Source organism: Ruegeria sp. AG6 (assembly GCF_056541565.1).
Genome location: NZ_JBQFYQ010000010.1, coordinates 1 through 57513, shown reverse-complemented (window position 1 = coordinate 57513; position 57513 = coordinate 1). Strand labels below are relative to the sequence as shown.

The 57513-nt window shown below is 56.1% G+C and carries 52 protein-coding genes, 1 tRNA gene and 1 pseudogene (1 of these 54 only partly in view); 29 read left to right on the top strand and 25 right to left on the bottom strand.

Annotated elements, in window-relative coordinates:
* A protein-coding gene (locus ACR0I0_RS17130; protein ID WP_171637644.1) for a hypothetical protein crosses the window boundary here: on the top strand, positions 1-78 show its 3' end. 150 nt of this gene lie to the left of the window's left edge; the window shows 78 of its 228 coding nt (coding positions 151-228); its start codon lies off the left edge, out of view; it ends in the stop codon at positions 76-78.
* Here the strand turns inward: ACR0I0_RS17130 and ACR0I0_RS17125 are convergent.
* A complete protein-coding gene (locus ACR0I0_RS17125) occupies positions 75-1682 on the bottom strand; it encodes an MFS transporter (protein WP_171637646.1) in 1608 nt (535 codons plus the stop codon). The genes ACR0I0_RS17130 and ACR0I0_RS17125 overlap by 4 nt on opposite strands.
* Positions 1683-1759: 77 nt before the next feature.
* Entirely contained in the window at positions 1760-2647 is an 888-nt protein-coding gene (locus tag ACR0I0_RS17120; protein ID WP_480492331.1) for an AEC family transporter, read from the bottom strand.
* Positions 2648-2864: 217 nt separating this feature from the next.
* On the opposite strand from ACR0I0_RS17120, the gene ACR0I0_RS17115 reads away from it, so the two are divergent.
* Positions 2865-3674 (top strand): division plane positioning ATPase MipZ, encoded by an 810-nt coding sequence (locus tag ACR0I0_RS17115; protein WP_152457022.1) that lies wholly within the window; start codon positions 2865-2867, stop codon positions 3672-3674.
* Between the two features lie 334 nt (positions 3675-4008).
* On the opposite strand, the gene ACR0I0_RS17110 is transcribed toward ACR0I0_RS17115, so the two are convergent.
* Complete coding sequence (locus ACR0I0_RS17110; RefSeq protein ID WP_480492330.1) at positions 4009-5718, bottom strand: tetratricopeptide repeat protein; 1710 nt, start codon at positions 5716-5718, stop codon at positions 4009-4011.
* Between the two features lie 305 nt (positions 5719-6023).
* On the opposite strand from ACR0I0_RS17110, the gene ACR0I0_RS17105 reads away from it, so the two are divergent.
* A complete protein-coding gene (locus tag ACR0I0_RS17105) occupies positions 6024-8078 on the top strand; it encodes an alkyl/aryl-sulfatase (protein WP_245218194.1) in 2055 nt (684 codons plus the stop codon).
* Positions 8079-8124: 46 nt separating this feature from the next.
* A complete protein-coding gene (locus ACR0I0_RS17100; RefSeq protein WP_171637652.1) occupies positions 8125-8355 on the top strand; it encodes a hypothetical protein in 231 nt (76 codons plus the stop codon).
* An 8-nt stretch (positions 8356-8363) separates the two neighbouring features.
* On the opposite strand, the gene ACR0I0_RS17095 is transcribed toward ACR0I0_RS17100, so the two are convergent.
* Positions 8364-9614 carry an adenylate/guanylate cyclase domain-containing protein gene (locus ACR0I0_RS17095; RefSeq protein WP_171637654.1) on the bottom strand — a complete coding sequence of 417 codons (1251 nt, stop codon included), beginning with the start codon at positions 9612-9614 and terminating at the stop codon, positions 8364-8366.
* A gap of 60 nt (positions 9615-9674) precedes the next feature.
* Positions 9675-10127 (bottom strand): MarR family winged helix-turn-helix transcriptional regulator, encoded by a 453-nt coding sequence (locus tag ACR0I0_RS17090; protein ID WP_480492328.1) that lies wholly within the window; start codon positions 10125-10127, stop codon positions 9675-9677.
* A 57-nt stretch (positions 10128-10184) separates the two neighbouring features.
* On the opposite strand from ACR0I0_RS17090, the gene hmgA reads away from it, so the two are divergent.
* The 7 genes from hmgA (at position 10185) to ACR0I0_RS17055 (ending at position 17014) form a co-directional block, all read left to right on the top strand.
* Positions 10185-11540 carry a homogentisate 1,2-dioxygenase gene (gene hmgA, locus ACR0I0_RS17085; protein ID WP_171232726.1) on the top strand — a complete coding sequence of 452 codons (1356 nt, stop codon included), beginning with the start codon at positions 10185-10187 and terminating at the stop codon, positions 11538-11540.
* A gap of 218 nt (positions 11541-11758) precedes the next feature.
* Entirely contained in the window at positions 11759-13015 is a 1257-nt protein-coding gene (gene fahA, locus ACR0I0_RS17080; protein WP_480492327.1) for a fumarylacetoacetase, read from the top strand.
* A 10-nt stretch (positions 13016-13025) separates the two neighbouring features.
* Positions 13026-13976 (top strand): MBL fold metallo-hydrolase, encoded by a 951-nt coding sequence (locus ACR0I0_RS17075; RefSeq protein ID WP_039541551.1) that lies wholly within the window; start codon positions 13026-13028, stop codon positions 13974-13976.
* A 134-nt stretch (positions 13977-14110) separates the two neighbouring features.
* Entirely contained in the window at positions 14111-15721 is a 1611-nt protein-coding gene (locus ACR0I0_RS17070; RefSeq protein ID WP_171637659.1) for an FAD-dependent oxidoreductase, read from the top strand.
* Between the two features lie 5 nt (positions 15722-15726).
* Complete coding sequence (locus ACR0I0_RS17065) at positions 15727-15924, top strand: DUF2783 domain-containing protein (protein WP_171637661.1); 198 nt, start codon at positions 15727-15729, stop codon at positions 15922-15924.
* 11 nt (positions 15925-15935) lie between these two features.
* Positions 15936-16574, top strand: coding sequence for a maleylacetoacetate isomerase (gene maiA, locus ACR0I0_RS17060; RefSeq protein ID WP_171724816.1), 639 nt, complete (start codon positions 15936-15938; stop codon positions 16572-16574).
* 86 nt (positions 16575-16660) lie between these two features.
* The gene (locus ACR0I0_RS17055) at positions 16661-17014 is read left to right on the top strand and encodes a DOPA 4,5-dioxygenase family protein (RefSeq protein WP_152457005.1); all 354 of its coding nucleotides are present in this window, start codon (positions 16661-16663) and stop codon (positions 17012-17014) included.
* Here the strand turns inward: ACR0I0_RS17055 and ACR0I0_RS17050 are convergent.
* Positions 16993-18621, bottom strand: a complete 1629-nt coding sequence (locus tag ACR0I0_RS17050) for an acyl-CoA synthetase (protein ID WP_480492324.1) — start codon at positions 18619-18621, stop codon at positions 16993-16995. The two genes, ACR0I0_RS17055 and ACR0I0_RS17050, sit on opposite strands and share 22 nt — an antisense overlap.
* A 221-nt stretch (positions 18622-18842) precedes the next feature.
* Here ACR0I0_RS17050 and ACR0I0_RS17045 point away from each other — a divergent pair, with 221 nt between their 5' ends.
* Positions 18843-20234 (top strand): aminotransferase family protein, encoded by a 1392-nt coding sequence (locus ACR0I0_RS17045; RefSeq protein WP_171637665.1) that lies wholly within the window; start codon positions 18843-18845, stop codon positions 20232-20234.
* A 90-nt stretch (positions 20235-20324) separates the two neighbouring features.
* On the opposite strand, the gene ACR0I0_RS17040 is transcribed toward ACR0I0_RS17045, so the two are convergent.
* From ACR0I0_RS17040 to ACR0I0_RS17020, 5 genes are all read right to left on the bottom strand, one after another.
* Positions 20325-21500 carry a S41 family peptidase gene (locus tag ACR0I0_RS17040; RefSeq protein WP_480492323.1) on the bottom strand — a complete coding sequence of 392 codons (1176 nt, stop codon included), beginning with the start codon at positions 21498-21500 and terminating at the stop codon, positions 20325-20327.
* A 126-nt stretch (positions 21501-21626) separates the two neighbouring features.
* On the bottom strand, positions 21627-21992 hold the full coding sequence (gene rplT, locus ACR0I0_RS17035; RefSeq protein WP_008756009.1) for a 50S ribosomal protein L20: 366 nt from the start codon (positions 21990-21992) through the stop codon (positions 21627-21629).
* 14 nt (positions 21993-22006) lie between these two features.
* Positions 22007-22207 (bottom strand): 50S ribosomal protein L35, encoded by a 201-nt coding sequence (rpmI, locus tag ACR0I0_RS17030; RefSeq protein ID WP_010443552.1) that lies wholly within the window; start codon positions 22205-22207, stop codon positions 22007-22009.
* 183 nt (positions 22208-22390) lie between these two features.
* Entirely contained in the window at positions 22391-23941 is a 1551-nt protein-coding gene (locus ACR0I0_RS17025; RefSeq protein WP_171724813.1) for an alanine/glycine:cation symporter family protein, read from the bottom strand.
* A 13-nt stretch (positions 23942-23954) separates the two neighbouring features.
* Entirely contained in the window at positions 23955-24392 is a 438-nt protein-coding gene (locus ACR0I0_RS17020; RefSeq protein WP_171724812.1) for a universal stress protein, read from the bottom strand.
* A 198-nt stretch (positions 24393-24590) separates the two neighbouring features.
* On the opposite strand from ACR0I0_RS17020, the gene ACR0I0_RS17015 reads away from it, so the two are divergent.
* Complete coding sequence (locus ACR0I0_RS17015; protein ID WP_245218193.1) at positions 24591-25052, top strand: Lrp/AsnC family transcriptional regulator; 462 nt, start codon at positions 24591-24593, stop codon at positions 25050-25052.
* A gap of 12 nt (positions 25053-25064) precedes the next feature.
* Here ACR0I0_RS17015 and pyk read toward each other — a convergent pair whose 3' ends face one another.
* Entirely contained in the window at positions 25065-26510 is a 1446-nt protein-coding gene (gene pyk, locus ACR0I0_RS17010) for a pyruvate kinase (protein WP_171637669.1), read from the bottom strand.
* A 142-nt stretch (positions 26511-26652) separates the two neighbouring features.
* Here pyk and ACR0I0_RS17005 point away from each other — a divergent pair, with 142 nt between their 5' ends.
* The 4 genes and pseudogenes from ACR0I0_RS17005 (at position 26653) to ACR0I0_RS16990 (ending at position 29361) form a co-directional block, all read left to right on the top strand.
* Positions 26653-27390 (top strand): N-formylglutamate amidohydrolase, encoded by a 738-nt coding sequence (locus tag ACR0I0_RS17005; protein WP_171724811.1) that lies wholly within the window; start codon positions 26653-26655, stop codon positions 27388-27390.
* 87 nt (positions 27391-27477) lie between these two features.
* Positions 27478-27717: a DUF6868 family protein gene (locus ACR0I0_RS17000; protein ID WP_171637671.1), complete on the top strand. Its 240-nt coding sequence runs from the start codon at positions 27478-27480 to the stop codon at positions 27715-27717.
* Positions 27718-27804: 87 nt separating this feature from the next.
* Complete coding sequence (locus ACR0I0_RS16995) at positions 27805-28119, top strand: DUF1244 domain-containing protein (protein ID WP_152456994.1); 315 nt, start codon at positions 27805-27807, stop codon at positions 28117-28119.
* Positions 28120-28213: 94 nt separating this feature from the next.
* Positions 28214-29361 (top strand): annotated as a pseudogene (locus ACR0I0_RS16990) (IS3 family transposase).
* A gap of 561 nt (positions 29362-29922) precedes the next feature.
* On the opposite strand, the gene ACR0I0_RS16985 reads toward ACR0I0_RS16990, so the two are convergent.
* Complete coding sequence (locus ACR0I0_RS16985) at positions 29923-30330, bottom strand: universal stress protein (protein ID WP_171724810.1); 408 nt, start codon at positions 30328-30330, stop codon at positions 29923-29925.
* 57 nt (positions 30331-30387) lie between these two features.
* The gene (locus ACR0I0_RS16980; protein ID WP_171724809.1) at positions 30388-30837 is read right to left on the bottom strand and encodes a phasin family protein; all 450 of its coding nucleotides are present in this window, start codon (positions 30835-30837) and stop codon (positions 30388-30390) included.
* Between the two features lie 200 nt (positions 30838-31037).
* On the opposite strand from ACR0I0_RS16980, the gene ACR0I0_RS16975 reads away from it, so the two are divergent.
* Positions 31038-32210 (top strand): cation:proton antiporter, encoded by a 1173-nt coding sequence (locus tag ACR0I0_RS16975; RefSeq protein WP_171724808.1) that lies wholly within the window; start codon positions 31038-31040, stop codon positions 32208-32210.
* Here the strand turns inward: ACR0I0_RS16975 and ACR0I0_RS16970 are convergent, their stop codons facing one another.
* Entirely contained in the window at positions 32211-32618 is a 408-nt protein-coding gene (locus ACR0I0_RS16970) for a c-type cytochrome (RefSeq protein ID WP_171724807.1), read from the bottom strand.
* Positions 32619-32778: 160 nt separating this feature from the next.
* Entirely contained in the window at positions 32779-34383 is a 1605-nt protein-coding gene (locus ACR0I0_RS16965) for a Na/Pi cotransporter family protein (RefSeq protein WP_171724806.1), read from the bottom strand.
* A gap of 437 nt (positions 34384-34820) precedes the next feature.
* Between ACR0I0_RS16965 and ACR0I0_RS16960 the strand changes: the two genes are divergently transcribed.
* The gene (locus ACR0I0_RS16960) at positions 34821-36041 is read left to right on the top strand and encodes an APC family permease (RefSeq protein ID WP_171724805.1); all 1221 of its coding nucleotides are present in this window, start codon (positions 34821-34823) and stop codon (positions 36039-36041) included.
* Positions 36042-36084: 43 nt separating this feature from the next.
* Entirely contained in the window at positions 36085-37701 is a 1617-nt protein-coding gene (locus ACR0I0_RS16955; RefSeq protein ID WP_171724804.1) for an MFS transporter, read from the top strand.
* Here the strand turns inward: ACR0I0_RS16955 and ACR0I0_RS16950 are convergent, their stop codons facing one another.
* The gene (locus tag ACR0I0_RS16950; protein ID WP_171724803.1) at positions 37702-39294 is read right to left on the bottom strand and encodes a trypsin-like peptidase domain-containing protein; all 1593 of its coding nucleotides are present in this window, start codon (positions 39292-39294) and stop codon (positions 37702-37704) included.
* A 220-nt stretch (positions 39295-39514) separates the two neighbouring features.
* A complete protein-coding gene (locus ACR0I0_RS16945) occupies positions 39515-39934 on the bottom strand; it encodes an Hsp20/alpha crystallin family protein (RefSeq protein WP_170697089.1) in 420 nt (139 codons plus the stop codon).
* Positions 39935-40298: 364 nt separating this feature from the next.
* Between ACR0I0_RS16945 and ACR0I0_RS16940 the strand changes: the two genes are divergently transcribed.
* Together ACR0I0_RS16940 and ACR0I0_RS16935 are read left to right on the top strand one after the other, a co-directional pair.
* Entirely contained in the window at positions 40299-41603 is a 1305-nt protein-coding gene (locus ACR0I0_RS16940) for a ferredoxin reductase family protein (protein WP_480492320.1), read from the top strand.
* 336 nt (positions 41604-41939) lie between these two features.
* The gene (locus ACR0I0_RS16935) at positions 41940-42485 is read left to right on the top strand and encodes a flavodoxin domain-containing protein (RefSeq protein WP_171724801.1); all 546 of its coding nucleotides are present in this window, start codon (positions 41940-41942) and stop codon (positions 42483-42485) included.
* 99 nt (positions 42486-42584) lie between these two features.
* On the opposite strand, the gene ACR0I0_RS16930 is transcribed toward ACR0I0_RS16935, so the two are convergent.
* Together ACR0I0_RS16930 and ACR0I0_RS16925 are read right to left on the bottom strand one after the other, a co-directional pair.
* Positions 42585-43430 (bottom strand): universal stress protein, encoded by an 846-nt coding sequence (locus ACR0I0_RS16930; RefSeq protein WP_171724800.1) that lies wholly within the window; start codon positions 43428-43430, stop codon positions 42585-42587.
* 88 nt (positions 43431-43518) lie between these two features.
* Entirely contained in the window at positions 43519-43896 is a 378-nt protein-coding gene (locus ACR0I0_RS16925) for a SnoaL-like domain-containing protein (RefSeq protein ID WP_171724799.1), read from the bottom strand.
* Positions 43897-44903: 1007 nt separating this feature from the next.
* On the opposite strand from ACR0I0_RS16925, the gene ACR0I0_RS16920 reads away from it, so the two are divergent.
* Complete coding sequence (locus tag ACR0I0_RS16920; RefSeq protein ID WP_348539535.1) at positions 44904-45020, top strand: LuxR C-terminal-related transcriptional regulator; 117 nt, start codon at positions 44904-44906, stop codon at positions 45018-45020.
* 177 nt (positions 45021-45197) lie between these two features.
* Here ACR0I0_RS16920 and ACR0I0_RS16915 read toward each other — a convergent pair whose 3' ends face one another.
* The 4 genes from ACR0I0_RS16915 to ACR0I0_RS16900 all read right to left on the bottom strand — a co-directional run bounded on the left by ACR0I0_RS16915 (position 45198) and on the right by ACR0I0_RS16900 (position 50001).
* A complete protein-coding gene (locus ACR0I0_RS16915; RefSeq protein WP_171724798.1) occupies positions 45198-46322 on the bottom strand; it encodes a calcium:cation antiporter in 1125 nt (374 codons plus the stop codon).
* A 15-nt stretch (positions 46323-46337) separates the two neighbouring features.
* Positions 46338-47600 (bottom strand): MFS transporter, encoded by a 1263-nt coding sequence (locus ACR0I0_RS16910; protein WP_171724797.1) that lies wholly within the window; start codon positions 47598-47600, stop codon positions 46338-46340.
* A 71-nt stretch (positions 47601-47671) separates the two neighbouring features.
* Positions 47672-48745, bottom strand: coding sequence for an alpha/beta hydrolase (locus tag ACR0I0_RS16905; protein ID WP_480492318.1), 1074 nt, complete (start codon positions 48743-48745; stop codon positions 47672-47674).
* A gap of 227 nt (positions 48746-48972) precedes the next feature.
* Positions 48973-50001: a DUF1214 domain-containing protein gene (locus ACR0I0_RS16900; RefSeq protein WP_480492317.1), complete on the bottom strand. Its 1029-nt coding sequence runs from the start codon at positions 49999-50001 to the stop codon at positions 48973-48975.
* Positions 50002-50094: 93 nt separating this feature from the next.
* Between ACR0I0_RS16900 and ACR0I0_RS16895 the strand changes: the two genes are divergently transcribed.
* From ACR0I0_RS16895 to ACR0I0_RS16870, 6 genes are all read left to right on the top strand, one after another.
* Entirely contained in the window at positions 50095-51165 is a 1071-nt protein-coding gene (locus ACR0I0_RS16895; RefSeq protein WP_170507295.1) for an AraC family transcriptional regulator, read from the top strand.
* 524 nt (positions 51166-51689) lie between these two features.
* Positions 51690-52523, top strand: coding sequence for a hypothetical protein (locus tag ACR0I0_RS16890; RefSeq protein WP_226689268.1), 834 nt, complete (start codon positions 51690-51692; stop codon positions 52521-52523).
* Positions 52524-52703: 180 nt separating this feature from the next.
* Positions 52704-52910, top strand: coding sequence for a helix-turn-helix domain-containing protein (locus ACR0I0_RS16885; RefSeq protein WP_170782160.1), 207 nt, complete (start codon positions 52704-52706; stop codon positions 52908-52910).
* Between the two features lie 997 nt (positions 52911-53907).
* A complete protein-coding gene (locus ACR0I0_RS16880; RefSeq protein ID WP_171724791.1) occupies positions 53908-54774 on the top strand; it encodes a site-specific integrase in 867 nt (288 codons plus the stop codon).
* The gene (locus ACR0I0_RS16875) at positions 54774-55817 is read left to right on the top strand and encodes a tyrosine-type recombinase/integrase (RefSeq protein WP_480492314.1); all 1044 of its coding nucleotides are present in this window, start codon (positions 54774-54776) and stop codon (positions 55815-55817) included. Before ACR0I0_RS16880 ends, ACR0I0_RS16875 begins: the two co-directional genes overlap by 1 nt.
* A complete protein-coding gene (locus ACR0I0_RS16870; protein ID WP_480492394.1) occupies positions 55814-57466 on the top strand; it encodes a recombinase family protein in 1653 nt (550 codons plus the stop codon). Before ACR0I0_RS16875 ends, ACR0I0_RS16870 begins: the two co-directional genes overlap by 4 nt.
* On the opposite strand, the gene ACR0I0_RS16865 is transcribed toward ACR0I0_RS16870, so the two are convergent.
* Positions 57423-57499 (bottom strand) — tRNA-Met (locus tag ACR0I0_RS16865). The two genes, ACR0I0_RS16870 and ACR0I0_RS16865, sit on opposite strands and share 44 nt — an antisense overlap.
* Positions 57500-57513: the final 14 nt, after the last annotated feature.

Genomic DNA, 57513 nt, shown 5'->3' with positions numbered 1-57513 from the left:
ATTCACGAACTTCTGGGCAAGCTACACGATCAGAAGGTCTTTTTTCGCCCGCAAAAAGGGGTTTACCTCGGCGGTTAGGGGCTTGGTTGTCGCGGATTGCGGGTCAATTCCGCCGCACTGTGTACAGGGGGAACCGGCCCGCGCAACAACATCAGCGCCAGAGTCATTCCGACCAGTGCCGCAATCGCGGCAACTAACATGGCATTGTCAAAGGCGTTGTCCTGCACATCCCGCAGGGCCTTCGCCAATGTGTCTCCCGCAGTCGGATCCATCCCCGATATCAATTGCTGTATCTGGTTCGGCGTTCCGTGTGTCAGCGCATGGGCCAGATTCTCGCGCTGGGTTGACCCGGCAGGCAACGCGTCGATCACCTCGGACAGACCTCGGCGTCTGGTAATCGCTTCAGCCAGACCGCCCACCACGGCACCAAGGGTTGCTCCGAAGTAGAGACAGGCGTTGATGACCCCAGAACCCTGCCCCACATGCTGCTCGGGCAGCAGGCGCAGACCCAGACGTGGCAACAGCGAAAAGCAGATGCCCAACCCGACACCGACGATCAGCAGCTTCCACCAGATTTCGGAAAACTGCGTTGTGTTCGTTGTTGCCATCAGCAGCAGGAACCCGCAGGCCATCGCCCCCAGGCCAATGGCGATCGGCCATTGAAAGCTGTAGGGGGCAAGAAAGCGGGGTGCGGTGGCCGATATCAAAAACATGCTGAGGCTGAGCGGCATGATCGCCAGCCCCGCACCGATGGACGAATACCCAAAGGCATCGGGCGATTGGACGAATGTATTGAAATAGACGAAGAAGCAGAACAGCGTGAAGCCAGTAAAGAACATCCCCGCCGCAGCCATCAGATAACGCGGATGGCGAAAGTACCGAAGCTCGATCAAAGGATCGTCGCTGCGGCGGGATACGATGACAAGGGCAATTGTCGACACGGCCGCCACGACCAGGGGCACCAGTGTCAAAGGCGAAGTCCACCCGCCGCTTTCCCCGTTGCTGAGCGCAAAGGACAATGGCCCGAGGAAAAACAGAATGGCAACGGCCCCCGCATAATCGAACTTTGCCCCGGCAAGGCGGGTATCGGGAACGTATTTCCGTTTGCTGACATGCAGCCCGATGGCAAAGGCCACAGCCAGCAGAACCAGGTCGGCTGCAAAGACGGCGCGCCAGCTGACATAGTGGCCGAAAGCGCCACCGACGATGGGCCCGACACCGATCGCCAGACCGACAATCGCCCCCCAGACGCCGGTAACGCTGGCGCGCTGCTCTTCAGGCGTGGCCGCCGTCAACAGTGACAGGGACGTGCCGAACAAAGCAGCCGCGCCCGCGCCTTGCGCGCCGCGCCCGATAAGCAGCATCGCCCCATCCTGCGCCAACAGGGCAAAGGCAGACCCGATTGCAAAGACGATCATGCCAAAAAAGAACACGCCCATCTTGCCGGTAATGTCACCCAGCCGGCTGACGATGCAGACAAGTGTGGCGCTGGTCACGGAATACGTGGCCATCACCCATTGCAAACCTGACGGGGTCAAATCGAACTCGGCCCTGAGATTGGGCAATATGGTGGACACAGCGGTGGTGTTGAACCCCACGACCATCATGCAGATGGCCGTCATGGCCAGCACCACGCGGGCGCGGGACTGCGGAGATACACTTGCCGAGCTCTCATCGGCCATAAAACACCCACTGACCAAGAATGTTAAATACAATCATCATCAGTTTAACGATTTCTGGCCCTGCGCATAGAGTTGCGTCAGATCCAGTAAGACAGCGCAACGGGCAGCACCAGCACAGTACCGAGCGTCGAGACAAGAATGAACCCCGCCACATCCGGCCCGTATTCCGGAACATGCTGGTCGATAAACAGATAAGTCGCCACGGAAGAAGGCATCAGGCAACACAGGATCAGCGCACCCCGCTCGGTTCCCGTGAAACCAAACAACCAGATCAGAACACTGGCAATTGCAACCGCCATCGCCAGATGCAGGGCCGTTAGCAGAACCGCGCGACCTAGGCTTTTCACACGCAGCGTCGCGAGCGTATGCCCCAGGGTCAGCAGCATGAGCGGGATGGACAATCCACCCAAGATGTCAAAGGACTTTGCGACCGGTTGCGGCAGGCTCTGCCCCGTTGCCATCAGGATCAGGGCGAGGCCCACGGCATATATAATCGGGGACGTCGCCAGTTTCTTGGGCGAGAATTCTCCGGCCGGGATCCACATGCCGACGGTGAAGATGCTGATCAGCACAACCACCACGAACGCCATGGTATAGGCCATACCTGCATCGCCCAGCGCCAGCAAAGTGATTGGCAGGCCGATGTTGCCGACATTCCCGTGCATCAACGGCGTCAGAAAGGCCCTCACCGGCAAGCGAAGAACCTTGAGCCCGACATACCCCAACACCCCGAAACCGGCCACCGCAAGGGCAGCGGCGGTCATCATGTCAAGAAACGTGCCCACGGCCAGTTCGGTGCTCGACAGATGAGAAATGATCAATGTCGGATAGCCGACTTTTGAGACGATCCCGCCAATGACCTTGTTGTCGAAAGGCGCCTGAATCACGGCAAGAACATAGCCAATACCAGCGCAGATCAGGACAGGCAGAACCACGTTCAAAACATTCAGGAACAGGTGCTCCAAGCAAAAAACTCCTTGCCGAAACCGTTTGTCGACAGTGAATCAGTGCCATTGCAATGGCAAGCGCCCTGTGTAACCCGTGCACGGCGTTGGGTTTTCCCGATTGGAGTCTGATATTGCCCGAAAGCGCCGCTTGAGGTTCTTTCCTTCGCCGCCGACACAACATATAGTGGCTGACAACAACGTGTAGTGAAGCACGGCGGGACTTGGGAATACAAGCATGGCACATATCATTGTGGTCGGGAACGAAAAGGGTGGCGCAGGCAAATCGACCGTGTCGATGCATGTGGCGACCGCGCTGGCCCGATTGGGACACAAGGTCAGCACGTTGGATCTGGATCTGCGTCAGCGCAGTCTGGGACGATACTTCGAGAACCGCAACAACTTCCTCAAGAGCTCGGACCTGACCCTTCCCAGCCCGCGCCATCACGACCTGCCCGAGATCGATGCCGCAACGTTGAAACCGGGCGAGAACATCTATGACCATCGCCTGTCTGCTGCCGTATCCCAGCTAGAAAGCGACAGCGACTTTATTCTGATCGACTGCCCGGGGTCTCACACCCGTCTGAGTCAGGTGGCGCATTCGCTGGCCGACACCCTGATCACCCCGTTGAACGACAGCTTCATTGACTTCGACCTTTTGGCGCGGATCGACTCGAAGGGCGAAAAAATCCTTGGCCCGTCCGTCTATTCCGAAATGGTCTGGAACGCTCGTCAACTGCGGGCACAGGCGGGGCTGAAGCCGATCGACTGGGTCGTTGTCCGCAACCGGGTCGGTACGCAGCGCATGGTCAACAAGGAAAAGATGCAACGCGCGATCGAAATGCTGTCCCAGCGCATCGGCTTCCGCGTCGCCTCGGGCTTTTCCGAGAGGGTTATCTTCCGCGAACTGTTCCCGCGCGGCCTGACCCTGTTGGACCTGAAGGACATAGGCGTCAAACAGCTGAACATCTCGAACATCGCCGCCCGGCAGGAATTGCGTGACATGATGAAAGAGCTGAACCTACCGGGTGTAGAGATTGATTTCTGATCAGCTGTCCCGGCGACCGCCATGCCGACAAAGTGAGCTGCGCGGCGGCTGAGCGTCACACTGCTCGCCCCGGCCGGCCCGCGAGGCGATGTCTATCTCATGACGGAGAGTACGTTTTGCGTTGGATGCTCAGACTGCATTTCCCGGATCGCATGGCGAAGGGATCTCCGAGAGCGGGCTTCGTCGGTGGCCGGATGCGGTGAAAGCCGGGCGGTCAGCTGCGGCTGATCTTCGGCGACGTGACGGTCGAGCCCGCCGCCGACACCTCGGCACGGCTCGGGGGCGACGGCATTCAGAATTCCCGGCTTCGAAGATTTCCTTCGGTCAGATGTCGTCAAGCTTCGGCTTGCAGGCCGGCTTTACGAAGACTGTTCATCAGTTTCCTCTGAAACGAGTCATCGAATTGCCAGATTGAAAAAATGTCCCGCGCCTTTGATGCGAAATTTGGCTGTAGCGCCCGCAGTTCATTCAATGACGCCTGGGCCGCTTCTTGATTCCCCAACTCACCATTCAAGGCAGCCCCCCACAGATGCGTCCAAAAGAAGTTCGGCATGTCGATTTGATCCAGAATTGTCAGGGCCTGCTGGTGGTTTCCCTGATCGAACTCATAAATGACACGCGGGAAACGATACCAGTGCGGATGGACCGGGTTCAGGGCGATGGCCCGTTCCACGAAGGTCAGCCCTTCGTCCCATTCGCCACTGAAGGCCAATCTCATTCCGTAATGCGCCAGAACAGCCGTGTCATTCGGGCTCAGATCAATTGCGACCTGACCCGCCTGGTGAAACCCCTGAATATCGCCAAGAACAAAGCGCATGTTGGCCAGCATCAAATACCCGGCAGCCAAATTTGGATCAATCTCCACCGCCCGACGCGCAGCCGCATCCGCGGCCGCAAAAAGATCTTGGCGGTCTCCGCCAAGACTAAACCGGACTTGTTGAAGATACAGGTTGGACAGTACTGCCCACGCTTCGGCATAGTCGGGGTTTTGTTCAAGCGCTCTCAGGATACAGGCCTTGATTGCGTGGTGCCGATCAAGATCGATTGTGACCTGATAGCTGTAGTAACTCAACACGCAGTCAAGGGCATCACGGTTTCCGGGCGGGGTGCGCGCCGCCTTCTTCATCGCGTCTTGCGTAAGAACACCGTATTTACCCGCAAGTTTTCCGATCACATCCTGTATGACCATGTCTTGCGCGGCATAGATGTCACTGGGTGAGCTGCCAACCTTGTATTCGTGAACCCAGATGTAGCGCTGGCTCTTGAGGTCTATGAGACGGGCAGACAATTCTACCGTGTCGCCCATGTCCATGACACTGCCTTCCAGCGCGAAATCCGCGTCGAACTCTGCGCGCAAAGCTTGTGAATCCGTGCCCCCTTGCGAAAACCTCCGCACGCTGCCCAAAGGGAGAACCCAAATATCACGAAACCGGACCAGCTCGCTGGTCAGTTGCTGAGTAATGCCATCGGCGAAATAGCTTGGCCCCTCACCCAGAGTGTCGAATGGCAGTACCGCAACCACAGGACCCTGCGGCAACGGTTGAACCGAGAGCTGAGCCGTTTTTGTGGACGACGCAAAAAAAGAAACCCAGATCAAGGCGCAAAGCACCAAAGCCCCGAAAACAGCCAACCCAGCCCTGAAAAATCGCCGGGGGCCGAAGCCGGAAACATGAGGGGGCGCAGGCTGTGCCGGTACTGGTTCCGCCGGGGGGGCAACGCTTTCAAACCTTGGGGCATAGCCGCCCTTGGGAATGGTCAATCGAATGGGATCTGATCGGCCGGGCCCAGCATAGTAGCCGTCTATATCTTGACGCAGTCGCCTCGCTTCAAGCCTGACAATCGGATCAATTTGCTGATCGAAGGTTTCATCCCGGCCGAAAACGGACATGGCGATGGACACGCCTTTGATTTGGTCCGCGCGCCCGGCCAGATACTCATCCACGATATAAGACAGAAAAGCGCGGCGCTGGGGTGTGGCGGTGAAATCTTGATGCTTCAAAAGGCGGTGCAACTGCGCCCGAATGTCATTTTCCGATAAGCCCAACTGAAGAATCCCGGTCCCGTAAAAAGTTCCTATAAATTAAGCACTCAGAGAGCTACGGGAACGTTCATACATGGGATTGAACTCGGGTGGCAACATGTTCGCACTTCACTGATCTTTTTCTCAGGTTAGCAGGAACGTGCAGTTTGCCACGCAGGCAGGCGCCGGAGCCTCAAGGAAGTGGCATTTGTGTTCAAAACAGCTACCGTCCCGTGCGGACGGTCTGATTTTCCCTAGTGGTGTGATTTTATTGCTGCTTCCTTGTCGCTTTCGTTATTTGCATTCAACTCGACAGGAACCGTTTGAACATGGCACGCCGACATACACTTTTTTTCTCTACCGCGCTTTCGATTTTGACGGCTGGTGCCGCGGTCGCGCAGGATCACTTTGACCCCAAGGGCAAGATGCCATCGAAATTCACGGTCGAATTTCAGGAGCAGATGCGCGACTCTCTACCATTTGACGATCAGCGCGATTTTGAAGAAAGCCGCAAAGGTCTGATCGCCGTTCCGGATTATCGCCAAATCAAGACCGAAGACGGCACTGTCGCGTGGGACATCGGCAGCTATGACTTCCTGTTGGAAGAAGGGCAGGATTTCGACTCGATCCATCCATCGCTGCAACGTCAGGCGATCCTGAACATGAACTATGGTCTTTACGAGATTCTGGAAGGCAAGATCTATCAGGTGCGCGGCTTCGATCTGTCGAACATCTCGTTCATCCGCGGCGAGACCGGCTGGATCATCTTCGATCCACTGGCATCGAAGGAAACGGCGGCGGCGGCGTTGAAACTGTTGAATGACACGGTAGGCGAGTTGCCGGTCAAGGCGGTTGTCTATTCGCACTCACATGCCGACCATTACGGCGGTGTCCGTGGTGTCATCACCGATGAAGATGTGGCCAATGGGGTCGAGGTCATCGCACCCGAAGGGTTCATGGAACATGCAGTGTCCGAGAACGTCTATGCAGGAAACGTGATGAACCGCCGTCTGTTCTTCCAATACGGTGTTTTGCTGCCGCGCGATCCGCATGGTCATGTGGATCAGTCGATCGGCAAGAACATCTCGGCCGGAACCACCGGCTTGATCGAGCCGACCCGCTATGTCTCGGACGATTATGAAGAGATCACCATCGACGGTGTGCGCATGATCTTCCAGAATACGCCTGGCACCGAAGCCCCTGCCGAGATGAACACCTATTTCCCCGACCTCAAGGCGTTCTGGGCTGCGGAAAACATCACCGGCACGATCCACAACATCTATACCCTGCGCGGCGCGCTGGTCCGCGATGCGCTCAGCTGGTCGAAGCATATCAATGACGCGCTTTATGAGTTCGGGCAGGAAGCTGAGTTGATGTTCGCTTCGCATTCCTGGCCGCGTTTCGGCAATGATCGCATTCAAGAGGTCATGCGTGCACAGCGCGACACCTACGCCAACCTCAACAACGGAGTGTTGAATCTGGCTAACAAGGGTGTGACCATCAATGAGGTCCATAATGTCTATGAGGTCCCCGAAAGTCTTCGGCAGCAATGGGCTGCGCGCAGCTATCACGGCTCGGTCGAACATAACAGCCGGGCAGTGATCAACCGGTATCTTGGGTATTGGGATGCGAACCCGACCACCTTGACGCCTCTGTCGCCCCAGGACAGCGCACCACTGTATGTCGAGATGATGGGCGGTGCCGATCCGATCCTGTCCAAGGGGCAGGACTTGATTGACGCAGGGCAATACTTGCACGCAACCGAGATCCTGAACAAACTGGTCTATGCCGAACCGGAAAATCAGCAAGCCAAGGACCTGCTGGCTGATGCGTTCGAGCAGATCGGCTATCAAAAAGAAAGCCCTTCGGTTCGCAACTCGTTCCTTGGTGCCGCTTACGAATTGCGCAACGGCATCCCGCAAGGTGCAACTATCGAAACCACCGGCCCTGACACGATCCGGGCGATGGAAACCTCAATGTGGCTTGATTTCATAGCCATCCGCGTCAACAGCGAAAAGGCGGCGGGTATGGAATTCACGATCAACCTGTCGATTCCGGACCGGGATGAAAACATCGTCGTCGAGATGAGCAACGCCACGCTGACCCACATCGTTGATCGAAAGGCACCCGACGCAGACCTGTCGATCGTCTTGAACAGAGCGGATCTGGAGAAAGTCATGACCGGAGAGAGCAAGCTTGTCGATATGCTGGCGGACGGAACCGCTCAATCCGAGGGCAACACCGATGTTGTGTCGCAATTGGCTTCGACTCTGGACCAGTTTGATCTTGGGTTCGAGTTGATGCCCGGAACCGGAGCCGCGGACCTGACAGCGCCAGCCAATGACTTTGCTCAACCGCCGCTGGCGAACTCAAACGGAGGCTGAGTTCTACATGGATTGAAACTGGCAAGACCCAAGTCGGCATGGATTCATGGCAGCAGGAATAAAGCTGGCAAAACCCAAAACCGGCTTGGGTCACCTTTTCCGGCAGATATCAGAATTATGTGAGGTTCTGTCGCTTGTCCCCGGTGCAGCATCGGTGGATCTGGGTTCGAACCAGATACTGGCTCAAATCCACAACATACGCGATTATCCGATCAATCCCGGCGGGTTAAAGGCGTTCCATCACGTCTTTCAGCTTCGGCACCGCTGGAAGGAATAGCCGCAGTTTCAATTGGTTTCCGATGGCCCGCCGGGGCTGTACACCGTAAACAGCTCTTTTGGTTCATTCACCCCGCGCAGCATGTAGCGACCGACCGAGACAAGCTCCTGCGCGCAGGGCTGTGCAGCGCGGGCGACATCATCCGAGATCAGGATCCTCTGACCCAAAGACCGGTGCATTCCCGCAATGCGGGCGGCCTGGTTGACAGCCGGGCCGATCACCGTGAAGTCCAGCCGGGTCTCGGACCCGATATTGCCATAGAGAATCTCGCCCGAATGCAAGGCCAGCGTATAGTTGGCCACCGGCAGACCCTGCGCGCGGCGCCTTGCGTTCAGTTCATCCATGCGGGACTGCAATAAGGGCACGGCCTCAAGCGCGGCACGGGCGTCTTCGTCGATCTCTCCGACATCGAACATTGCCATCAGGCCGTCACCCATGAATTTCAGGATGTTGCCGCCCTTGTCATGCACCACACCCACGGCGACGGCCAGATAGTCGTTCAGCATGTCGATGATCTCATGCCCCGGCAGGTCTTCGGACAGCGTGGTGAAGCCTTCGAGGTCGAAATTCCAGATCACAGCATCGATTTGCTGCAAAGACCCACGCCGAATTTCACCCGACAGAACCCGGCGACCGGCATCCCGCCCCAGATAAACCCGCATCAAATCCTTGGCCAGTTCCTGGTTCTTGGCGGATTTGAGCGCCAGCCCCAGATGCGGCAGTACAGTTTGTATTTGGTTCAGATCGCTGTCTTCGAATCCGTTCGGTGCGTCGCTGGTCCAGGACATCAGAACACCATCGCTGACCTTTTTCGTACCGTCGGGGCGCAGTTGTCTGGCCCCTTCATATGACAGGCCGGTGGCATAATAATCGGTCGCTCCGATTTCACGCAGATCATTCAACAAGGGAAAGCGGCTGGGTTCATTATGGTCGACCAGTTTGACCCGGATTTCATCCAGATCACCGTTCAGCAGCGTATAGAGTGGGCTTTGCTGCCAAACTTCGCTGGGCGTTTCCGTGAACTCAAATTTCTCGGATTCACCGCCCGCGCCGTTGTACCAGCTGTAACCGGTACCTCCGTAAACCGGATGCAGAGTCGACTGCGCCGCATGAAAGCGCATCAACGGAATACCCATTTCCACCAATCGGGCACAAAACCCTTCCAACAGCTCTTCTTGCCCCGCGCCCTCCAGCCCCTTGCTGACCAGCCATTCGATCAGGGAATGTGAGAAAACTGAAGCGGAATCTGGCAATGTCATTTTGTTGTCCGTATCAAGTATGATCCCCATTTGGGGGCAGGCCGCGTCAATTGCCATAGATCAGTCCAAACCAGCCAACCTTTGCAGCATTTGTCGCAATAACGCGGCCTCTTCCGGTTTGAACAGGCCTGACAGTTTCGCATCGTAATTGGAAGCAACGCCGCGCAGGTCACGATACACAGCTTGCCCTGCTGGTGTTAGTGTCAACCATTCCGCCCGCCGATCCGCTTCGTCCCGTGTGCGTTTCAGGTATCGACGCTGTTCCAGCTTGGCGACAGCACGGCTGATTTTGGTTTTGTGCATTCTGGCGCGCTCGCCGATTTCCTTGGCGGTCATCTCGCCAAACAAACCCAGATGGAACAATACCCGCCATTCGGTTCTGAGCATCCCATAGCGGCCCTTGTAAACTGCCTGAAACTCTAGCGAAGCCCGTTCGGCCGCCTGATTCAGCAGGAAGGGCAGAAAATTTTGCAGATAAAAGTCATCATTTTTTTCGGATTCATCGTGTGTCATGCTTGTTAGTTACAAAATCAACTATTACCCGACAAGCAGCAAACGGAGGAAAACGCAATGAATCGTCCGACTGATCCGCATACGCTGACACAGGCTGCGACGCCTGTCGGAACTCATGCAGGCTATATGCCTGGCTTTGGAAATGACTTTGAAACCGAGGCCCTGCCCGAGGCCCTGCCGCAAGGCATGAACAGCCCGCAACGGTGCAACTATGGTCTTTACGGAGAGCAGCTGAGCGGCACCGCCTTTACCGCCAACCCGCCCGAGCGCACCTGGTGCTATCGAATTCGCCCATCGGTAAAGCACTCACACCGTTATGAAAAAATCGATCTTCCCTACTGGAAATCGGCCCCCTGCATTGATCCGGATGTGATCAGCCTTGGACAATACCGCTGGGATCCTATCCCGCATTCCGATGAAGGTCTGAACTGGATGACGGGTATGCGGACCATGACGACCGCAGGTGACGTGAACACGCAGGTCGGCATGGCAAGCCACATCTATCTGGTCACGGAATCCATGGTGGATGACTATTTCTTTTCGGCTGATTCCGAATTGCTGGTTGTGCCACAGGAAGGACGCCTGCGATTTGCGACGGAATTGGGAATCATCGACCTGGAACCCAAGGAGATCGCTATCATTCCACGCGGTTTGCTGTACCGGGTCGAGGTTCTGGAAGGCCCTGCGCGCGGCTTTGTCTGCGAGAATTACGGTCAGAAGTTTGAACTGCCGGGTCGCGGACCAATCGGTGCCAACTGCATGGCCAACCCGCGCGACTTCAAGGCGCCGGTGGCCGCTTATGAGGATCGTGAAACCCCTTCTACCGTGACAATCAAATGGTGCGGGCAATTCCACACAACCAAGATCGGCCACAGCCCGCTGGATGTCGTGGCATGGCACGGCAACTATGCGCCCTACAAATACGACCTGCGCAACTATTGCCCCGTCGGCGCGATCCTGTTTGACCACCCCGACCCGTCGATCTTTACAGTTCTGACGGCTCCGTCCGGCCAGCCCGGTACGGCCAATATCGACTTTGTCCTGTTCCGTGAACGCTGGATGGTGATGGAAGACACGTTCCGCCCGCCGTGGTACCACAAGAACATCATGTCCGAGCTGATGGGCAACATCTACGGCCAGTACGACGCGAAACCGCAGGGCTTTGTTCCCGGCGGCACAAGCCTACACAACATGATGATCCCACACGGCCCCGACAGGGAGGCCTTCGACAAGGCGTCATACTCAAACCTGGGGCCGGACAAGCTGGACCAGACAATGTCGTTCATGTTCGAAACCCGCTTCCCGCAGCACCTGACCTCGTTTGCCGCCACCGAAGCGCCGTTGCAGGATGACTATATCGACTGCTGGACATCGCTTGAGAAGAAGTTCGACGGAACGCCGGGTAAGAAATGAGCCACCCATCGGTTCAGTTTCATTGCCGTCGTCCTGCCCGCGCTGAACATGCCGGAGTTGAACCGGTTTCCGAGCCAACGTGCCTCGGCAACCGGTGTGCAGTGACGCCTCGTGCATATGACATGCCACAACCGCGGCGGCTTCGTGCTTTTGCTACCGCCGTTCCAAAGCTAAAATCTTCTCGAACCTCTTAGAACACAACAAAATAGGGGCAAGATATGCCTTTGATGACTTCGTGGGTGGCGTCGGCCAATGACGCGACACATCCGTTCCCACTGAACAATTTGCCTTATGGTGTCTTCTCGACCGAAGGTGATGATCCCCGCTGTGGTGTGGCCATCGGTGACATGATCCTCGACGTCACCGCCGCCGAAGCCGAGGGGTTGATCACCCTGAGCGATGAGCCGCTGTTCGACATGCCGTTCTGGAACCCTCTCATGGAGGAAGGCCCAGCCGTCTGGGCGGCCCTGCGTGAGCGGCTGATCAGCCTGCTGGCCGAGGGTTCAGATGAACAAGCCAAGGTCGAACCGCTGCTTGTCAAACAAGAAGATGCGGAAATGCATCTGCCCTTTGCGGTCAGCGAATACACCGATTTCTACGCAGGCCGAAACCATGCCTTCAACGTGGGCACCATGTTCCGGGGGCCGGAAAACGCCCTGCCACCGAACTGGCTGCACATTCCCATTGGTTACAACGGCCGCGCATCTTCGGTCGTGGTATCAGGCACGGATATTCGCCGCCCCTGGGGTCAGTTGAAAGCCCCCGATCAGGACTTGCCCGCCTTCCTGCCCAGTCGCCGTTTTGACATCGAGCTTGAGATGGGCGCGATTGTCGGAACACCCTCGGATGGTCCGATCACCGTGCAGGAAGCGGATGACAATATCTTCGGTTACGTGCTTCTGAATGACTGGTCCGCGCGCGACATCCAGGCATGGGAATATCAGCCGCTGGGCCCGTTTCAGGCAAAGGCCACGGCAACCTCGATCAGCCCGTGGATCGTGACCAAGGCGGCGCTCGAGCCATTCCGCTGTGACACGCCACCCCGCGAGTTCGAGCTTCTGGATCACCTCAAGGATTGCGGCCCGATGCTCTATGACGTCGATCTGGCGGTCACCATGGCACCTGTCGGGCAACCCGCCTCGACGATTGCCCGGACCAATTACAACCAGATGTACTATTCCGCTGCGCAGCAATTGGCGCATCACACCACATCAGGATGCCCGATGAACACGGGCGACCTGCTGGGATCGGGAACCATTTCCGGGCCAACCAAACCTGAACGTGGCTCGTTGCTGGAGCTTAGCTGGGGCGGCAAGGAACCTCTGACATTGGACAGCGGTGAAACCCGCAGCTTCATCGAGGATGGCGACACGTTGACCCTTACCGGCGCAGCTCGTGGCGACGGCTACACGATCGGCTTCGGTGAATGTGTCGGCACCGTTTTGCCCGCTCTTGAAAACCCATATTCACGATAAGGAACCCACCATGGCCAAGGCATTCGCGTCCCAGGGGGACATGTCGGAAAAAAAGATCAGCTTTACTGAAGTCGGAGAAGGGCTTTATGCCTTTACCGCCGAAGGCGACCCGAATTCGGGTGTAATCATCGGCGACGACAGCGTGATGATTGTCGAGGCGCAGGCGACTCCGCGTCTGGCAAATAAGGTAATCGAATGCGTGCGTTCCGTCACCGACAAACCGATCACGCATGTGGCCCTGACCCACTACCACGCAGTGCGTGTTCTGGGCGCAAGCGCATTCGGCGCGCAGCAGATCCTGATGTCGGACATGGCCCGCGCCATGGTCGTCGAGCGGGGTCAAGAAGACTGGGACAGCGAATTCCAGCGCTTCCCGCGCCTCTTTGAAGGGCATGAAAGCATCCCTGGCCTGACATGGCCCACCACCACCTTCAGCGATACGATGACGGTGTATCTGGGAAACCGCCGGATCGACCTGATGCATCTGGGCCGCGCGCATACAGCTGGCGATATCGTCATCCATGTGCCGGATCAGAACGTGATGTTCACCGGCGATATCGTCGAATATCACTCGGCCTGCTATTGCGGCGACGGTCATTTCAGCGATTGGGGCGACACGCTGGACGAGATCAAGTGGTTCGACGTCGACGCCATCGCACCGGGGCGCGGTGACGCGCTGGTTGGCAAGGACATGGTGAATGCGGCCATCGAGAACACCCGCGATTTTGTCGAAAGCACATACCGGCCGGCGGCGAAGGTTGCCGCGCGCGGCGGGTCCCTGAAAGAGGCCTGGGACGCAGTCCGCGCTGAATGCGATCCGAAGTTCGCCGACTACGCAATCTACGAGCACTGCCTGCCGTTCAACGTGGCCCGCGCCTATGACGAGGCGCGCGGCATTGACACGCCCCGCATCTGGACCGCCCAGCGCGACCTCGAGATGTGGGAAGCCCTGCAAGGCTGACGAAAAACGGTCGAGTTTGATCCAGATCGTTTTTTGCGGCGGGATTCGATGAAACCATAATCTAAGACCTCCGGCGCCCGTCGCCGGGGGACAGGACATGCAGCACATCGGTGCATCTGTTTCGGGGGGAGCCCATGAACAAGATCTTTGAAACGCCGCTTTACGGATATGAACGCAGCCCGGATCAGGACAGCCCGACGCCCGTCAGGCGCAAGGTGATCGTTATCGGTGCGGGGCCGGTTGGTCTGGCCGCCGCCATCGATCTGGCCCAGCAAGGGGTCGAAGTTGTGGTTCTGGACGAGAATGACAAAGTCAGCTTCGGCAGCCGCGCCATCTGTTTTTCTCAGCGCACGCTGGAAATCGCAGACCGGCTGGGTTGCGGCCAGCAATTGGTCGACAAAGGTGTGCTGTGGGACCGGGGCAAGGTCTTTTTCGACGACCGTCAGGTCTATGATTTCAACCTTCAGCCGGACGAAGGTTATGCCAACCCGGCCTTCATAAACTTGCAGCAATACCATTTTGAAAACTTCTTTGTGGAACGCGTGCGCGAGTTGCAGACAGAAGGCGCACCGATTGAAATTCGCGGGCGCAACAAGGTTGACGCAATCGGTACGCACGAAGATCACGTTCGGCTGGAGGTCGAAACCCCCGAAGGCCCTTATACACTCGAGGCCGAATGGCTGATCGCCTGCGATGGTGCCGCGTCCCCCACCCGGCGCATGCTGGGCATCGATTTCGAAGGGCGTGTTTTCGAAGACAATTTCCTGATCGCGGACGTGATCATGGATGCCGATTTCCCCTCGGAACGCTGGTTCTGGTTTGACCCGCCGTTCAATCGCGGGCAATCCGCGCTTTTGCACAAACAACCCGACAATGTCTGGCGTATTGACCTGCAACTGGGTTGGGACATCGACAAGGAACGCGAAAAGCGCCCCGAGAATGTGATCCCGCGCCTCAAGGCGATGCTGGGCGATGACGTCGAGTTTCAGCTGGAGTGGGTCTCGATCTATACGTTCCAGTGTCGCCGCATGGAGAGCTTCCGCAAAGGGCGTGTCCTATTCGCAGGCGACAGCGCGCACCAGGTCAGCCCCTTTGGCGCGCGCGGTGCCAATTCCGGCCTGCAAGACACTGACAACCTGTGCTGGAAACTGAAACTGGTGCTGGATGGGAAAGCCCCCGAAAGCCTGCTGGACAGCTACAACGCGGAACGCGTGCACGGGGCTGATGAGAACATCCAGAAATCCAGCCGCTCCACCGATTTCATCACGCCGAAATCCGAAATGTCGCGGGTTCTGCGGGATGCGGTTCTGGACCTCAGCGAGAAGTACGAATTTGCGCGTCCGTTGGTGAATTCGGGACGCCTGAGTCAACCTTGCACCTATGACGGCTCGACCCTGAATTCTGCCGACGCGCTGGATGGCCCAGCCGAAACGCGCCCCGGCTCGGCCTGCCCGGACGCGCCGCTGGGTGATGCGTTCCTGTTGCCCAAACTGGCAGGCAAATTCACCCTTTTGACGATTGACGCGGATGCCCCGGAGGTGCTGGAAGAAGACGGGGTCGAGGTCACGCGGTTGGCGCTGTCGGTCAAGGATGACCAGACCCTGGCGCTGAAACGTCGCTATCTAGGCGACGCAACCAGCGCGGTTTATCTGATCCGTCCTGATCAGCACGTGGCGGCGCGCCGGGACAGTTATGAAGAAAACAGTTTCCGCCATGCAATCCGCAGAGCCTGTGGTAAGGAGTGAGCGAGATGTCTGACCTGATCCTTTCCCCGAATATCGACGATGCTGACGACTTCTATGCCGAGCTGCTGGCCGCGCATGAAGGGCTTGAAAAAGCCGACAGTGACGCACTGAACGCCCGACTGGTTCTGGTGCTGGCCAATCACATCGGCGACAAGGCGGTGTTGTCTGACGCTATTCGCGCCGCCACCCTGGCCGACACGTGACGGATTCGAATGTGAGCAAAACCGTCCTTTATGACTATTGGCGGTCCTCGGCCAGCTATCGGGTGCGGATCGCCCTGAATCTGGCCGGGATCGACTATCGCGCGGTTGTCGTCGACCTGGTGGGCGGCGAACACAAAAGCGATGCACATATTGCGCGAAATCCACAAGGGTTGGTTCCGGTGCTGGATATTGACGGGCAGCGGCTGACTCAGTCTCTGGCCATTCTCGACTATCTGGACAAGACACGTGAATTGAACCTTCTGCCCGACGATGCAGCAGGGCGCGCGCGCGTGCAGGCGCTGGCCTATGCGATTGCGGTGGACATTCACCCTGTTTGCAACCTTTCAGTTGCTCGCCATGCGACCACCCTCAGCAAAGATCCGACCGACATGCCCGGAGAGTGGATGCGGCACTTCATCCGGCCGGGGTTGCAGGCCTTCGAGACCATGTTGGGTGAGTTTGAACAAACCCCCTATTGCGTTGGTTCACAGCCCGGCCTCGCCGACATCTGCCTGATCCCGCAGATCTACAATGCACGCCGGTGGAAGGTCGACTTGTCGGACATGCCGCGTCTGCTGGGTGTCGAAAAGGCCTGTGCCGATCACCCCGCATTTGTCGCGGCGCATCCTGACAGGCACGCACCCCAATAAGCTTGCACAGGTCCTGTGTGCCGGTGTGCCTAGGCGTTCGTCGCAATCGGACTTAGCTTTGTTTCATCAAAGCAAAAGAGGTTCTGATGCCCGAGATCACCGGATACCACGCCCATGTCTATTTCGACGCCGATACGCAGCACACGGCGCAACAGGTCTGCGAAGAGGCCGCCCGTCTGTTCCCCGTCCGGATGGGGCGCATGCATAGCCGCAATGTTGGCCCCCACCCGCGCTGGAGCTGCCAGTTGAGCTTTGCCGCTGATGCCTTCGATCAGGTCACTCCGTGGTTGATGCTGAACCGGCGAGGTCTTACCGTTTTCACCCACCCGGAAACCGGCGACCATCTGGCCGATCACCGCGATCGCGCGATTTGGATGGGTGAAATGCTGGATCTGGACCTGTCGATCTTTGACACGCTTCAGCCCAGCGCCCGCGCCTGATCCCGCAGAACGAATTTCTGCACCTTGCCGGTTGAAGTCTTCGGCAGGGTGCCAAACACCACGGTCTTGGGCGCTTTGAAATGGGCCATGTTGTCCCGACAAAAGGCAATCAGCTCTGCCTCGGTCGCGGTTGTACCAGGCTTCAGCTCGACAAAGGCACAGGGGGTTTCGCCCCATTTCTCGTCTGGCCGGGCCACAACCGCCGCTTCCATTACTGCCGGGTGTTTGTAGAGAATGCCCTCGACCTCGACGGAGGAGATGTTCTCGCCGCCTGAAATGATAATGTCCTTGGACCGATCTTTGAGCGCGATATAGCCATCCGGATGCATGACGCCCAAATCGCCGGATGCAAACCAGCCGCCCTTGAAGGCCCCATCGGTGGCATCAGGGTTCTTGAGATACCCTTTCATCACCACGTTGCCCTGCATAAAGATCTCGCCCATGGTTTCGCCATCCGCGGGCACGGGCTCCATCGTTTCGGGATCGGCCACCATCAGGCCAGACAGTGCCGTATACCGCACGCCCTGCCGTACTTTAAGGGCAGCACGGTCTTCGGGTCCCTTGTCGTTCCATTCATCCTTCCAGGCACAAACGACCGAGGGCCCGTAAGTCTCGGTCAGGCCATAAACGTGCGTGACTTCGACCCCCATCGCCTCCATCGCTTCGATCACGGCGGCCGGCGGCGGAGCACCAGCGGTCATCACCTTGATCTGATGGTCAAAGTCTTTCAGTTCATCCGGCGCGTGGGCCAGCATGTTCAAAACGATAGGAGCACCGCAGAAATGGGTGACCTTCTCGTCGCGGAATGCCGCATAGATCGGCTCGGCACGCACGGCGCGCAGACAGACGGACACGCCCGCATTGGCGGCCATGGCCCAGGGGAAGCACCAGCCGTTGCAGTGAAACATCGGCAAGGTCCACAGATAGATCGAATGCTTGGGCATGTCCCAGTCCAGCAAATCCGATTGTGCATTCAGGGTGGCGCCGCGGTGGTGATAAACCACGCCCTTGGGATTGCCCGTTGTGCCGGACGTATAGTTCAGGGTGATCGCGTCCCATTCGTCCTCGGGCAGTGACCAATCAAATTCCAGGTCGCCCCCTGATATCAGGGCGTCATAGGTCAGGCTGCCAAGCCTTTCACCGCCTTCAAAGCTGGGATCCTCGATGTCGATTACCAGAATATCATGATCAACCTGCTCCAGCGCCTCCTTCACGACGCCGGAAAACTCGGGGTCAACCAACAACGCCTTGGTTTCGGCGTGGTTCAGGATGAAAGCGACTATCGAAGCATCCAGACGCGTGTTGATGGCATTCAAAACGGCGCCCGCCATGGGCACACCAAAATGCGCTTCGTACATCTCGGGGATGTTTGCGGCGATAATTGATACGGTATCTCCCTTTCCGATACCCCGCGCATTCAGGGCCCCCGCCAGCCGGCGGCACCGGGCATAGGTTTCAGCCCAGGTATACCGCCGCTCACCATAAACGACCGACGGGTAATCGGGATAAACCTGCGCCGTGCGCTCAATGAAGGAGAGGGGCGACAAGGGTGTGTAATTCGCCCGGCATTTGTCCAAATGACGCTCATAGATATTGGTCGCTGCCAACTGCTGATCCTCCCTGCACTCGGTTTGCGCGACTTGAGCATAAACTTGGTGCTCTGACAAATCCGTAGTATTACGGTCCCCTTATTGACTGGCAATACGGGATGGTGCGATCTGGCCCTACTTAGATCCGGCCATTCGCGGTGATCTGAAGTATCTTAAACATATGCCGGGGCACGCCATCTCCGCACCCCGTGCACCGCACCTCACTGAAAGGACTTGTCATGGACGGCACGTTCAACGAAAACGATCTTTCCCGCGTGGTCGAAGCCGACCGCGCCCATATCTGGCACCATCTGATTCAGCATAAACCCTTTGAAACCAATGATCCCCGCATCATTGTCGAAGGCAAAGGCATGCGCGTCTGGGACCAGAAAGGCAAAGAGCATCTGGATGCGGTTTCCGGCGGCGTCTGGACTGTGAACGTCGGCTATGGCCGCGAATCGATTTGCAAGGCCGTTTACGACCAGCTGATGAAACTGTGCTATTTCGCCAATACCGCAGGCTCGATCCCCGGCTCCATCTTCGCTGAAAAACTGATCGACAAGATGCCCGGCATGAGCCGCGTGTATTACACCAATTCGGGCTCTGAAGCGAACGAGAAGGCGTTCAAGATGGTGCGCCAGATCGCGCACAAGAAGTACGGCGGCAAGAAGACCAAGATTCTGTATCGCGACCGCGACTATCACGGTTCGACTCTGGCAACCATGTCGGCAGGCGGTCAGGACGAGCGCACCGCTCAATACGGACCTTTTGCACCTGATTTCGTCCGCGTGCCGCACTGCATGGAATACCGCAAGCACGAGCTGGATGGCGCACCGGAAGAGAACTTCGGCGAATGGGCCGCAGATCAGATCGAACAGGTCATCCTGCGCGAAGGTCCCGACACCGTTGGCGCGCTGTGCCTTGAGCCAGTGACCGCAGGTGGCGGCGTGATCGAAGCGCCCGAAGGATACTGGCAGCGCGTGCAGGAGATCTGCAAGAAATACGACGTGCTGCTGCATATCGACGAGGTTGTCTGCGGCGTGGGCCGCACCGGCACATGGTTCGGTTATCAGCAATACGGCATCAAGCCGGATTTCGTGACCATGGCCAAAGGCGTCGCCTCGGGCTATGCCGCGATTGCCTGCATGGTCACCACCGAGGAAGTCTTTGACATGTTCAAGGATGATGCTTCGGACCCGATGAGCTATTTCCGCGACATCTCGACCTTTGGTGGCTGCACTGCCGGTCCGGCGGCTGCGATCGAAAACATGCGCATCATCGAGGATGAAAACCTGCTGGGCAATTGCGCGGCCATGGGTGACCGCATGATGGGCAACCTTCAGGCGCTGATGGAAAAGCACAAGGTTATTGGCGACGTGCGCGGCAAGGGCCTGTTCCTGGGTGCCGAGCTGGTCGCAGACCGTGGTTCTAAAGAGCCGGTGGACGAGAAACTGGCGCAGGCGGTTGTGGCCGACTGTATGAACCAGGGCGTGATCATCGGCGTCACCAACCGCTCGATCCCAAGCCGCAACAACACGCTGTGCTTCTCGCCCGCCCTGATCGCCACGGCGGATGACATCGACCAGATCACCGACGCGGTCGATGGCGCGCTGGGGCGTGTGTTCGGATAAGTTACCTTAACGGAACCTATGAAAACCGGCGCTAAAATGCGCCGGTTTTTTCGCTCGCATGGCATCTACGCGGACTTTCCTGCCATTCCTCTAATTTCTCAGACTTCTGAGAATTCGTTGATAGAACGCGCCGTTTGCATCTTCAGCGGTAGGTTCGTTGATCAATTCCCAATCCAAATCCAGTGGTCCAGCCGGAACTAGTTGCCGCTCGATCTCGGCTGGTGTGGTTTCATCGCTGGTTCCGCTCTCCCAATCGTGAAAAGCCGATGAGTATCGAACGACCGCCCCGCTGGTGGGCAAATCGAGCGAACCTCCCTCGGCAAAAAACGTCAACCCGTCACCCATTTCTTCCCCTATGAGCTTGAGCCTAGGTCCCAATCGATGTTTGAGGATGGCGACAAAAACTATCGCAGCCGAAAACGTGAATTTATCGACAAGCACAACAACCTGCCTGCTTGCGTTTTCAGAGATGGCGTCGATCAAGGGCATCGTTTTAAGAAAGTCGCCACCGGTGTTTCCACGAATATCAATCAAGAGCGTTTTTTCCGAGCAAACGCGTACTTGTTCTGCTGCACCTGAGATGGCTTTCGGCAGCGCACCTTCTCCTGAATCGAGAAAACTGGGCAACAGTATCGAAAGCCCAAGTCCCCGCCAGCCCTTAGTCTCCACAAGTCTCTCGGGTGTCCAAGCCGGATCGGCCCGGCCATGCTCGTTTCTCGGGTAGAGCGTTGATGCAGGAACCGTATGACTGTTTTCCACTTTGAATTCGGATATCTGACCGTTCTCGTCTTGCACGCGATACTCGGTCGTTTCGTCTTTTGAGGAAAAACCGAGACGAGCCAAAGCATAGGGCCACACCAGTATAATCGATCCGATTACCCGTTTCCTTTGGCGCGTTCCTGCCAGAAATGTTCCTGAAGCGGCTTCGATTCGGCTTAACGGTGTACCGTTGACTGCAACCAGCTTTCCTCTGGGCGCAGTTGTTTCTGGTGCCTTACCAACTAACTGGATGGCAGTTCCGATGCTCACGAATCTCAGCGGGAGCACCGAGATGGCATCATTCGGAATCAGCCGTGTGTGCCCGTTGTCGGGAAGTGCCAGTAGGCGCATTGTTGAAAACAGAAAGGCCTCTTTTAGACCTTCTGAAGCGTATCTTCGGGCATCACTAATGCAACTGTCTATCGCCGTCTGTTCGATCCGCCGAAAGCTGGGATCACGTGGCAAGGCAGTTTCTAAAACTTGCTCAAAGTCTTGTACCAGCGACATAGTTTAAGGTGCGCACGACTGCCGGACGATGTCCAGAGTGTGCTTAACACCGACGTCCAATCCATGGAAAACAAAAAAGCCGCCCCAAATGGGACGGCCTTTCTTTCACTGTCTCTCGAAAGAGGATCAGGCAGCCAGAGCGGCCTGAGCTTTGGCGACGATCGCGCCGAACGCTTCCGGTTCGTGCACGGCCAAATCAGCCAGAACTTTGCGGTCCACTTCGATACCGGCCAGGTTCAGGCCATTGATGAAGCGGGAATATGTCAGTGCTTCGTCATGCGAACGGACAGCAGCATTGATACGCTGGATCCACAGCGCGCGGAAGTTGCGCTTGCGGTTCTTACGGTCGCGGGTTGCATACTGGTTCGCCTTGTCGACGGCCTGACGGGCAACCTTGAAGGTGCTCTTGCGGCGGCCATAGTAACCTTTGGCGGCCTTGATGACCTTCTTGTGACGGGCGTGAGTTACGGTTCCACCTTTAACGCGGGACATCTCTTAATCTCCTCTTAGCGGTCGTAGGGCATGTAGCCCTTGACGATCTTGGCGTCGGGGGCGGACAGGGTGGTGTTGCCACGGGCGTCGCGGATGAATTTCTTGGTCCGCTTGATCATGCCGTGCCGTTTGCCGGCCTGGCCAGCAAGGACCTTACCGGTCGCAGTCACCTTGAAGCGCTTTTTGGCGCTCGACTTGGTCTTCATCTTAGGCATTTCCGTCTCCTTTTTCGGGTTCGGTTCCAGACGCGACTCGGCATGCCATCTCGGCCGGTCACGCGATCAGAAGCGCCGTTTACGCAAGTTCGGTCATACTGGCAAGGGGGTTTGGATCAGATTCTGCGCTTTTTGCCGGCTGATCGGGCACTGGGGCGACAAAGGCCGCCCCAGTGATTGGGTTTAGTGTTCGAATTTCCGGATTTCACCGGTTTTCAGGCGCTCGGAATACGAAGCCAGCTCCTGACGCACCACTTTCATCAGGAAGTAGAGCGCAAAGACGTTGACCACCGCCATCGCAAAGATCGCCGCATCCGAGAAGTCGATGACCGGGCCAAGGTTGGCTGCGGCACCGATGACGACGAAGATGCAGAAGATGATCTTGAACACCAGCTCTTTGGTGTGACCCTCACCAAACAGGTAGGTCCAGGCCTTGAGGCCATAGTAGGACCAGCTGATCATGGTCGAGAAGGCAAACAGGATCACCGCAACCGCCAGGATATACGGGAAGAAACCGAACGCGCTGCCGAAGGCGGCAGAAGTCAGGCTGACACCCGAGTTGCCGTCAACAGTGGCAATCGCCGTGCCGGCCTCATTCAGCATGTAGTTTCCGGTTTCCGGATCGATGATCAATTGCTGGGTGATGATGATGACCAGAGCGGTCATTGTGCAGATCACCACTGTGTCGATGAACGGTTCCAGCAAGGAAACGAAGCCTTCCGTGATCGGTTCCTTGGTCCGAACAGCCGAGTGCGCAATCGCTGCCGAGCCAACACCCGCTTCGTTCGAAAACGCCGCACGTTTGAAGCCCTGGATCAACGCCCCGACCATGCCGCCTGCAACACCCAGACCGGTGAAGGCGCCGGCGAAGATCTGACCAAAGGCCCAGCCGATCATATCCGCATTCATCAAGATGATGACCAGAGCGGTCAGAACGTAGAGAACGCCCATGAACGGCACCACCTTCTCGGTCACCCGTGCGATAGACTTCAAGCCGCCGACGATGACCATGAAAACAACCGCTGCGAAGACCAGCCCGGTAATCCAGCCCGGATAGTCACCCACGATTCCCGCGATCTGCTGATGCGCCTGATTGGCCTGGAACATGTTGCCCCCACCCAGCGCGCCAAGGATACAGAAGATCGAGAACAAAACCGCAAGGATCTTGCCGCCCGGCAAGCCCAGTTCGTTGAACCCTTTGGACATATAGTACATCGGGCCACCCGAAACGGTGCCATCTTCGTACTCGTTGCGGTATTTCACGCCCAGCGTACATTCGGTGAATTTCGACGCCATCCCCAGAAGACCGGCCAGGATCATCCAGAAGGTTGCGCCCGGTCCGCCGATGCCGACGGCGACGGCAACACCCGCGATATTCCCCAGACCGACTGTTCCGGACAGCGCCGTGGCCAGAGCCTGAAAATGGCTGACCTCGCCTGCATCATTGGGGTCGGAATAGTCACCTTTGACAAGACTGATTGCGTGGCCAAAAAACCGCATCTGCACAAAAGCAAAATACAGCGTGAAGACCGTCGCAGCGATCACCAGCCACATCACGATCCATGGGAAGCTGGTCCCGGGGAATGGCGCGAAGATGAAGCTGACGAATGGACCGGTCAGATCAGCGAATGTCTGATTGATTTTTTCATCAAGCCCCGGAGCATCTTGCGCAAAGGCAGGGCTGGCGACAATGGCGGCTGCCATCGAGGCGCCGAGTTGTTTGAGCATTCTCATTTTGTCCCTCCCTTCAGTTCACAACCGTGACCGGAACATCGGCATGCATCACAAGGTTCTGGGTCGAGCTGCCGAAGATACGTTTCTTGATCCCGTCCGCCGAAGACCGGCCGACAACGATCTGCGAGCCGCCCATTTCCATTGTAATGGCGTTCAAGGTCTCGGCCACGTCGCCGTGGCGAACAACACCGTGCGCTTCAAAACCAGCCTCTCTGAGGGCCTCAACGGCAGGTGTCACGATACGTGACGTCGCCAGATCAACCTCTTCTTCCCGTCGCTTGTGACGCTGTGCGTTTTCTTCCGGTGTCTGAAAGGTGTAAGGGGACCATTCGATCACATAAGCGACCACCAGTTCACACGACCCGATCAACTTTGCCAAATCCTTGGCAAAGGCAATCACGCGCTCACCGGTCTCTGTCCCGTCGAGTCCTATGACAATCTTTGTTGTCATGTCGTTCCTCCATTATTTTTCATTTGGCCGAGGCCCGTGCCCCCGGCAGGGCAGCCGGAACTTGGAACTTTCAATAAGACCACCCTTTGGTAAGTATCAGGAATTTTCACTAGGAATTGGGGATTTTTTTGGTCTATATTCAGTGGAAATTGTCGTTTTGCACTAAAATAACAGGAAGTTTTACTGATTAGTAGAGAATTGGACAATATCGATCAACGCATCCTGCACGAGCTTGAGGCCAATGGCCGGCTCTCAATAGTTGAGCTTGCGGCGCGCGTAAACCTTACGAATACGCCCTGTTCCGAACGTGTGAAACGGCTGGAAAAGAACGGCTATATCAAGGGCTATAGCGCCATCGTCGACAAAGAGAGAATGGGCCTGGCCCTTCTGACCGTCGTACAGGTGTCGTTGACCGCAACGGCCGAGCAATCCCTGGAAAAATTCAACGAGGCCGTACGCGATGTGCCGGAAATCGAAAGCTGCCTGATGGTGGCAGGGTCGTTCGATTATCTTTTGACTGTCCGCACCCGCGATATCGCGCATTTCCGGATGATACTGGGCGAGAAAATCAACAAGCTGCCCGGGATTCACCAAACCAGCTCATTCACGGTCATGGAGGCCGTGAAAGAGCCGGTTGGTCAACGGGTGTCCGGGCTTTGATACCCGTTCTGGTTATTCGGGATCCGTGCTGTAGATCAGTCGCTCGTCACAAGGTGCCACGCGCAGAATGTTGGTGGTACCCGGTACGTTGAACGGCACCCCGGCGGTGACAACGATCTGGTCAGTTTCAGTTGCAAAGCCCCCTGCCCTTGCGGCGCGCGCTGCGTTTACAACCGCGCTTTTGAACCGTTCAAGCTCGGGCGTCATGACGCAGTTGCAACCCCAGCTCAGGCAGAGTCTGCGCGCCGTTCCCATCAGCGACGTCATCGCGATAATCGGAACACCGGGACGTTCGCGCGCGGTCAATGCGGCTGTCGTGCCACTTTGCGTAAAGCAGCAGATCGCTTTGATATCGGTTTTCTCGGCTATTTCACGCGCGGCGGCGACGATCCCGTCCGCAACGGTGGTTCCCTTGGCGGTACGCGAGGCTGCGATGATCTGCGTATACGTCGGGTCGGCTTCGACTTCGATGGCAACCTTGTTCATCGTCTGCACCGCTTCGATCGGATAGGCACCGGCAGCCGATTCCGCGCTGAGCATGATGGCATCAGTGCCTTCGTAGATCGCCGTCGCAACGTCCGACACTTCGGCACGGGTCGGCATCGGGCTTTCGATCATGCTTTCCAGCATCTGTGTGGCGACGATGACGGGCTTGGCTGCCCCACGGCATTTACGGACCAGTCGTTTCTGGATCGGAGGCACGGCAGACACGGGCAGTTCCACACCCAGGTCGCCGCGTGCCACCATGATCCCGTCCGACGCATCAAGGATGTCGTCAAACGCCTCAACTGCCGCAGGCTTTTCAATCTTGGACAGGATCGCTGCGCGACCATCCGCAAGCGCGCGAGCCTCGAAAACGTCCTTGGCGCGCTGCACGAAGCTCAGCGCCAACCAGTCCACACCCAGTTGGCAGACAAACTCCAGATCCTCTCGGTCCTTGGCCGACAAAGCCGCCAGCGGCAGCACCACATCAGGAACGTTGACACCCTTGCGGTTCGAGATCGTGCCACCCACCTCGACCGTGCAATTTGCAAAATCCTGCCCACAGTCCTGAACGATCAGTCGGATCTTGCCGTCATTCACCAGCAGGCGCGCGCCCGGCTCAAGCGCCGCAAAAATCTCGGGATGCGGCAGGCAGACACGTTTGGTGTCGCCCGCAGCAGGGTCGAGGTCGAGCCGGAAGGACGCACCTTCTTCCAGCTCCTCTGCTTCATTGGCAAAGACACCAACGCGCAGCTTGGGCCCCTGAAGGTCGGCCAGAATGGCAATCGGGCTGTCCAGATCCTTTTCCACCTGCCGAATGATCTTGTGCCGTTCGCGGATCTCATCATGGCTGCCATGGCTCATGTTCAGACGAAAGACATCCGCGCCAGCCTCGTGCAGGGCACGAATTGTGTCATAGTCATTTGACGCTGGCCCCAGCGTCGCCACGATTTTCACATTTCTCAGGCGTCGCATTGGCATAGACCTCCTTACGTCATCTCAAGTTTGCAGATCAGATTTCGCGAAATGTTACCGCAAACATCATTTCGATGCTTATTGCGCAATTCCCTTTCCAAAGCAACTGCCCTACATCTGCGGCAAACAAGATGACAGGCTCATGACATACACTCCATTTTTCGTCCACGGTGCGGATCGCCCGTCTCGCTGGCTGATTACATGCGACCATGCAACCAACACTGTTCCCCCAGACGTAAATGGTGGCGACCTCGGCCTGCCGCGCGAGGATATGGAACGCCACATCGCCTATGATGTGGGCGCGTATGAGGTGTCTAAACACTTGGGCGAGATCCTGAACGCACCGGTGATTGCCGCCAACTTCTCGCGGTTGGTCATCGACCCTAACCGGGGTGAAGACGATCCCACGCTGTTGATGAAGCTCTATGACGGGTCAATCATCCCCGGAAATCGCCATGCAGATGATGACGAACGCGAGCGTCGCCTGAATATGTGCTACCGCCCTTACCACGAGGCACTGGCACAAATGGCGGCCCTGCCCCATGCTGTGATTGTTTCGATGCATTCCTTTACGCGCCAGCTGCGCGGTCGTGAGCCCCGCCCATGGCACATTGGCGTGCTGCACACCTCGGACGAGCGGTTCTCTGGCCCGCTGATCGAAAGGCTTCAGGCCGAGGAAGATCTGTGCGTTGGCGTCAACGAGCCGTATACCGGAGTTCTGCCGGGGGATGCGATCGACAAACACTGTACCGCGTTCGGACGCCCCAACGCACTGATCGAGCTGCGCAACGACTTGATCGCAGACCATACGGGTCAAAGGGAATGGGCCGAGCGGTTGGCGGTAATCCTGCAGGACGCATTGGAAGCCAGCGACCTTTGACCGCAAGTCCTGCGCATGCTTTTCCGCGCATCACGCTGTTGTGAGCACGGCCTTCATTTCCCATATCAACGGGGAAAGGGGGTCATCATGACACAAGAGTTTTTGACGATGTTTTTTGGTTGGATGGCCGTGCTCAATATCGCGGTGCTTCTGTTTACCACCCTAATGGTTCTGCTTTTGCAGGATTGGATTGCCGGCATTCACGGCAGGATGTTTCGGATGGAACGCCCGGATGTGAAACGCGCCTATTTCAGGTATCTTGCGAACTACAAAATCCTGACGCTGGTTTTCTGCATCGTGCCGTGGCTGGCTTTGAAACTGATGTGAAAAGGCGCTTCGGCACGTCCGTTTCTTGTAACGGGTCCACTGGATTGTTAGGTCAGAAGCAACTCAATCGCCATCCGGAGCCAGATCATGGACAAGCAAACCGAAATTGAACTTCAGGCTGCCGCATTTCGCCGGTTGCAAAAGCACCTGATGGAAGACCGCACGGACGTTCAGAACATCGACATGATGAACCTCGCCGGGTTTTGTCGCAACTGCCTGTCGCGCTGGTATCAGGAAGCGGCAAACGAAAAGGGAATCGAACTGGGCAAGGATGAAGCCCGCGAGATTTTCTACGGCATGACGATGGATGAATGGAAATCGAAATATCAAACCGAGGCCAGCCCCGAGAAACAGGCCGCCTTCAAGGTTGCGTTCGAAGAAAACGTCGGCACGAAAGACTGACAGCGCAGAGCTCATGCTCTGAATCCTGATTTTCCGGCCCTTTGTGATTAGAGTTTTCCGCGACGAATCCCTGGTTGGAGCGGGATCGGAAGCGATGAACGCAGCGAGATTTACGGACGCACAGAAGGCGTTTGTTTTGTCGCAGGTCGAAGAAGGCAAGACGGTTGCCGAAGTGTGCCGAGAAGCTGGGATCAGCTCGGCAATCTACTTCAAATGGAAGAAGAAGTATGCGGGGATGTTGCCATCCGACATGCGGCGGTTGCGAGAGCTTGAAGACGAGAACGGCCGTCTGAAACGCATCGTGGCCGAACTGACGCTGGATCGGGAAATGTTGCAGGACGTCATCAAGCGAAAGCTCTGAGGCCGGATCGGAAGCGCGAGCTTATCGACGGTGTTCGGGAAGACTGGCGAGTGTCTGTCAAACGCACCTGCAAGGTGTTGCGGTGCGACAGATCGACCTGCCAGTATGTTTCCCGGCGCACCGATCCGGCCGTCCTGAATCGGCGTATCAAGGAGATCTGCGAGACCCGTGTTCGCTATGGATACAGGCGTGTGAACTATCTGTTGCGCCCGGAGGGTTGGCCAGCCAACGTCAAGAAAGTCCACAGGATTTACCACGCAATGAGGCTGCAATTACGGAACAAATCACCAAAACGGCGGGTGAAAGCCAAGCTGAAAGAGGATCGTTCGGATGCCGTGAGGCCCAATGATGTGTGGGTCATGCCTTGCCCGATAGGCGATTGCGCAAGTGCAATCTGCCGAAAGGGACTTCGTTCATGATCAGCTTGCGACTGGCCGCAAGCTACGTATTCTGACCGTGGTCGATACGTTCTCGCGCGTCTCACCCGTCATTGCCCCAAGGTTCAGCTAAAAGGGCGAAAACGTTGTTGTCACGCTGGATCGAGTGTGTCGGCAGATCGGATTCCCAGCGACGATACGGGGGGACAACGGCAGCGATTTCATCTCTCGGGACTTTTGGATCTATGGGCCTACCACAACGGCGTTACGCTCGACTTCTCCCGCCCTGGCAAACCGACCGACAATGCTTTCATCGAAGCGTTCAACTCAAAGTTCAGGGCAGAATGCCTGAACACGCATTGGTTCCTGTCGCTGGCAGATGCTTGCGAAAAGATGGAGGAATGGCGTAGATACGACAACGAAGAAAGACCGCACAGCACCATCGGGAACATCCCACCGGCAATGCTGGCAAACCCACATGGCGATACCAGCCCGCCATGCTGAGACAAGGTGGAAGACTCTATGCCCAAGTGGCAGAAGGTTGGGTATCAGAGCAACTTACAGAACGAGCGATGAGTTGCACGAACTTCTGAGTTGAACGAACTGCTGAATCGGGTTGTTGTTTCATACGACCATGGAGCCAAGAACCGCATCCTGGACATGCAGGGCGCTTTGATCACTATGCCCAAAAAAGCAAAACCCGCTGATGAGGCGGGCCTTGATTCCGACGACTGTTCGCTAAAGTTGGTTGCGGGAGCGGGATTTGGCCTTCATCGAACAACCGTGCTTCGAAGAAAAGCCAAGTAGACTACATCTAAGAGCACAATCTGAGGCTCCGAGGCAACCCAAGTGTCGAAAGTCTCCCAGCGACCAACCAGAAACTGTTCTTCGCAATAAAGTAATCCAGCGTTCTAATAAATTCGAAACCGCAGGTAAGCTGCAAAAATTGCAAAAAGTATAGCTACAGTCCAAGGGTTCTTTGGCTCAGCTGTCAATTCTCTCGATCTGATTTGGCTCACTAAGTATAGGGCCACTCGAAAAGGAAGTCACACCGCTAACTTTGGATCAACGAATTACATGAACCGAGCACCTGGCGTGGTGCACGACTCTGTTCGCAGTGGAACCTAAAAATATGTCCTCAAAACCAGGCTTGTGCGAAGCCAAGACGATGCAATCCGCGTCGCTCTCATTTGCGAAGTCGACAATAGCCCTACCCGCGTGCCCAGAGATGAGCCGAGCCTTCGCGCCTGGAATTTCAGAAGCAGTCTGATGCAGGTTTTCTAGGATTTCATGCCGCGTATTGGCAAGTACTTCGCTGGGAATCTGAGACCCCACGTAAGCCGGAATTGGCTCTTGGACGTGTATCACGGTAAATACAGCGTCCGCATCAGCCAATTGGCGCGCGGCCTCAAACGACGCTTGTGTGTCGTATTCTTGGTCCAGAGCAACCGGGATCAGGATATTCTTGTACATTTGACCTCCTATCTACTGCACCGATGACTTCAATTTGGTTCCTCGGCAGCAGGAAACCTACACAGGCTCAGACTTTGAAGATTTCCCCGCGCTCTTTGTAGCGGCTACAACATCATCAACTGTTTTCTCAACAGCTTCAGCTTCGGTTTCAGCGACATAAGATGCACAACGGGACACGGTTTCGAACCATTCCTGCGCGTCAGCAACCAACCGCTCAGCCGAATGGCGCTGCCATTCCGCCATGCTCTGAAGAGCTTTCGATGGATCGGACGGGTTCGCGGAAGACACATTGCGTGCAGCTTGTAGAGCCGTCCGGACCGCCTCATGACGCCGTTCGAACCAATGCTGCGCAAAGGCCTCTGTTTCTTCGAGCAATTTTTCTTGCGCGTCCCAAAATTGTTCGATCTGGGCACCGAAGGCCGGATTGCCAGACATGGGCGGCTGCATTTGCTTGAAAACATCCAAAAGTGAGGTCGGGTTATTTGTGTTGGGTTTCTTTGTCGACATCGAAAACTCCTCCTCATCTACCGAATGAGTTATTGTGCCACCTACGGCGCGCTTTCGCCTTAATACAGATCAATATCCCTTATTTTTAGTACCCTCGGCATAGGCTACAACGGGACACTCGCATTCTCTCCGACATCGGTTCCTAGAGGGCAGTGTTGGAGTTAGAGTAGTCTAGACAAGAACTTAACGCTTGGTTTTCTATGCACATTGCCGGCTTTCTGATTACCCTTGGTGTCCTCTTCCTTGCCGGATTGGCGGCCGACCAACTTGGCCGGGCCACGCATCTTCCTCGTGTTACAACCTTACTTTTCCTCGGTCTGATCGCCGGGAACGCCGGAATGGGGTTGATCCCACTCGACATTGCAATGTGGTTCGACGAGATATCCATTGTAGCCTTGACGATGGTCGCGTTCCTTCTTGGAGGATCTTTGACATGCGAGAACCTGGTACGGCATGGCCGAGCCATTCTGACGATTTCGATTTCAATCGTGGTTGCAACCCTTGTTATTGTGTCTGCTGGATTGACCGCAATTGGCGTACCCTTCGGGTTGGCGTTGGTGCTGGCGGCAATTTCTACGGCTACTGCTCCGGCCGCCATGACAGACGTGATCAAACAATCTGGGGTGTCCAACAGCTTCACCGAGACATTAAAGGGCATAGTCGCAATTGATGACGCTTGGGGTCTGATCGTTTTCAGCGTCGCATTGGTTCTGGCCGGTCATTCGGACGGTTGGGCCACCATCACGACCACAGCGATGTGGGATTTCGGAGGGGCTATTTTGTTGGGTTCCGCGCTAGGCGTGCCATCCGCTTACCTCACCGGTCGCTTGAAGCCGGGAGAGCCAATGCAGGCAGAAGCAATGGGTATCGTCTTTCTTACAGCGGGCCTCGCGCTTTGGCTGGAGGTTTCATTCTTGGTAGCAGGCATGGTTGCGGGCGCAGTTATTGGGAATCTTGCCCGCCATCACGACCGAACTTTTCATGAGATCGAGCACATTCAGTGGCCGTTCATGATTTTGTTCTTCCTACTAGCTGGCGCCACGCTGGATATTGAAGCCTTCGGCTTGATGGGCTGGGCTGGTGCTCTTTTCCTATTCTTGCGCGCCGTCGCCCGCCTCGTCGGGGGTTATTGCGGAGCGAGACTTGGCGGCCTGCCTAGCCGTCAGACCCGCTGGTACGGCCCAGCTTTGTTACCACAGGCCGGTGTCGCGGTAGGAATGGCCCTCGTCGCCGGAGAGCAATTTCCACATTGGGCCTCGTCGATCATGGCCTTTACTCTAGCCAGTACTGTGGCCTTCGAGGTGTTGGGGCCGCCATTGACTCTCATGTCAATCAGACGAACGGCTGACACCGATGAGCAGATTGGTCAGTAACTATTCAGACTGGATCGATTCAAGAAAGGCGAGCAAATTCGCCAACGGCAGGCCTACCATCATAGGTTGCCCATTAGGCAGAGCCACCGCGATTTGTTGGTCTGTCTCAAACACCGTGCCAAAGATTGGCATTTCGCCCCCATGGGCGAGCAATTGTGAACGACCATCAATCTGTTCAGCTATGCGAACTATCGGAAACACACCGTCGTTTTCGCCCGCCAATTTGGTAAGGTCGGGTGTTCGAATAGCCAGCATTTCGGCCATTGGCCCGTCTCCGGTCGCTTCGAAGCCGTGACATTGCCAGCAATACGTCCGGTACAAATCACTTCCCTCACTGACGCTGACTTCCTGCGCTAGTGCAGGCCCCGTGACTAACAGTGCCAGTAAAATCCCTCGATAAACCTGCATATTCTCCTCCAAATCGCTGCCACAAATGAAGATCCCATTAAACAGTATAGCTAAGGAACGTCTTTGACCTTGCTCATGTTGTCCGCACCAGCGGGAACATTGGCGTTTCAGTCGAATAGCGATTGAGCACGCGCCTAATCTAATCCAGGCAGGCATCCAACTACGCCACTTCGTCATTGACCTCACCACCCTTGCGCTTAGACGGCACTCCTTCCAGTGCGTTCAAATGCCAACGAATTCGCCAGAGGTGATAGGACACGCGATGTAACCATCTGAGGGCATCCAAGCGAGCCCAGACCACGTCGTCCGGCAGACTGTCAGTCGCAGCGTCGGAGATTAGCAAGTCTCTGCGAAGTTTCCTCTGTCGTCGCAGAAAACGGCGAACGCGATTCAGCGTGATTTCACACTGCGCTGGATTGTTGATTTCCAAATAGCCATCAGTCGCTGCAATCGCCACTGAAGCAAGCCGTTTCAAGCGCGGGTCTTTCGGCAACTCGCCTATCCGATCATCTTGGCTACACCGGTAAAGCAGCCGATCAAGATGATCGAGCACATGGTACATACCCTTGATGCTGGATATCTCTGCGTCGGACCTGCTGGGCAGTTCTATCTTGTCTAGGTACGAGCGCGCTTCAGATACAGCAGTCTCAATGCTGTCCCGTCCATAATCGGGTCCGCTTGGCTGAGATGCCCCGATACATGACCGAAGGTGCGCCACTTCGGCCCTTACAATGTGTTCGACTGCAACTTTTGCTGCGTCCACAGCTATTTCCGGCATCCCGAGGACGAGAGGATCCAAAGATCTCGTTAACTCAGCCCCTCTGTCGGGTACGAGCGCCTCGACAAATCTGGCGAAGGGTTTCGCGAACGGCAGGATCAGCGCCACGCCTATGGCGTTGAAGAAACTATGGAACGCGACAAGCGCAGTCAGAGAGTTTTCAGCCCCCGTCCCGCTTACAAAGACCGCAGTAAACGGCCCCAGCAGGAAAAATGCCATTGCCCCTGTCATCACGTTGTAGATTACATGAGCAAAACCGGTGCGGCGCGCCATCGTGCCCCCGCCAAAGGTGGCCAGAACAGCGGTGACGGTTGTCCCCACGTCCATTCCAATGACGAGAGCCGCCGCTTGAGGGAAGTTCACAGCACCGGCGCTTAACGCAGCCAACGCCGTTGCAACACCAGCACTCGAAGACTGCGTCACCATCGTGATAAGGACGCCGATCAATACAAGCTTCAGCCTGCCTAGCAATGTATCTGGCGGAAAATCGGCAGGAGTAACTACGCCGCGAAACGCGTCAAGCCCGGACTTGAGTTGCTCGATCCCAATGAAAATCAAACTGAACCCGGCCAACGCCAGCCCAAGGCCGGAAACCGCTTTTCTTCCCGAAAGCGCCAGCAAAGCCCCAATAAAAACAACTGGCAACATCACTTGCCCCAAGTCTAGCCTGAACCCCAAGAGCGCGACGAGCCAACCTGTCATGGTCGTTCCGATATTGGCCCCAAAGATGATCCCAAGCGCTTGGGGAAACGTGAGCAGACCAGACGCGACAAATCCGACGGCCGCAACGGTGGTCGCACTGGAAGACTGGATTGCAGCTGTCGTGACCGCGCCTGTTACGGCCCCGGTAAACGGTGTCGACGTGAACCGGCCCAAAATATCTCGCAGTCGCGCCCCTGCCAAAGCCTTCAATCCGTCCGTCATCAACAGCATTCCGACAAGGAACAGGCCGATGCCGCCCAAGGCTGGTAACAGGTTCCAGAACATCACGAATTGCTTTCCACCCTAAATCTCACACCGCCTAACATGTTTGCTTTGCATTTAAGTCCGACGACAAACGACAGTTGGTTTGCATTCAGACTCGCAGACCCGACGCCGCGAGTTGATTGACATAGATCAAAGCACCAACATGAATTACATAGTGAAATTCGAATGTTTCAACATATTCTACGTTCACCGTCCTGTCCCCAAGTAAACACAAAGGTGAATGGAATTTTGAAGGAGTGGAAGTTCCACCCACGGGGGCTCGGCAGGAGTGATGGCGAGCCCCCAGTTAGTTGATTGGCGCCCAATGCGCCCAGACGTTGAGACACAAGGCATTCGGTGCGGCTTTGACCATAGGATTAAGCCGCTGCGCCAATCGAGACAAAAAGAGAAGGACGCCACTGACGACGTTCGGAATGGGCAGTTGGCGGAAATCACTTATGAACTCTGTTGATCCAAACGAACAGAAACTCAGACGGGCCCTTACTACCCCGTTGCTCACGCTTTATGGCCTTGGGGTAACGGTCGGAGCGGGCATTTACGTTTTAGTCGGTGCAACAGCAGACATTGCCGGACCGTTTGCGGCGCTGTCGTTCGTTGTAGCTGCGCTCGTCGTATCACTCACCGCGCTTTCGTATGCGGAACTCGCAACTCGATTTCCTGTCAGCGCAGGTGAAGCAGCCTACGTTGAGGCGGGATTTCGGAAAAACTGGGTGGCGGTTTTCGTTGGTCTTGCGGTGGCAGCCTCGGGCGTTATCTCCGCTTCTGCCGTTGCAATTGGCGCAGCATCATACCTTCACGCTTTGACCGGTTTTGCGATCCCTATTTTGACTATCAGTGTTGTTTTGATCATGGGTCTAATCGCGCTTTGGGGGATCACTGAATCGGTCTTTGTTGCGGCTGTCATCACGATCATCGAGATCGCAGGTCTTCTTTTTGTGATTGGCTGGGGCATGTCGATCCAAGATCCGCAGGGATACGGGATCAGTTCGATGCTTCCCCCGCTTGAACTCGACGCGTGGAAAGGCATTTTCGCTGCATCACTTCTTGCCTTCTTTGCATTTGTTGGCTTCGAGGACATGGCCAATGTCGCGGAAGAGGTTAAAGACCCTGTGCGCACCATCCCAAAAGCGATTTTGCTGACGCTCATTCTAGCGACCGTGTTGTATCTAGGAACCTCAATGACGGTTCTACTTGTTGTTCCGATCGATGTCCTTTCGACGTCCGCAGCACCCCTCGCGCTTGTGTTTTCAAACGCCCCTGAGGTGATTAAACAGGGCTTTTCCGCGGTCGCCATTGTGGCGACAGTCAATGGAGTACTGATCCAGATGATTATGGCCTCGCGGGTGATCTACGGACTAGCTGACCGTGACCATTTGCCGAAGGTTCTGGCGATAGTCCCTAAAGCAACGCAGACACCATTAGTTGCTACTTTGCTGGTCGTGGCGATCATCGTACTGCTTACTCAAACTATACCGATTGGTACTCTGGCAGAGCGCACATCCCAGATCGTTTTGGGCGTCTTTGTGCTTGTCAACATTTCGCTGATCCTGCTGAAGATGCAGCCGGACGAGGCCGCCAAGCACTTCCGCGTTCCTCTTGTGGTACCGATCCTTGGCGTGATCACCAGTGCATTGCTTTTCGGATCTGGATTTCTCTAACTAGACAAAACGACCCAAAAGCCTCAACGAGCTGCCATGGCATATGACGACTGACCAAACTTCCATAGGATCAAAACTTTCGGCCTGGTGGCATAGAACGTTTGTGGATCTGGTTCAGCAGCTGCAATGGTCCTATCTGCCGCCATTGATGGTCTATTTTGCGGCCGGCGTGTCCGGCCTGACCTCGGTCGTTGGTGCTTTTTTCCTAAAAGACTACCTCGATTTATCCGCCTCTTTCGTTGCAGGGCTAGCATTTTGGGCTGGTATCCCGTGGATACTCAAAATGCCGCTTGGTCATGTCGTGGACCTGTTTTGGCGCTGGAAGTCCCTGCTGATCTTGTTCGGCGCGTCCTTGATCACGTTGTCTTTGCTCACCATGTACGGGCTCGTGACCGCACCTGCGCAGATGTCCAGTTTCATGCCGCTGGAAGACTGGTATGTTGTTGCCTTGCTCTTGGCGCCTTCGGGCTATGCAATTCAGGACGTCGTTGCCGACGCCATGACGGTTGAGGCGGTGCCAAAGGTTGACCAGAACGGCGCACCATTTTCGCCGGAAGAAACTCGTGCACAGCACACAACGATGCAGACCTTGGGCAGAGTTTCGATCATTTCCGGGTTTGCGGCGGTTGCGGCTGTAAACATCTGGATTTTCTCTGGAACCGAAGAACTGCAAGAATCCGAACGCCTTGCGCTTTATGGCCAAGTATATCTGATAGCTCTGACCATCCCGGTGTTGTCCGTTAGTGGAGTCGTTCTTCACAGCTTTATCCAGCGTCAGCTTATTAAGCGCGGCCACCCGCCACATACGCCGGATGAAGCCACCGAAGTCAAATGGTCCATATTGCTCGGCGGCCTTGCATTCGTTGTGCTCAGCATCGTGCTGGGAACCGCAGATTTCGCATTCGCACAAGAGACCGTTTTTGCGGTTTCCCTGACGGTGATCCTTTACCTCATGTCGCGTCTGCTGAAGGAGTTGGAACCAGCCCAAGCCAAAGCCTTAATTGGGACAGCGACAATCATTTTTGTTTTCCGTGCCGTTCCTCTGCCGGGAGCAGGCCTGACCTGGTTTGAAATCGATGAACTAGAGTTCGATGAGCAATTCTTAGCAATCTTGGCTTTGTTGACTTCGCTGCTGGCGCTGCTGGGGTTAATTGTTCTCCGACCGTTTATGGCCAATCGCTCGATTGCGCATGTGGTCGTATTGCTGACAATCGCTGCGGGCGTTCTAGCCCTGCCCAACCTTGCCCTCTATTACGGCGTGCATGAATGGACAGCCGCGCGTACCGGCGGAGTTGTCGACGCAAGGTTCATTGCCATTCTTGATACAGCCGTTGAATCGCCGCTTGGACAGATCGCTATGGTCCCGATGTTGGCTTGGATCGCCCGCAATGCACCCGTTCAGTTGAAAGCGACTTTTTTTGCGGTGATGGCATCATTCACAAACATGGCATTGTCGGCCAGCAGCCTTAGCACCAAGTACCTCAACCAGACATACGTCGTCACACGCGCTATCACCAACCCTGAGACCAGTGAGGTCACTTCAACCGCGGACTACAGTCAACTTGGGTACTTGCTGATCTCCGCGGCCCTGATCTCAGTGATCGTTCCACTGGCCACTGTGTTCTTTGTTCAAAAATCGCGCTTCCGAACGAGCGAATGATCACAGGTTTTCGAGCTCTGCCAGCAGTGCTCTGAGATGTGAAACCGGGACGCCGATGTTTGAGCCACCAAACTCGGGCAGGATCGCAGCATTGATGGCAACGACCTCACCCCGCCGGTTCAATGCTGGCCCCCCGCTTCCACCGGTCGTGGTCTCAGCGTCATAGACGATGGCGTTCCCACTTGTCCTCGCAATTATCCCCCGGCTTGCCAACGGGTGAATCTTGCTTTGAGTAGAAAGCCGGGACGCAATCGACCAAAAGTTCAACGTTCCTTCTGCCTCCAGTTCCTCTAGAAAGCCCGGCCCAGCCTGCGCGATCAAAGCTTTCAAACCCGTTGGATATCCCAACAGATAAAGCTCTTCACCGACGCGCGACGTGGCATCCGCCAACGGAATTCCGAGGTCCTGAACGCGGCTTGGCTCAACTGCCAAAATCGCCAAGTCTGCGGCTTCACTAAACCGGACCAAACGCGCCTCTATTGGTTCCGTCTGATCAGGCAAATAGGCCAGCAGCCTCAACATCTCTGGCTCAAGACCAGCGTCGCTCAGCGCTTTCTCTCGGTTCACCGAGGTCCAGGGCAAAGCGACATGGCGGTTGGTGGCCATCAATGGCACCCCAGCAATCAAAAACCCTGTTCCGGTGAACTGAAATTCTGCAGGTTCGCCGGTCCCGTCCGGTTCGATCCAAGGCTGGCCAAACGGGGTCTTCAGGTTTTCTCCGTTAGGTCCCAAAACGTGCCGTAATATCTTCCCGCTTTCCACGTGGCGCAATCCATAAGCTCCCTGAAGGAAAGCTACAGATCGAGTGGAGGCAGCTATCACCCGCGTGGGTGCCCCCGCCCGTTGCTCCAAGGTTCCAAGACGCTGCTCAGTCGACAAAACCTGGTTCTCAAAAGCGTCACGCAACGAAGCCAAGTCATCAGGCGTAAGTGCATCTTTTCGCGTCTGAGCGAGCATAACCGCGACCGCTTCGATCTTGCGGGACTCCTGTTCGATACTATCCGCCAAGCGCCGGTCGTTTTGGTAAAGCAGGTACCCAAACCCCGCGATCACAAAAAGCGTCGCAAGAACTGTGATCCTGAACAATATCGTGGTCTGAGACGCAAGCCGCCGCCCACTATCACGCAGGGCACCAGACATCTTTTTAGCGAAAGGTCGGCGGCTCGCTCGGGCGTAGGCATATGCGTCACTAAAGATATCTTCGACCGTATGGTGCGCGGGAAATGAGTGATCGCACAACCTGTATCGAGACATAGGGCCCTTTTCGCCGAACTCGATCATGTCGCCGTGCCTAAGAGACACCGATGAAGCATTTTGCCCGTTTACCCACACATTGCGCCCTGCTGACGCGGTTACCGTGTAACCTTCGTCAGCCCATTGTAGGGTGGCAACATCGTTATTATGGGGAGGCAGGTCATCCCTAGGACGAAGGCTTAGCACCCTTTCATCGTCAACTGAAACAGTTAGGGTTTTATCGACAAGCCAGTTCACGTTTCCGCGCGATGGACCTGTCAGGCTCTCCAGAAATGCCCGCACCTCACCTTCACCACCAGTCCCGGAGGATGTAATGCTACTCGCTTCTGGATTTCGCATTGTGACCCCCTATCCAAACGCGTGAGGGCATTCTACCACGCTGCAACAACAAACCCATGGCTTGGTGCGAATGTACATAAAACGCATTTATACAAACACTTGCGATGTCCGCCCGGATTCAACCAAAAAACATCTATCAGGCCGCAGCTCAAAGAAGGCCGATCCATGATCGGCCCTCTGCTTTGGCATTTTCAAGCCCCGTATCGAGCCAACAGACCGTCTATTTCGACGATACCTTGATCTTACGGCTGGGATCCTGAGGCTCAGTCTTCGGCATTTCGATATGCAGAACGCCTTTGTCGAATGTTGCGGAAATCTTGTCGATTTCAACAGTGTCTGGCAGCGACATGGCTCTGGAAAAACTGCCATAGCTTCTTTCGCTGACACGTAGATCGCCCGTTTCATCATGCGCAATCTTCTTCTGACCGCGCAGGATTAGCCTGCGATCCTTGATTTCAATTTCCACATCATCCTCTTCGAGCCCTGGCAATTCAGCCGTCAGGACAATCGCAGAATCCGTTTCTTGGACATCGATTGCCGGTGAAATCGCACCTGTCATGTCAAGAGACGGAAAACCCGTGCGTTGCGCAGCCGTTTCCATTGGTAGGAAAGGTGATCCTCCCCCGAAAAAACGCGACATCAGGGTTTCCATTTCACGCCGAAAGTTGTCGGAGAGGGGATGCGTTCCAGTGAAAAGTTGCGGGGATTTTTTGTCTTCTAGCATTTTTTGAGCCTCCTCCTTTGGTCTGATTTCACGCGCGCAACATTGTGACAGAAAAGGCGGTCAAGGACCTTGATCTTGCGCAAGCATACAACCTCATCCATCGCCAGATCGCTCGCACCGGTTGAACGAACAGAAACGGGAACCGTCGTCCAACAGACTTGCCAGATCGTGCTGGAGTTAACACCAATCTCAGTAGTCTTGATCGGAACCCTAGGTCAGCTTAGCGTTTATTCTAAATGAGCCCGAGTTGCCTACCTTTAGCACAGTGGAGCAAAACCGTATGAAATGGCCTTATCTGGCGCTGATTTACGTTTTGCTGATCTTGGCACCCTTGGGTTTTTCTTGGTCTCTGGGATGGCCACCGCGATCATTTCATCAAGAGCTCGCGTCCGGGCTTGGAATGCTTGCTTTTTCAATAATCTTAGTCGAGTTCCTGCTGTCTGGGCGGTTCAGGTTCATCTCTTCCGGTCTGGGTATGGATGTAACCATGCGGGTGCATCAGTTGATGGCGCGTACAGCACTCGGCTTTGCGCTGATACACCCGCTTCTGTATCAGGGTACGCCGTCTGGCGGACGCCGACCGTGGGATGAAACAAACCAACTTACGATTTCGACCGACTTTTCTACGCTGGTATCGGGCATCGGCGCATATTTTTTACTGTTCATTCTGGTCGCCTCGGCAATTGCGCGTAAATCCCTTGATTTCAAGTACGAGACATGGCGCCTCTTTCACGGGCTGGGAGCCTTGGTGATTGCCTTCCTGCTGTTGCATCACACGGTCTTTGCTGGGCGCTACGGTGGGCATCCACTTTTGACGTATATCTGGCTTGCCCTGACCAGTGTTGCAGTTGGAACTTTGCTGTATGTCTATCTCGTTCGCCCATTGCGTAAGAGGAAAAGGCCGTGGCGCGTCACGTCTGTGTCTAGACTAACACCGAGGCAATGGGAGTTGCGCATCAAGCCAGATGGTCATAGCGGACTAACCTTCGAAGCAGGGCAGTTTGCCTGGCTAAATGTCGACCACAGTGCTTTTTCGCTGCAGGAGAACCCATTCTCGATTAGTTCGGCACCAGCCGAAGGCCCCGATGTTTCATTCGTGATAAAGGAGCTTGGGGATTTCACATGTGGTCTTGGACAGATCGCTCCGCAAACCACTGCCTATCTGGATGCCCCGCACGGGAATCTTTCGATCAGCCACCGCACTGAGAAAGGCATTGTTCTGATCGCAGGTGGTGTCGGGATCGCGCCCATGTTGAGCATTATGCGTCAAGTTCGACTGAGTGGAACACAGCACGATCTCAAGCTTGTCTATGGTAACCGGGTGGAGGAGCAGATTGCTTTTCGCCAGGAGTTATCCAAAGAAGACACAGTATTTGTTCTATCCGAACCGCCAAAGGATTGGTCCGGAGAGACAGGCTTAATCGACGGTCCTCTGTTGGACCGCAATTTGTCGTCTGAGCAATATGAAAGCTGGCTTTTCGTTCTTTGCGGCCCCCCTGCTATGATGGACACCGTCGAAGATCATCTGATTGAGCGGGGCACCGCGTCACACCGGATTTTGTCTGAAAGGTTTGACTATGATTAGACTGCTCAGAAACCTGCCCGCACGCCAACAAGTGAAGGTCACGGTGTGGTGCATCAGTTTAATAATCCTCGTCGCTGTCTTGGCCTTTTCTTTAAGGTAGCAACACAAGCCATTGAGCCAAGGCCAGTTTCAAAAATTGTCAGCCAAAAAGGTCGATTTGCTTCGAGGTGTAGGTCGTCACTAACTTCCTTAAATAATGCTGCGGGTGGACAGCAAAATCGTACCACAACTCTTCCGATACGCTCCCAATTAGCGCCTTTGATGGAGATCAAGGGCAACGCGCGCGACTTATTCATAATCAGCAATCTATTCAGACCGATTTATGGGAGGATCGGAATGACCGTACTCATCGTCTTTGCTACAGTCGAAGGCCAGACAGAAAAGATTGCGCGCTTCATCAGCGGTGTCGCGAAGAATGCCGGTTTCAACACAAAACTGATCAATACCGATGAAATGCCCGGCCATGTATCGATTGACGATGTGGTCAAGGTTGTTCTTCTGGCCCCTGTCCACGAGCGTAGGCACCCCGAGTCATTCGAGGCTTTTGTCGCCTCAAATAGAGATACCCTAAGGAAACGAAAGTCTCTCGTGCTTTCCATCGGTCTAAAAGCTGCTTTCGCGTCAGGTCGAGAAGAAGCGCGCGACTATCTCAACGAAATGCTTATGCGAACAGGTTTTGAACCAAGTGCGACGGCGTTGGTCGCAGGCGCCGTGAAGCCGGAAAACTACGGGTATTTTGAGAGGGAGATCCTTAAGCACGTTGTCTTGCTTGGTCGAAAAATCGATCCACAAGATGGGGTACGGGAGTTTACTGACTGGGATGAACTGACGTCAATTGTGATAGATTTTCTTGGCGGAACCGGTCGGGCAAATCGACTTTAACCTCAAGCGAGTACCCAATAACAACTGGCTGTTCCCGCATTACCCGATGAACGCATAGAGCCACCTATCCCAGCAAGCCACAATCGCCAGTTTTCTTCATCAGTGTCCGAATAGCACTGGTAAACTTGTCTGCTCCAACATTGCTTGCGTCGTTCCCCCAAATACCGACTGACGCAAATGGGAATGCCCGTAAGCGCCCATAACAACGAGGTCGGCCCCCAGTTCTCGTGCGCGTTCCTGAATGCAGTGTTCAATTGAATTCCCGCCGCACGGGAACTGCGACACGGTCACGGTGCAACCGTGATGGCTAAGCCATCCAGCTAGATCAGTTCCGGGCACTTGACCTTCTACGTCATCAGGCGACGGCAAATCAAAACACCCAATCACAACTTCGTTGGCCGCCAGAAGAATGGGTAAAGCTAAATGCGCAACCCTAGACGCAGGCAGGCTATCATTCCATGCCAAAAAAATGCAGTCGCGTTGGGCAAACGGATCTCCGTTTATCATCAGGGCTACCGGCGAATGGAACAATACTCCGTAGGCGATCTTATGAAACAAATCGGGATCTTTTCGCAACTCAGCGTCTAGAAAGGCGATATCAGAGCGATTGGCTTGGCCAGCCACAAGATGCTTCAACTCTGCTCCAGATCCCATAAAGGCAATTACATTTGCAGATACGCCCTGCCCGACCAGGAGCGCTTCAACTTCTGTGGCGCGGGACTTCAAGGCGGCATTTTTTCTGTTAAGAACATCCAACCAGTTTGAAGGAAGACCCGCCTCAACGAACCTGTTTGATCCATACTTTAGGTAAGGCAGGTTGGGTAAGTCCGCGATCAACACGCAATTCAAGTGACTGTTCTGGTTACGGGAAGTTTCAGCGCATTCCAAAATCGACGCGTCGTCAGTATCAATTCCTACGTAATATGCCACTGTTCTGTGTTGCATTCCCGACCTCCGTCCGGAATTTCAATTTGCCCGAGAGCCGTGCGCACGGATTAAACCAACGAAGAGACAATGTTGTTGATCGCTCTTCTTACTTCGGCAGCATGAAGAACTCTTCCAGCACAATCTTGCCGTCCGCCACCGAATACACTGCGATCTCGCGCAGGGTCATACGCTCACCCGTAGCCTTCTGAAGCACTTCAGCTCTGAAGCGTACTCCAAAGCGGTTGGGTGGGTGGACGTAGGGCCCATCCACTTCTAGTTCTTGGATTTCATGCGACGCCAACCAATCCTCTCTTTTTCCCTTGATGGCTTCTCGACCCTTTGTAACGCGGAATTGTCGAACCGGAGGCACAACCGCCTCTATCGACTGCGCGTTTTCGGCATAGATCTCATCAACACTTCCAAGGCCCCTGCGCTCACGCATGGCCTGGACGAATGATCTTCCGATTTCAATCAACTCTTCCATGAGCCCCCCCTGAATTACCGTTGACTGTACCACTTCTTGCCCGCTCAAATCTTGACAAGGATCAATGAGCACAAGGGGAAATGCAATGAGGCCGATTCGTACTCAACTCTGCTCAGCCAGAAGTAACACACTTAATACAGCGCCACATTCGCATCAATCTGCAGGAAAGGCGGACAGCGTCAGCACGCTAGTGTCGCAGTTGCTATTTGGTTTTTAGTCAGCGCGACCGTGCATTGGCGGCTGGTTGCAACCTAAAGCTGCCATGGAGATGTAATGGTATACAAGAGGAAGTGCTGAGGCGATTGCCACGGCCGTTTTTACCAAAAACACATCTTCGCCCTTGCTTGCCAGACAATATCCGGCCCCCGCTCCTTCCCCCCGGTCTTGCGGGAGAAGGCCCTTCGCTTTCAGGTTCGTATCCGCGCGATGCCTTTTGTCGGAGGCCAGCCGCTTCCCCGCAGGCTTCTCACCTGCCCCGCTTTGACCGCGTACGGTCTCGGCGGTCCCCGGTTCGACGAGTGTCTGAAGACGTCCGTCGACCGGTGGGTTCCGTAGTCGCGTTTCTGCACCGGGCCAGAAGGAGCCGCGTCGGTGCGGGATGGGGTAGTCCCCGAACCATAGTTCACAATTGGAGGCCGGTCGTGAACGTACCGTGGTCACCGCTTTTCTTGATCGTTTGCCAGGGAAAGCAGCAAGTATAAACCGGGCGCAACGGAGACGGGGAGACCCATCCCGGCCCGGAACGTCCGATTTTGCGCTCTTGCTGACTAAGTGTATTGATCTGCTTTTTTTTGGGGATCTTTGTGTTTCGCGCGGCCGCAAGTTGTACAAACTTTAGCTGACCCGAAACGCCGCAGCCCACCAATAGCGCAGGCGGTTCGGGTCAGCGGCTCGACACAGAACCTAACCAAATTGTTCTCTTCCTGTTCTTTTGTTTGTGTGCAACCTTTGAGGGGGTCGCCTCGTTTCAACCAGCGCTTTCTGAGCAAACGGTACTGCCTTGATGGATCACCGAAGGTACTGTCAAAGTGCACCGCCACAATGCGTATTCCAAGCTCGGCGTAAGTTCACAGGCCGAGTTGTTTTCCGCTGCCACGCGATACCTGGCATCAAAGCAAACTTAGTCGTGGGAAGTTGACAGGCTACAAAATTATTCCGATTGCCGGAATCTGTTGAATACGGCCTAAAGCCGTCGTTGGCACAACCCAATGACAATGTCGGCTTTTGCGTCGCTCGCGGGAAGGAGATTGGAAAGCCACTGAAACGTGGCTTCCCAAATGGATAGAGAGGTTTTGGCTCCGTCACGACCCGTCGAAAATCAGGAACACGTAGGCCATAAAGGCGGCCAGATGCACGACGCCCTGAAGCGCATTTGTGCGGGTTCCTACGAAGGTCAGAATGCTGATCCCAAGGGTCAGAGCCAGTAGCACGATCTCAGCGCCTCCCAAGCCGAGCTCAATCGGAAGGCCGACAAAATGCGCAGCGATCAGAACTGCGGGCACTGTCAGGCCGATTGTGGCCAGTGCTGAGCCAAGGCAGATGTTGACGGCCCGTTGCAGCTTGTTGGCGCGCGCTGCGTCCAGAGCAGCCAGCGCTTCGGGGGTCAGGATCATAGCAGCCACGAGGAAACCGCCAAGCGCAACGGGCGCGCCAAATTCCAGAAGTTTGAAGTCGACAAACAGCGCGAGCTTTTTGGACATCAGAACCAGTGGCAGCATTGCCAGAACCAGCCAGACCACGTGAAAGCCAACACTTTTGGTTTCGAGATGGTGCGCGTCCGATCCTGCTGTGGTTGGCAGTTCATCTGCGGGCTGGCGGAAGATTTCTGGTTTGCCGGCGGTCTGATAGACGAGGAAAATGCCATAGAGCACAACCGACATCCCGATCATAAACACTGTTTGCAGGGCAGAGAGGCCACCGCCGGGTGCAGATGTGGTGAAGCTTGGCAGCACAAGGCTTACGATGGCGACGGGAAGCAGGACCACGAGATAGGCATTGGCTCCCGAGAGGTTGAACACTTGCAGCCCATGGCGCAGGCCGCCAATCAGGAGGCTCAATCCAACCAGCCCGTTCATCACGATCATCAGCACCGAGAACATAGTGTCCCGCGCCAGTGTCGGGTTGTTGTCCCCGGTCAACATAACCGCTGTGATAAGCGCCACCTCGATGCCGATCACCGAGAGCGTCAGGATCAGTGTGCCATAAGGCTCACCGAAGATGACGGCCAGACATTCCGCGTGATGCACCACACGAAACACCGCAGCCAACATCACGCCAAAGATACCGCCCAGCAGCAGCCAGGACATGCCAGAGCCCATGGCGGCGGGCTTGATCAGATCACCGGCGAAGGTCAATGCGACAAACACCAACCAGATCAGTACCGTCGCTTTCTCCGCGCGCAGGATGTTTGAAGTAGAAAAAGTCATTTTGGGTCTCCTGCCTTAGCGTTTCTGGGTTGGTGCAGATTTGAGACTGGTGGTCTCTGCCGCCTTAAAGTTGGTTTGTTCAGCTTTTGCTGCAGGTGCGACCGTTTTGATCCGCACAACAACCAAGGCTGTGAAAGCGGCCATCACGATGGCGAGCATCCAGTTCATGGCCAGGTCGCCAAACACAGCCGAGACAACGCTTGTCAGGAGTGGGCCGATAATGCCGCCAATGGTGAACACAAAAAGCATGGTTACAGCACTCGATGCTACATAAACGGGCACGGTCCGGTCCATCGCATGCGCCAGCAAAAGCGCATAAAGCGTGAGCATCGATCCACCGAGCAGAACCAGACCGACAAATAGGAGACGGTAGAGGGGTGTTCCCACCAAGCTCGCATGGCGAACACCATCCCCGGTGGAAAAGAATGCGAAGATCAAGAGCGCGAAAGTTGCCACTGCGGAGGCGACCAGAATGACCTTCCGGCGGTCCATCCGGTCAGAGGCAAGCCCCAGCGGGTAGAGAAACAGGATACGCCCGACGTAGACCGCGCCCATTGCGATCGCTACGTCCACGGCGTCGACGCCCATGGTCGCCGCCCGATATGGCACAACATTCATGAAAACCGTGGAGACTATGCCAACAGCGAGCGCGCCAAAGGCAGCTGTGGGGGCATCTATGAAAAGGGCTTTTACACGCACATTGGCCCGCTCTTTGCCTTCCGGTGGCGTGCTTGGCGCGGCTGCAATCACGACGATAGCGAGACAGTACAGCAAAGACACCAACACAAAAGACTGGTTCAAATCGTCTGGAGTCACGATCACGATAACCTGGCTCAACACCGACATCAGGCCCAGAATGATGGCAAACACCGCAAGCAGGCGCCCGCGCGACGTCCCATCCACAGTTTCGCTGATCCAAGCGTCGCCGATGGCAAACAGCCCGGCTGTGGCGATGCCTGTCATAAGCCGCACAAACAAAAGGGTGGGTTCGTGATCTGTGACCGAAAAGAGCAAAGCCGCAGCCGTACAAATAGCGGCGGCCGCCGAAAAGGCGCGGATGTGGCCAATACTGGTGATCCAACCAGCGATGTAAAAGCAGCCAATCAGGAACCCCAGCGAGTAGGCCGCCGGTGCAAGCGCGGCGATTTCCTGCGAAGCACCGGTTTCCGCGAAATACAGGGCGACAATTGTGCCGGACGCCGCGGTCACCAGTTGGATCGCGGCAACAGCAATGAAGAGATATTTGAGAGTGTGAATTTGAGCGCTGAAACTGGGCATATGCGCACCTTTGAGAAAAATTCGGGGTTGGACGCCCAAGGCAACTGTGTCGATTGCCTTGGGCCGTGGGCTTACTTCAGATGAAGGTCAAAGAAGGCGTTCAGCTCGCGCAAAGCATCCTGCGATTCCGGGGCATCGACCATGAAACCTGCGATGTAGTCGCCGTGCGCCTGACCGTCATAGACGTGCAGGTCGGCAATCACATCCGCATCCCGCATGGCGCGGTGCATCCGCACTGTATCGCTGAGCAACAGATCCCGCGTGCCACTAAGGAAGATTGCAGGCGGCATCCCCTCAAGGTCGCCATAGACCGGAGAGAGATACGGATCGTCGGCGTTTTTGCCGCCCGCATACAGCTCAAAAGTGCCCGCGATTACGCCCTCATGCTGGCCAAGCGGATCAAGACCTTCGAGGGTTGTCCAGCTGTCAGACACATTGGCAAGATCGGTGGCGGGCGTGCCAGCCATGATCGCACCCGGCACCGGCAGACCTGCGTCCCGCAGTTGCAGAGTTGTAGAAAGCGTCAGGTTGCCGCCCGCCGATGTCCCAAACATGGCGATTTTGGCTGGATCATAGTTCTGAGTGATCTCGCCCCAAACCGCAATCACGTCATCGGTTGCTGCCGGAAACGGGTGTAGGGGCGGGCGACGGTAATCTACAGAGATCACCTCTACACCCAGCCCATTTGCCAACCAAGCGGCCTCCATGATTGCCGCTTTGCCGCCGTTGAACACGAAAGCGCCGCCATGAACATGAACAAAAACGGTGTCGGCCCAACGCGGGTCGATTTCCTCAGGCGTGACGAGATATGTCGTAACACCCGCGATCTGACCAACACTGAAATTGGCTCCGGTTTTGGCCAACATCGCCTCGGCCCCTTGCGCAGACGCTGCATCAAATTGGGCTTGGAAAGACAGCCACTCTTCCAGTGTCTCCGGAACCGCCGGCATTCCTACGATCTCGCGCGAGCCAATCAACTCGGCCAATTCTGGGGATACGCCCACTGGGACAGGCACCGTGCGCTCTGCCAACGGCAAGCCATCAGCCGCGGTTTTCACAGGGGGTTCAGCGGCAAAGGCCGGTACCGAAAGCGCTGCAACAAGAGCAGTGGTCAGGGCAGTTTTCAGAACGGAACGACGTTTCATTTCAATCTCCTACGTTTTAGGTGTCCGTGTTTGTCTTTGATGAACCTGAGGTAATTTCGCGCCTTGCACCTTGCGACCGCCGAAAGTGATCATTTGACGACAAAAGGGCGTCTGCTTGGGGCTTTTGTCTTGAAGCAGACCTGTGATGTGCAAACCAAGGGAGGCAGGTGGCAAAATAAAGCCCCGGTCGGACAACCGCCGACCGAGGCAATGACGCGAAGCGTTGATCAGGATGTCTGATCAATGGGCAGGGCAATCGGGAAGGCCCAGCCATCTTCAAGGATCTCTGGACCCGGCTGATACAGGCGCACGACGTAGTTCCACCCGTCCATGATCGGCAAACAGTTCACCCGACCATCCTCACAATCCCCGAAATGTATGGTCACGGTGCCGTCCTCGTTGGGAACGGAAGTCACGTTGTTGACCGAATAGGCCCCTGCGTCGTTGGGCACCATGTAACCGCTCGCATCATAGACTGTGACCGACCAGAAACCGTCTACAGGGACGTCGCCGACAGTCAGGATGTGGGGAATTGTGCCATCGCCCAACACCGGATATTGGCCGTCATAAACCGCCGCCGCAGGTGGGTTGCCGCCCCATCCGGCCGCCGCGCCGACCAAATGCGAGATTGGATTTACGGCGTCGGCCGTCCCAAACACCTCAAACGTGTTACCACTGAGCCCTTGCGCCAACGGAAGCAGCAGTTCGCGTGTCAAATCACGGGAGGCGGCGTCCCAGTTTGGTACCTCAAAGCTTCCGGCGTCAGACTGATGTACTTCAATGGCGTCCTGAAGCGTGTTGGCCAGGGCAATGTCTGATGGGTCATTCTCGTCTGCGAACGTCCTGAACAGGACCGACATATAACGCGTGCCGACCTCCTCTTCAGTGAAATGATAGGTGCCCGCGTCATGTACAACGCCAACCACATAGTGATCCTGGTTGAGAATCAGCATGGACATAAAGCGCCCTTCGGAGTCTGGCAGCACAATCGAGGCGGGCTCGGTCAGATTGATCACGACGCCGGAATAAAGTGTATCACGGTTCATGCGGATCACATCCTGCGCATCCATTGGTACCGGTTCGCGGATATGCATCAACCCACCAAAGCCACCCAGATCAACAATGCGCTGATGATACATGTCGGTCTCAGCTCGCACAAAATTGGTCACATTCACCGTCACCGGGGCCTCCGCAAAAGCAGGCACGGCAAGGCCTGCGGCGGCAACGATGGCAAGGAAAGAGGATACCGTTTTCATTTCAATCTCCTTTGGGGTCAGAGCGCTACCGTTCCAATTTCGGTCGCTTTGTTTGGCTCATTCCTCAGGTAGGCGGCCAAGAATGGCGTTGGGATGGGCCAAACACTTCTCAAAGTGATCAATCGACGACATAGTGAGCGCGTGCGCGACCCGATGCAGAACTCAAGGGGTTTACTCCCGACACTCGACGCCCTGGACCAGATGGCGTCCCCAAGGCTCGTTGAACGTGCGCTCAAAGATGTTGGGTTAACCCGCACGGTGCTTGAAGGCCCTCCGGTTCCGCTGCCGATACGGTATCATGCACAGCTTCTGGAAACGATTTCCGGCAAAATTGGAGAGCGCCATCTCGGGGCGATCATGGCGAAAGACTTTGCCTACTCTTCTCTCAACCGGCCTGATCCGTTTTCGAGCTATGCGCTTGGGGCTTCTCGGTTGGACATCGCCCTTCAACGTGCCGCCCGGGCGCTGCCCTTTCTCCAACGAGGGACCCAAATTCGCACACGAACCGACGGAAATTGTCTGGTATTCAGTTTCGGGGTGCAATTTGAAAAGAGCATCGGGGCTCAATTGCTTGAGCAGGAAATTCCTTCGATCCTAATCGCTCTTGTGCGTCCCTACCTTGGGACAAGCTGGGTGCCAGATTGGGTCGAACTTCCGGCTGAGCACAGGCTTCAGAAAGTTGCATTTGCACGATTGCTCGGCACAGAAGTCCGGGCCAATGCAGATTTTCCGGGGATCGCAATTCCGATGTCGCAACTTCAGACGCCGACCCGCCTTGACGAAGGCGGACGCGTGCAAATGACGGCTGCAGGCATAGAGAGGTTGCGGTTGAACCGCCCGCCCCGCACACATGCCGAAACGGTACGCCAAGCGCTTCGCATGCAACTCAACAACGGCAGCGCCGCGGTCGACGATGTCGCGGCGGCGCTTGGGGTCGGGGTTCGGACATTGCAGCGTCAGCTTCGGATCGAAGATGTGACGTTCAAGGAGATCGCGCTGTCCGAACAAGTTAGTCGGGCAAAGATGCTCTTGAGTGAAAACGACCTGAACCTGTCTCAAATCGCCTTTTATCTTGGTTTCTCCGAGGTCAACAGCTTCCGGCGCGCGTTCCGCACCTGGTTTGGACAATCGCCGACACAGTACCGTTCTCGCGCATTCAGCTAAGCTGCGGCATAGCGATTAATTCATCGAAGTCTGTGTCTGCAGTTGCTGCGGCTCCTCTTTGATCTTTGGAATGCGTGGTGAAAGCACACAGACCTGCAATTGCAGGTCACTTTAGGTAGCCGCAAGCGGACATTAGTCCATCCTGCAGCGAAGGTCCATTTTCCGCCCGTTCACGACGAATGCTGTGCTGGTCCCTAAGGTCTACTTAGGGCTCGGTGCGGTCATTCGGTGTATTGGGTTCAATGTCTGCTCTAGCGGCAAAGCGACCGGTCACTCGGCAGGTGCATGTATCCACTACAGTGCGGTGTGCAGTCTGCTACCGAAATAGCGTTAAAACCGCCTTGGACGATCAAGCATTAGCTGGAGCACAAGCTGTTCTCTTCCTGTTCTATTGTTTATGTGCAACTTTTGGAGGGGTCGACTTGCTTCAACCGGCAAGCTTCCTCAGCAATCGGTACTGCCTTGATACACGTAAGCTTTTGGATGTGCGACCAGACCCTAGAATGTGCCAAACGGAGAACAACATGAGCGCTAACGCGGACAGCGGTCTGAAGGGCAATCGAGACGTTACAGATACTGAAGGTGACTATTCCATCTATCCGCACATGGATGGGATCAAAAGCTCGATGTCGTGGAAGCTTGGCTGTTATGGAGAACGCGGCGCTCTTTCCAAGGACATGATCGGGAGCTTGGCTGAACAGTTTGACCTGCCGACTAAGCTCGTACGCGAACTCTCTGTGTTTCTTGGGAACTGCCTCAATAACGACGACGACATCGCAATCAATCTGACTGAGGTCCGACGCTCGCAAGCGATTGAACGAGGTCAAAAGCACCTCAAGCAACTTTTGCGGAAAGCAAAACAGAGTTCCATTGGTCCCCAAGAACTCCGGAACGCATTGGGCTCGCTTTCGACTTATTTCGCGGCGACGCCAGAAGATGGAGACCTTCTTGACCAAGTCCTCGACAAGCTTGAGACCGCAACGACACTTACTCAGGATGTCATAGATGACATTCGGCACATCCTTGTGACCCCCGGCGCAGTTGCAGAGATGTCGCCCCGAGACAAGCGGTTCTCGCGCGACAAACGCCGTCAGTACATCGTCGAGAGCTGCTGTTACATCTGGAAAGATGCCGGTCGCCCTCTGACCTATACAACATACTCAGACGGGCGCCCCGGAGGACAACGGCAAGGTCCGCTCGTCAACTTTATCCAGGCTGTCGTGAAGATGATCACCGAGCCGGGGCAAATCCTGAGCGGTGAGACGATCCGCGTGGATATAGACGATTTTCGCGGCAAGCTTGAGCGTGAAGAGAAAGAGCGTTGGGCGCCGCCGGAATTGGCCAATCAATACACTTAGAAGGAGCAAGCCCGCGTTGTCATGGTCATGGCATGACACGCGTTCCTGCCATACCCCCTTCTGACGACCATGCGCACCGGCAGGTTGAGACAGCGATTGACCAGTTGGTCCGATTGCTGGCTGCCCAGGCAGTACGGGAACTGGGCCGGAACGCCTCTGACCAAAAGGAGGCGCATCAGGATGCCACAGATCAATGCCAAGAAGAGCCGACCCCGCAAGCTTTTGACGGTGAAGGACGTCGCTGAACTGGACAATTGCTCGGAGAAGACGGTACGCCGTGCGATTGCGGCAGGCCTGCTTGAGGTTATTCGGGTGGGCCCCGGCGGACGCCTCATCCGCATTGATCCGGCAGCTCATGCCGCCTACCGGCAGACACATTGCTGGTAGGAACTCACGTCTATTAATGTCCATTTATGTCAATGCGTTATGTGCATTTCGGGAAGAAGGCCAGCCCGTAAGTTGCGAACTTTCTGTGCTACGCTTTTCCCGAATCGGACCTCCTGTCCACACCCGTCCACCCGAGACCTGACATGTCCAAAGGAACACAGACCCGATGACTAGCCAGAGCCCCGTTCCATTGACAATAGCCTTCGTCAAAGCCGACACACCGATGTTTGCCGAGCTTATCGAACAGCTGCGCTCCGATAGCTCTCTGACAGACGGACGCCGCCGCGATATGATCTCCGGCCTGCGCCGTGCATCCAAAGCCCTTGGATTGCCTCCTGAGGATGTGCCTTGCGATAGCCGCTGGTTGCAGCCCCGTCTTTCCAAAGTCACACCGGCTGCACTCGGTCTTTCACCAAAGAGCTGGCAAAACGCGGTCAGTGATGCACGGGCTGCGCTCGCGCATTTCGGGCTGGTGGAACGGCGCTTCAACCGGATCGATGATCTGTCTCCCGATTGGCAAGCGCTCTGGGCGAATGTACTGGCGTCCGGCGACAAGACATTGCAACCCGCGCTCTGCCGCTTCGTGCATTTTTTGAACCGGCAGGGTGTCAAACCTGCCACTGTCTGTGAGGAGCATGCTCAAGCCTATCGAGTAGCCCTTGAGCATAACGAGATCAGCAAATCTCCTGATGTTTCACATCGTGCCGCTGTCAACGGCTGGAACCTGGCGGCTCGACGTATTTCACAATGGCCCAACGTCACTCTGCCTCTGGAATCGCGCCAGAAGGTCATCACTTTTCCGGTGACCGCGTTTCCAGCGCCCTTCCAAACCGCTCTTGCAAAGCTGATACATCGTCTGTCCAATCCAGACCCCTTGGCAGATGACGGTCAAAACAGGGCACTCCGACCCCCGACCCTGTCCCAATACCAAAGACAGTTGGTTCGGTTTGCCTCCGAACTCGTTCACTCTGGTATCCCGATCGCGGAGATTGGCGGATTGGACATCCTGATCAATCCGATGATGGCTGAACGGGGTTTGCGCCAGATGTTATCGCGCACCAACAACCAGACCACAAAGATGATCAGCGAGATCGCCGCGCTGCTCCGCAACCTGGCCCGGATACTCAATGCATCCGATGACACCCGGGACGCGCTGTCGGGGCTTGCCGCGCGTCTTGCGGTAAAACCTCAGAATGGCATGACCCAAAAAAACCGAAGCCGGCTGCGGGTGTTGCAGGAGGACCGGCATCAGCAGCGCCTGCTGCTTCTGCCTGAACGGGTTTTCGCGCGACCACGCGGCACCTCCAAGCCGTATGGCTGGGCTCTGGCGCGTGAAGATGCGCTCGCCATCGCCATCTTGCTGGTCTGCCCAGTTCGCGTGAAGAACCTGGCTGACATCCACCTGGAACGCCACCTGCACCGTCCCGGCGATGGCCGAGCCTACCTGGTTCTGGAAGGCGGCGAGACCAAAAACGAGCGACCTGTCGAGTTCGAGATCCCACGGGATGTATTGCGCATGATCGACGCCCATCTCAAAACTCGCTGTCCGGAACTCTGCCCCGCGGGAACGCCTTGGCTGTTTCCGCGCCGAAAGAGATGCGATCCAATCGACCCGAACGCCCTTTCGGCACGCATCTCCAAACGGATCCGGAAGGAAACGGGGTTGGAGATGAATGCCCACCTGTTTCGGCATTTCGCGGTGATGAACTGGCTCGACGCCAATCCCGGCGGCTACGAGGTTGCGCGCCGTTTGCTCGGGCATTCGGAGGTCAGCCACACCATCAACATGTATTCCGGTCTTGAGGCACGGTCGGCGACACGCGCCTTTGCTGACCTGGTCGATGCCAAGAAAGGGCGTCGCTGATGAGCCTTATTCTGCCGCTCGACGAATGGCCCGCGCAAGACCAGGAGATGTGGCTCAACCTTCAGGCGGGAGGTGGACCGCTTGACGATTGCGGCGCGCTCTCACATCTACGCGCGACCTCGCTGAAGACTTTGGAGTTGCGCTATGCCCGATGGCTGCAATGGCTGATTACAAGTGATGCGAATGCGATCACACTGCCTCCGGCTCGACGCGCGACTCTGCCGCGCCTGTCCGCTTGGCTTCGGGACCTCTCACACACCCGGCCAATGACCCGGTTGATGTTCATTGACGGCGTTTTGCGTATCCTCTCCGCGGCTGACCCGACACAGGACTGGTCCGCTCAGCGGAGATTGAAAGCGGGATTGAAGCGCACCGCAGGACGGGGTGATCGGGATCGCAAACTTGGGCGTGTGTTGTCCAGCGAGGTTCTATTCCGTGCAGGGCTGATTCTGGCGACGGGTCATGCAGAAGCGGCGCCAACATCGCTGCGCCGTATGATGTGCCTGCGGGATGGCACCATGATTGCCATGCTGGCTTTGATGCCGATGCGGCGACGCGCCTTTGCCGGCCTTCGGATTGGCATATCCTTGCATGTCACAGCAGACACCTTGACCGTCGCGCTCCCCGGGGATCTGACCAAATCAGGGCAGCCATGGGAGGCTGTTGTTCCCCAGAGTGTTGAGCCTCTCTTGCGTCGTTATGTCAACGAAGTCCGCCCCTATTTTTTGGAGCGTGGCCAACAGCAGCACGATGTCCTATGGGTTGGCAAAACTGGCTTACCTTTCAAAGAAAACGCGCTAGGCCCCCGAATTGCTGATCAAACGCTTAAGCTGACGGGTCGCCGCATCCCACCGCATTTCTTCCGGGATGCCGCCGCAACGACATTGGCGCGCTCCTCTCCGGAACACGCAAAGCTGATCCGACCAATATTGGCTCATACGAGCTTCGGAACGGCAGAGCATCACTACATTCACGCCCAAACCATTGAAGCAGGCCGCGACTACGCGGATCTGATCAACCAGAAGAAAAAGGTCTGTCGATGACCCGAGTCGCAATCTATGCCCGTTTCTCCAGCCAGATGCAGCGAGACGCATCGATCGAAGACCAGATGCGACTGTGCTGGGAGCGGGCAGAACGCGAAGGCTGGACCATTGTTGAAGCCTATTCGGATCGGGCGGTCTCTGGCGCGTCCATGTTGCGTCCCGGGCTGCAAGCGCTCTTCAATGCAACCCAGGAAGGACGGGTTGATCTGATCTTGGCGGAGGCGCTGGATCGCTTGAGTCGAGACCAGGCAGACATCGCTGCGATTTTCAAACGCCTGAGCTTTGCAGGGGTCGGCATCATGACTCTGACCGAAGGCGAGATCAGTGAGTTGCATGTGGGTCTCAAGGGGACCATGAACCAACTGTTCCTCAAAGATCTGGCAGATAAAACTCGGCGCGGTCTTCGCGGGCGGGTGGAGCTTGGACGCTCCGGTGGCGGCAACAGCTATGGCTACGACGTCGTCCGGCGTCTCGGGCCCGACGGCCAACCTGTTACGGGGGAACGAGTGATCAACGCAGCGGAAGCTGAGATTGTCCGACGGGTGCTTCAAGAGTTCACCGAAGGGCACTCCCCAAAAGCCATTGCGCGCCGCCTCAACACCGAGGGTGTCCCAGGCCCCCGTGGTAAATTATGGCGTGACACGGCAATCCGGGGGCACCGCACTCGTGGAACCGGCCTTCTTAACAATGAGCTCTACATCGGCCGCCTGGTCTGGAACCGGCTGCGTTACATCAAGGACCCGGAGACCGGCAGACGTGTTTCCCGTCTCAACGATACCTCCGAATGGATCATCACGGAGGTCCCAGAGCTGCGCATCGTCGGGGATAAACTTTGGGAGGCGGTCAAACAGCGGCAGGGCGAGATCGAGGCTGATCCCCGCGTCAAAGCCATCAAGGAAACCAAGTTTTGGGAGAAGCGGCGCAAGAAGCACCTTCTGACAGGTCTTGCATTCTGCGGCACCTGCGGAGGGCCGCTCGCGACAGTCGGGCGCGACTACCTCGCCTGCTCTGCCGCCCGCAAACTCGGTACTTGTTCCCATAGGCACTCCATTCGCCGCAATGTCCTGGAAGACGCCGTTCTGGATTTGCTTCGTCAGCGTCTGATGCAGCCCGACGCAGTGGCCGCTTTTATCAAGTCCTTCAGCGAAGCCGCCAACGCAGAAGCAGGCACAGCGGAGGAAGTCCGGACCCGTCTGCAATCCGACCGGGACAAAGCCGTGCGCAAACTGAATGGGCTTTATGACGCAATCGCCGAGGGCATTCGCACCACCGGACTTCAAGCAAGACTCGAAGAGCTTGAAGCGCAGATCGCCGATCTTGAGGCGAAGCTCTCAGAACCTACGCCCTCACCGGTGCGACTGCACCCAAATCTGTCCGAACTCTATCGCTCCAAGGTCGCAGATCTGGCACAGGCGTTATCGGATCCGTCGATCCGTACAGGAGCCTTGGAGATTATCCGGGGCTTGATCGAACGTGTTACGATCCAACATGAACGGGATGGCGTGCAGATCGAACTGGAGGGTGCCCTGGCAGCAATGATTGGGCTGGCCCAGAATGAACAAAGCCGCCCTGAGGCGGCTTGTTCGAGGCTCTGTTCGACCAAGGTGGTTGCGGGAGTAGGATTTGAACCTACGACCTTCAGGTTATGAGCCTGACGAGCTACCGGGCTGCTCCATCCCGCGACAGTTTTTGTGAC

What these genes read in the sequence shown, in the direction of transcription:
- ACR0I0_RS17055 (WP_152457005.1), top strand. Translation starts at nt 16,661, where the DNA reads ATGCCCGAGATCACCGGATACCACGCCCATGTCTATTTCGACGCCGAT.
- ACR0I0_RS17075 (WP_039541551.1), top strand. Translation starts at nt 13,026, where the DNA reads ATGGCCAAGGCATTCGCGTCCCAGGGGGACATGTCGGAAAAAAAGATC.
- ACR0I0_RS17045 (WP_171637665.1), top strand. Translation starts at nt 18,843, where the DNA reads ATGGACGGCACGTTCAACGAAAACGATCTTTCCCGCGTGGTCGAAGCC.
- ACR0I0_RS17125 (WP_171637646.1), bottom strand. Translation starts at nt 1,682, where the DNA reads ATGGCCGATGAGAGCTCGGCAAGTGTATCTCCGCAGTCCCGCGCCCGC.
- ACR0I0_RS17005 (WP_171724811.1), top strand. Translation starts at nt 26,653, where the DNA reads ATGACATACACTCCATTTTTCGTCCACGGTGCGGATCGCCCGTCTCGC.
- ACR0I0_RS17025 (WP_171724813.1), bottom strand. Translation starts at nt 23,941, where the DNA reads ATGAGAATGCTCAAACAACTCGGCGCCTCGATGGCAGCCGCCATTGTC.
- ACR0I0_RS17000 (WP_171637671.1), top strand. Translation starts at nt 27,478, where the DNA reads ATGACACAAGAGTTTTTGACGATGTTTTTTGGTTGGATGGCCGTGCTC.
- ACR0I0_RS17065 (WP_171637661.1), top strand. Translation starts at nt 15,727, where the DNA reads ATGTCTGACCTGATCCTTTCCCCGAATATCGACGATGCTGACGACTTC.
- hmgA (WP_171232726.1), top strand. Translation starts at nt 10,185, where the DNA reads ATGAATCGTCCGACTGATCCGCATACGCTGACACAGGCTGCGACGCCT.
- ACR0I0_RS16935 (WP_171724801.1), top strand. Translation starts at nt 41,940, where the DNA reads ATGACCGTACTCATCGTCTTTGCTACAGTCGAAGGCCAGACAGAAAAG.
- ACR0I0_RS16885 (WP_170782160.1), top strand. Translation starts at nt 52,704, where the DNA reads ATGCCACAGATCAATGCCAAGAAGAGCCGACCCCGCAAGCTTTTGACG.
- ACR0I0_RS17090 (WP_480492328.1), bottom strand. Translation starts at nt 10,127, where the DNA reads ATGACACACGATGAATCCGAAAAAAATGATGACTTTTATCTGCAAAAT.
- ACR0I0_RS17040 (WP_480492323.1), bottom strand. Translation starts at nt 21,500, where the DNA reads ATGTCGCTGGTACAAGACTTTGAGCAAGTTTTAGAAACTGCCTTGCCA.
- ACR0I0_RS17020 (WP_171724812.1), bottom strand. Translation starts at nt 24,392, where the DNA reads ATGACAACAAAGATTGTCATAGGACTCGACGGGACAGAGACCGGTGAG.
- ACR0I0_RS17115 (WP_152457022.1), top strand. Translation starts at nt 2,865, where the DNA reads ATGGCACATATCATTGTGGTCGGGAACGAAAAGGGTGGCGCAGGCAAA.
- ACR0I0_RS17095 (WP_171637654.1), bottom strand. Translation starts at nt 9,614, where the DNA reads ATGACATTGCCAGATTCCGCTTCAGTTTTCTCACATTCCCTGATCGAA.
- pyk (WP_171637669.1), bottom strand. Translation starts at nt 26,510, where the DNA reads ATGCGACGCCTGAGAAATGTGAAAATCGTGGCGACGCTGGGGCCAGCG.
- ACR0I0_RS16925 (WP_171724799.1), bottom strand. Translation starts at nt 43,896, where the DNA reads ATGGAAGAGTTGATTGAAATCGGAAGATCATTCGTCCAGGCCATGCGT.
- ACR0I0_RS16870 (WP_480492394.1), top strand. Translation starts at nt 55,814, where the DNA reads ATGACCCGAGTCGCAATCTATGCCCGTTTCTCCAGCCAGATGCAGCGA.
- ACR0I0_RS16945 (WP_170697089.1), bottom strand. Translation starts at nt 39,934, where the DNA reads ATGTCGCGTTTTTTCGGGGGAGGATCACCTTTCCTACCAATGGAAACG.
- ACR0I0_RS16930 (WP_171724800.1), bottom strand. Translation starts at nt 43,430, where the DNA reads ATGCAACACAGAACAGTGGCATATTACGTAGGAATTGATACTGACGAC.
- ACR0I0_RS16955 (WP_171724804.1), top strand. Translation starts at nt 36,085, where the DNA reads ATGACGACTGACCAAACTTCCATAGGATCAAAACTTTCGGCCTGGTGG.
- ACR0I0_RS16950 (WP_171724803.1), bottom strand. Translation starts at nt 39,294, where the DNA reads ATGCGAAATCCAGAAGCGAGTAGCATTACATCCTCCGGGACTGGTGGT.
- ACR0I0_RS16975 (WP_171724808.1), top strand. Translation starts at nt 31,038, where the DNA reads ATGCACATTGCCGGCTTTCTGATTACCCTTGGTGTCCTCTTCCTTGCC.
- ACR0I0_RS17100 (WP_171637652.1), top strand. Translation starts at nt 8,125, where the DNA reads ATGGCAGCAGGAATAAAGCTGGCAAAACCCAAAACCGGCTTGGGTCAC.
- fahA (WP_480492327.1), top strand. Translation starts at nt 11,759, where the DNA reads ATGCCTTTGATGACTTCGTGGGTGGCGTCGGCCAATGACGCGACACAT.
- ACR0I0_RS16985 (WP_171724810.1), bottom strand. Translation starts at nt 30,330, where the DNA reads ATGTACAAGAATATCCTGATCCCGGTTGCTCTGGACCAAGAATACGAC.
- ACR0I0_RS17105 (WP_245218194.1), top strand. Translation starts at nt 6,024, where the DNA reads ATGGCACGCCGACATACACTTTTTTTCTCTACCGCGCTTTCGATTTTG.
- ACR0I0_RS17070 (WP_171637659.1), top strand. Translation starts at nt 14,111, where the DNA reads ATGAACAAGATCTTTGAAACGCCGCTTTACGGATATGAACGCAGCCCG.
- ACR0I0_RS16895 (WP_170507295.1), top strand. Translation starts at nt 50,095, where the DNA reads ATGGGCCAAACACTTCTCAAAGTGATCAATCGACGACATAGTGAGCGC.
- ACR0I0_RS16960 (WP_171724805.1), top strand. Translation starts at nt 34,821, where the DNA reads ATGAACTCTGTTGATCCAAACGAACAGAAACTCAGACGGGCCCTTACT.
- ACR0I0_RS16910 (WP_171724797.1), bottom strand. Translation starts at nt 47,600, where the DNA reads ATGCCCAGTTTCAGCGCTCAAATTCACACTCTCAAATATCTCTTCATT.
- rpmI (WP_010443552.1), bottom strand. Translation starts at nt 22,207, where the DNA reads ATGCCTAAGATGAAGACCAAGTCGAGCGCCAAAAAGCGCTTCAAGGTG.
- ACR0I0_RS16995 (WP_152456994.1), top strand. Translation starts at nt 27,805, where the DNA reads ATGGACAAGCAAACCGAAATTGAACTTCAGGCTGCCGCATTTCGCCGG.
- rplT (WP_008756009.1), bottom strand. Translation starts at nt 21,992, where the DNA reads ATGTCCCGCGTTAAAGGTGGAACCGTAACTCACGCCCGTCACAAGAAG.
- ACR0I0_RS16980 (WP_171724809.1), bottom strand. Translation starts at nt 30,837, where the DNA reads ATGTCGACAAAGAAACCCAACACAAATAACCCGACCTCACTTTTGGAT.
- ACR0I0_RS16970 (WP_171724807.1), bottom strand. Translation starts at nt 32,618, where the DNA reads ATGCAGGTTTATCGAGGGATTTTACTGGCACTGTTAGTCACGGGGCCT.
- ACR0I0_RS16875 (WP_480492314.1), top strand. Translation starts at nt 54,774, where the DNA reads ATGAGCCTTATTCTGCCGCTCGACGAATGGCCCGCGCAAGACCAGGAG.
- ACR0I0_RS16915 (WP_171724798.1), bottom strand. Translation starts at nt 46,322, where the DNA reads ATGACTTTTTCTACTTCAAACATCCTGCGCGCGGAGAAAGCGACGGTA.
- ACR0I0_RS16965 (WP_171724806.1), bottom strand. Translation starts at nt 34,383, where the DNA reads ATGTTCTGGAACCTGTTACCAGCCTTGGGCGGCATCGGCCTGTTCCTT.
- ACR0I0_RS16905 (WP_480492318.1), bottom strand. Translation starts at nt 48,745, where the DNA reads ATGAAACGTCGTTCCGTTCTGAAAACTGCCCTGACCACTGCTCTTGTT.
- ACR0I0_RS16940 (WP_480492320.1), top strand. Translation starts at nt 40,299, where the DNA reads ATGAAATGGCCTTATCTGGCGCTGATTTACGTTTTGCTGATCTTGGCA.
- ACR0I0_RS16890 (WP_226689268.1), top strand. Translation starts at nt 51,690, where the DNA reads ATGAGCGCTAACGCGGACAGCGGTCTGAAGGGCAATCGAGACGTTACA.
- ACR0I0_RS16900 (WP_480492317.1), bottom strand. Translation starts at nt 50,001, where the DNA reads ATGAAAACGGTATCCTCTTTCCTTGCCATCGTTGCCGCCGCAGGCCTT.